Below are 56,616 nucleotides of genomic sequence, written 5' to 3'. Positions count from 1 at the left end.
CAACGCCAACTCCCAGCAGGGCACCTCCGCCACCCAGGGCCAGAGCCAGGGCCAGGGCCAGGACAGCGACCAGTACCAAGGCCTGGGCCTGGGCTACCAGCAGGTGCAGGGCCAGGGCCAGGGTCAGGGCCAAGGCCAGCAACAGGGCGAAGGCCAGAACCAGGGCCAAAGCCAAGGCCAGCAACAGGGCGAAGCCCAGGGTCAGGGTCAAGGCCAGGACGGTCGTCTCACCCGCGGTGTCGTCACCGCCCGCGGCGGCCTGCTCCTGCGCAGCGCGCCCACGCGGTCCAGCGAGGTGATCCGCATGGCGCGCCAGGGCGAGACCGTGTCGATCTTCTGCCAGACCCGCGGGGAGAGCGTCGACGGCAACCGGCAGTGGTACCTGCTCACCGACGGCACCTGGGCCTGGGGGGCGGCGCGTTACATCCACACGTTCGACCGGGAACCCCGTCCCTGCTGACACCCGACTGACCCAGCCCCCGCCCCAGCGAAGCTCACGAGGAACATCAATTGGGTAGGTTCCGGACATGATGTCAGCCGGAGTCGACACCGTCGTGGCGGAGCGGGCCCCCGCCCGCCCGGCACGCCTGCCCCGGCAGCGCGGCATCGAGCTCGCGCTCATCGTCCTGGCCGTCCTGCTGTCCGTGTACGGCTACTGCGCGGTGGGCCTGGCGCGCAACGGCACCCTCCCGCCCGGCGCCGCGGGCTACGGCGCCGGGCTCGGCGTGCTGGCGCTGCTGGCCCACCTCGCGGTGCGGTTCCGGGCGCCGTACGCCGATCCGCTGCTGCTGCCGATCGGTGTGCTGCTCAACGGACTCGGGCTGGTGCTGATCTACCGGCTGGACCTGGAGACGCCGGGTGACCGGGCGGCGCCCACGCAGCTGGTGTGGTCGACGCTCGGCATCGGGCTGTTCATCGTGGTCGTGGCCGCGCTGCGCGACCACCGGCTGCTCCAGCGGTACGCGTACGTGTCCGTGGTCGCCGCGCTGGTGCTGCTGTGCCTGCCGATCCTGTTCCCGGCGGTCAACGGCGCCCGCATCTGGGTGCGGATCGCCGGGTTCTCCCTGCAGCCGGGGGAGTTCGCGAAGGTGCTGCTCGCGGTGTTCTTCGCCGCGTACCTGGCCGCCAACCGCAACGCGCTGGCGTACGCGGGCCGCCGGGTGTGGTTCGTGCAGCTGCCCACCGGGCGCGTGCTGGGGCCGATCGTCGCGGTGTGGCTGGTCAGCGTGGGCGTGCTGGTGCTGGAGCGGGACCTCGGCACGTCGCTGCTGTTCTTCGGCCTGTTCGTCGTCCTGCTGTACGTGGCCACCGGCCGGACCGGCTGGATCGCGGTGGGGCTGCTGCTCGCGGGGCTCGGCGCGGTGGCCGTGGGGCGCTTCGAGCCGCACGTGCACGGGCGCGTGGAGGACTGGCTGCACCCGTTCGCGTCGATCGACGCGGGACAGGGGCCTGGCCAGCTCGCCCAGTCGCTGTTCGCGTTCGCGGCGGGCGGGGTGCTGGGCACCGGGCTCGGCAACGGCCACTCGGTGCTCATCGGGTTCGCCGTGAAGTCGGACTTCATCCTGGCGACGGCCGGTGAGGAGTTGGGGCTGGCCGGGCTGTCGGCGATCTTCCTGCTGTACGCCCTGCTCGTGGAGCGCGGCTACCGGGCGGGGTTGTCGCTGCGGGAGCCCTTCGGCCGGCTGCTGGCGATCGGGCTGGCCTCGCTCGTGGCGCTCCAGGTGTTCGTGATCGCGGGCGGGGTGACGGGGCTGATCCCGCTGACCGGCATGGCGATGCCGTTCCTGGCGCAGGGGGGTTCGTCGGTGGTCACCAACTGGACGATCGTGGCGCTGCTGATCCGGGTCAGCCACTCGGCGCGCCGCCAGTACGACGGGAAGCCGGCCCCATGACCGTCGCACGGGGGACGAACGGCGCGGTGCGCCCCGAGGAGGCCCGGTGACCCGGCACATCCGGTACGCGGCCTTCTTCTGCGTGCTGTTGCTCGCGGCCCTGCTGGTGAACGCCGCGCGGGTCCAGGTGGTGCAGTCCCCGGCCTACGACGACAACCCGGCCAACCGCCGTGCGACGATCGCCCGTTACGGCCAGCCGCGCGGGAACATCGTGGTCGGGGGCCGCCCGGTGACCGGCTCCCGGGACAGCGGCGAGCAGCTGCGCTTCGAACGCACCTACGTGGACGGCCCGTTGTACGCGCCGGTCACCGGTTTCGCCTCGCAGGAGTACGGCCGCACCCTGCTGGAGGCCACCGAGGACGGCGTCCTGGCGGGCACCGACCCGCTGCTGGCGCCGCTGCCGCTGCTGAGCGACCTCACCCGGGCCCGTGCGGCGGGCGGCGACGTCGAGACCACGCTGGACCGTGAGGCGCAGCGGGCGGCGTACGAGGGGCTGGCGGGGCGCAAGGGCGCGGTGGCGGCGGTGGATCCGGCCACGGGCCGGGTGCTGGCGCTGGTGTCGAGCCCGTCGTACGACCCGGGTGAGCTGTCGGGGAACGGCGCGGCGGCCGCCCGCGCGTGGGCGCGGCTGAACGCGGACCCGGACAAGCCGATGCTGAACCGGGCGGTGCGGCAGACGTACCCGCCGGGGTCGACGTTCAAGGTGGTGACGGCCGCGGCGGCGCTGGACGCGGGGGTGGTCAGGAACCTGGACGCGCGCACCCGGTCGCCGGCGCCCTACCGGCTGCCGGGGACGACGACCCGGCTGGACAACGAGGGTGACGGCTGTCGGGACGCTCCGCTGCGGGAGGCGTTCCAGTGGTCGTGCAACACGGTGTTCGCCAAGCTCGGCGTGGACGTCGGCGTGGCGCGGATGGGGGCGACGGCGGAGGCGTTCGGGTTCAACGACGCCGGGCTGCGGATCCCGTTCGCGGTGGCGCCGAGCACGTTCGACACCACCGTGGACCGGGCCCAGTTGGCGCTGTCGTCGATCGGCCAGTACAACACCCGGGCGACGCCGCTGCAGATGGCGATGGTCGCGGCGGCGGTGGCCAACGGCGGGCAACTGCGCATGCCGTACCTGGTGGAGCGGACGACGCGGCGCGGCGGTTCGACGGTGGCGGCGGCCGGTCCGCGGCCGCCGCGGCAGGTGATGCAGCCCTCGACGGCGCGCAAGCTGCGGCAGTTGATGGAGGACGTGGTGCGGGAGGGGACGGGGCGCAAGGCGGCCGTCCCGGGGGCGACCGTGGGCGGCAAGACCGGCACGGCCCAGCACGGGCTGGGCAACTCCGGTGTGCCGTACGCCTGGTTCGTGTCGTGGGCGCAGGCGGACCGGGACATGCAACCCGAGGTGGCGGTCGCGGTGGTGGTGGAGGACGCCTCCGCGGACCGGGGTGACATCACCGGCGGCGGGATGGCGGCGCCGATCGCACGGGCGGTGATGGAGGCGGTGCTCGACCCGTGAGACGGGGGGTGCGGGCGCGCGGGGCGCCGACCTAACGTCCGGTCATGACCGACACCACTGCTCCCGCCGCCCGCTTCGAACTCGCCCAGGTCAACCTCGCCCGCCTCAAGTTTCCGCTGGACTCGCCGGAGTTGAAGGGCTTCGTCGACCAGCTCGACCCGGTGAACGCCGACGCCGACGCGGCCGAGGGCTTCGTCTGGCGCCTGCAGTCGGAGGGCGGCGACGCCACCGACATCGCCGTCTTCGGCGACGAGTGGCTGATCGTCAACATGTCGGTGTGGCGGGACCTGGAGAGCCTCAAGGAGTTCATGTACACGGGCCGCCACCGGGAGGCGCTGACCCGGCGGCGGGAGTGGTTCGAGCGGGCGGCGGAGGCCATGGTGACCCTGTGGTGGGTCCCGGCCGGCCACCGGCCCACGGTCGCGGAGGCCGAGGCGCGGCTGCTGCACCTGCGCACCCACGGTCCCTCGCCGTACGCCTTCACCTTCCGCACGCTCTTCCCGCCGCAGGGCGCGCAGCCGCTGCTGGGCGAGGTGCCGGAAGGGCTGGGCTGCTCGGTGTGAGCCCGCGCGGGACGAGCCTCGGTAGACATCGGGTCAACAAGTCGCGCACGGGGGATTGACGGGCTTGCTGACAGGTAGTCTCATAACTGGCATGACGACTGTGACCGAGGCCGAGGTACTGCGCGACGCGCTCGGTCTGCTCAAGGACCGGGAACAGGTGGCGGAGCGACTGCTGGCCTCCTCCGCCAAGCACTCCTTCGACCCGGACGAGGAGCTGGACTGGGACGCGCCCTTCGAGGACGGCAAGTGGTTCTGGCCGCCGGAGCTGGTGTCGCTGTACGGCACGCCGCTGTGGAAGCGGATGAGCGAGGAGCAGCGCATCCTGCTCTCCCAGCACGAGGCGGCGGCGCTCGCCTCGCTGGGCATCTGGTTCGAGATCATCCTGATGCAGCTGCTGGTCCGGCACATCTACGACAAGGCGGCGACGAGCGCGCACGTGCGGTACGCGCTCACCGAGATCGAGGACGAGTGCCGCCACTCCAAGATGTTCGCGCGGCTCATCTCGCACGGCGGCACCCCCTGGTACCCGGTGAGCCGGGCGCACCAGAACCTCGGCCGCGTGTTCAAGACGATCTCCACCACGCCCGGGTCCTTCACGGCGACGCTGCTCGGTGAGGAGGTGCTGGACTGGATGCAGCGCCTAACCTTCCCCGACGAGCGGGTGCAGCCGCTGGTCCGGGGCGTCACGCGGATCCACGTGGTGGAGGAGGCGCGGCACGTGCGCTACGCCCGTGAGGAGCTGCGCCGCCAGATGCTGACGGCGCCGAGGTGGTCGCAGGAGTTCACCCGGGTCACCTCCGGCGAGTTCGCCCGGGTGTTCTCGGTGGCCTTCGTGAACCCCGAGGTCTACACGAACGTCGGCCTGGACCAGCGCGAGGCCCTCGCCCAGGTGAAGGCCAGCGGCCACCGGCGCGAGGTCATGCAGAACGGGTCGAAGCGGCTGACCGACTTCCTGGACGACATCGGCGTCCTGCGGGGCGTCGGCCGCCGGCTGTGGAAGTCGTCGGGCCTGCTGGCCTGACCCGGGTCACGCCGTCGGCGGGCGACGGCTCGGCGTGCGCGCCCCGGCCCCGCCGGACGGCGCTGCGGCGGCGGGGGTGTCCGGCTCCCGCCGCCGGACCCCCGCACGATCCCCACGCTCCGATTACGCTGCACGCATGACCCCCGCCGCCCCCGCGTACCGCAGGCTCAGCGTCGAGGAGCGACGCAGTCAGCTCCTCGAGGCCGCGCTGACCCTCTTCGCGCACCGCGCCCCCGAGGACGTCTCGCTGGACGACGTGGCGGAGGCGGCGGGCGTGTCGCGGCCGCTCGTCTACCGGTACTTCCCCGGCGGCAAGCAGCAGCTCTACGAGGCCGCGCTGCGGTCGGCCGCCGACCAGCTGCGGCTGTGCTTCGACGAGCCCCGCCAGGGGCCCCTGCTCCCCCGCCTCGGCCGGGCCCTGGACCGCTACCTCGCCTTCGTCGACGGGCACGACGCGGGTTTCAGCGCCCTGCTCCAGGGCGGCAGCGTGGTCGAGACGTCCCGGACGACCGCCCTGGTGGACGGCGTACGGCGGGCCGCCGCCGACCACATCCACAGCCACCTCGGCGTCACCGACCCCGGGCCCCGGCTGCGGATGACCGTCCGCATGTGGATCACGTCCGTGGAGGCGGCCTCGCTGATCTGGCTCGACGAGGGCAAGCAGCCGCCCCCCGGTGAGCTGCGGGACTGGCTGGTGGACCAGTTCGTGGCCGGCCTGACGGTGACCGCCGCCCGCGACGCGCAGACCGCCGAGCTGGTGCGGGGTGCGCTCGCCGCCGGGACCTGATCGACACTGGTGGCGTGAAGAGCGAAGACACCCCCTTCGAGGGCGGCCCCATGGACGGGCGCGTCCTGCCCGTGCTGGTCGGCCCCACCGGCCAGCCGCCGAAGACCTACCGCATCCCCGTGCCCGACGCCGCCGGCGGGCCGCCGACCGTCCTGGTCTACCGGCGCGAGCCGCGCGGGCACAGCAAGCGGCTCGGCCTGCCGCGCGGCTGGAAGTACGCCTTCGACCCCTCCGGGGACACCCGCGGACACCGGGTGCGCTGGCCCTGGTCGAAGCCCGGTGCCACGCCGGACGGCAAGCCGGACGACCCGCACGGGTGACCCGGTTGCGCCGAACCGCGCACACCCGGCGCGCGGGACCGGCCGGAGCGTGGTGATGCTCGCCGTGCGGGGTGGAGGGGCCACCCCGGCGCGGAGGTGATGACGTGTCAGGAAGGCTGCTGCGCCTGGTCTGTACGGCGGCGCTCGCCACGCAGGTCGCCCTGGTCCCCGGGGCCGCCGTCGCCGTACCGGAGCCGGACGGGTCCGCGGAGCCGTCGGTGGCCGAGCTGCTGACGGACCTTCAGAAGCTGTACCGGGACGCCGAACGGGCCACCGAGGCCTACAACGCCACCGAGGAGCAGCTGCGGCGCAAGCGCGCCGAGGTGGCCCGGCTGGACGGTCAACTGGCCCGCGCGCGGCTGGCGCTGGACGACAGCCGCGGCGAGGCCGGCCGGCTCGCCCGCCGGCAGTACCAGTCCAGCAGCGACCTCTCGCCCTACCTGCGGCTGCTGCTCGCGCGCGACCCGCAGCACGTCCTCGACCAGGGCCATGTGATCGGGCAGGTGGCCCGTGAACGGGCCGGTACGACGGCCCGGCTGGCCGGTGACGAGCGCCGCCGCGACGAGCTGGCCCGCAAGGCCCGCGCGGCCCTCGACGCCCGGATCACCCTCACCGAGCGCCGGAAGAAGGAGCGCGACGACGTGCGCCGGCGACTCGACGACGTCGAGGAGATGGTCGCCTCGCTCAGCGCGGAGCAGCTGCACGAGGTGGCGGACCTGGAGCGCACCGGGGTCGCCGAGCGGCAGCGCGAGCTGGAGGACTCCGGCGCGCTCGGCGAGGACGACGGCAAGCCGACCGCCGAGGGCGAACGCGCGGTGCGCAACGCGGTCCGCCAGCTCGGCAAGCCGTACCAGTGGGGCGCCGAGGGGCCGCGCTCCTACGACTGTTCGGGGCTGACCTCGTGGGCCTGGGACCGGGCCGGGACGCCGATCCCGCGCACCAGCCAGGAGCAGTGGGCGAAGCTGCCCCGGGTGCCGCTGGACGCGCTGCGGCCCGGCGACCTGGTCGTGTACTTCCCCGAGGCCACGCACGTGGCGCTGTACCTCGGCGACGGCCTGGTGGTGCAGGCGCCCCGCCCCGGCGCACGGGTGAAGGTCTCCCCGCTCGCGGCCAACCCGGTCCTCGGCGCCGTACGCCCCGACCCGGACGCCCGACCCGTCCGCCACTACACCCCGCCGAAGCTCCCCGCGGCCGCACCGACCGGCGGCGACGAGGGCTACGCGTCGGCCGCGGTGCCGGAGTAGGAGAAGAGGGGGCGTCCACGGCGGCGGCCGGATCGGGAGCCGCCGGGCCCCGCGGGGAGTCGCCGCACCTGGTGGTAGCCGAGCCCCACCGCCGCCCGCGGGCAGCAGCTCAGCCCGGCCGACCACCGGGTGGACGGCGGGGCGCATCCTGGCAGGGGTTCAGTCCGTGGCCGGGCCCGGGTGCGGAGAGCGCCCCGTCGCCGGTCCCGGGCGGGAGCCCAGTCCCGTCGTCGCCGTGTCGATCGCCTCGTCGAGGACCTCGCGGGAGCGGGCCAGGTCGGCCATCACGCGGTCGATCCGGTCGCGCTCCGCGAGGAGTTCCTCGAGGAGCTTGCCGTCGGCGCGCTCGTTGGGGCCGCCGTCGGCGTCCCGCATGCACGGCAGCAGCCGGGCGATGGTCCGGCTGTTCAGGCCGGCCGCGTACAGGGTCTGGATCCGCACGACGCGGTCCACCGCCCACTCCCCGTACGCGCGGTGCCCGCCGGGCGTGCGCTCGGCGGAGAGCAGGCCCTGCTGCTCGTAGTAGCGCAGGGAGCGCTCGCTGACGCCGCTGCGCCGCGCGAGTTCACCGATCCGCATGGACCCCCACCTCGTCCGCTGCCGTGCCGCCGGTCCGGGCTTGATCCTCACACCGGTGTCAGCTTCTACGGTACGGCCATGACGCACACCACCACGGAATCCGCCCTCTTCCGGCCCGCCCGGCTCGGCCCGCTGGACCTGCCCAACCGGCTGGTGATGGCGCCGCTGACCCGCAACCGCGCGGAGGCGGACGGCGTGCCCTCGGCCGTCATGACCACCTACTACGCGCAGCGCGCCTCCGCCGGGCTGATCATCGCCGAGGCCGCGACGCCCAACGCGGTCGGGCAGACGTACCCCCACATCCCCGGCATCCACACCGCCGCCCAGGTGGCCGGGTGGCGGCGGGTCACCGACGCGGTGCGCGCGACGGGAGGGCGAATGGTGCTGCAGCTCCAGCACGGCGGGCGGGTCGGGCACCCCGAGACCAGCGGGCTGACGCCCGTCGCCCCGTCGCCGGTACCGCTGCCCGAGACCCTGCACACCCCGAGCGGGCGCCGGCCGTCCGTGGTGCCGCGCGAGATGAGCGCCGCCGACATCCGCGCGACCGCCGCCGACTTCGCCCGCGCCGCCCGCAACGCGCTGGACGCCGGCTTCGAGGGCGTGGAGGTCCACTCGGCCAACGGGCACCTGCTGCACCAGTTCCTGGCGGAGAACACCAACCGGCGCACCGACGCCTACGGCGGGCCGGTCACCTCGCGCATCCGGTTCGTGGTGGAGGTGGTGGAGGCCGTCGCCGCCGCGATCGGGCCCGAGCGGGTGGGCCTGCGCGTCTCCCCCGGCAACACCGTCAACGGCATCGCCGAGGGGGACACGGCGCTCCTCTACCCGACGCTCGTGAAGGCCCTGACGGACAGCGGACCGGCCTACCTGCACCTGGGGTACGCCGACCCCGGCGTGCCGCTGTTCGCCGAGCTGCGCCGCCTGTGGCCGGGCACCCTGATCGCCAACCCACGGCTGGCCCTGGACGAGCCGCCCCTGCCCGCGAGCGAACGGCTCCTCGCGGCGGGCGCCGACCTGATCGCCCTGGGCCGCTCCTTCCTCGCCAACCCGGACCTGGTGACCCGGCTGCGCACCGGCGCCCCCCTGAACGCGGTCAGGGAGGCGTACCTGATGTACACGGGCGGCGAGGAGGGCTACACGGACTACCCGGCGCTGCCGGCCGGGTCCCCGTCGCCTCAGGCGGCCCCGGACACCGACGCCAGGTAGGCCGACGTCTTCTCCGGCTCGTAGAAGAAGTTCTCGAAGTCGGCCGGGTCGTTGAAGGCGTTGGCGATGCGGTGGGCGACCGGGGGGAGCTGGCCGGCGGCGCCGAGGAGGTTCACGATGTGCTCCGGCGGCGGGGCGAGCATCGCGTTGGTCCACTTGGTGACGTGCTGGGCGGTGTCCCAGTAGCGGTCGAAGGTGGCCCGCATCCAGGCCTCGTCGAACTCCTTCTCGCCGTGCTCCAGGATGGAGGCGAGGTAGGTGGCGGCGCACTTGGACGCCGAGTTCGAACCCTGGCCGGTGATCGGGTCGTTGGCGACGACCACGTCCGCGACGCCGAGGACCAGGCCGCCGCCGGGCAGCCGGCCGATCGGGTTGCGCACGGTCGGCGCGTAGCGGCCGGACAACGTGCCGCCCGCGTCGGTCAGTTCGACCTCGGTGGCGCGGGCGTACTCCCAGGGCGTGAACTTCTCCATCAGCTCCAGCGTGAGGGCGAGGTGCTCCCCCGGGTCCTTGACGCCCTTGAACACGTCCAGCGGGCCGCCCGGGATGCCCTCCCAGAACAGGATGTCCGCCCGGCCGGAGAGCGTGAGGGTCGGCATCACGAACAGCTCGCCGACGCCCGGCACCAGGTTGCAGCGCACGGCGTCCATGTCCGGGTGCTCCGGGCGCGGGCCCAGGCCGTGCACGTAGGCCACCGCGAGGGCCCGCTGCGGCTCGCTGTACGGGGAGCGCTCGGGGTCGCGGGCGAACATCGACACCAGCTCGCCCTTGCCGGCCGAGACCAGCACGAGGTCGTAGGTGCGGGAGAAGTAGTCGAGGTCGGAGACGGCCGCGCCGTGGATCACCAGCTGGCCGCCGCGCTGGGCGAAGGTGTCCATCCAGCCGGCCATCTTCACCCGCTGGTCGACGGACTGCGCGTGGCCGTCCAGCTCGCCGACCCAGTCGATCGCGCGCTGGGTGGGGCCGGGGTCGTGCGAGCCGGGGGCCGCCACGGACACGCCGAGGCCTTCGATCTTCGGGGCCTGCGACTCCCAGAAGTTCAGCTGGAGGTCGCGCTCGTGCTGGAGCGCGGTGTGGAACATGCACTGCGTCGACATCACCCGGCCGGAGCGGATCTCGTCCGCCGTCCGGTTGGACATCAGGGTGACCTCGTACCCGTGCGACTGGAGGCCGAGGGCTATCTGGAGTCCGGACTGGCCGGCTCCGACGACGAGTATCTTCCGCATGCGGGGTGTTGTCTCCTACTCGGGGGTTTCGTCGAGCGCGTGGCCGACGAGGGCCAGGAGGGTCTCGATCACCGAGATCCGGCGCCGCGCATCCATGATCATGACAGGTATGTGCGCGGGGATCGTCAGGGCCTCGCGCACGTCCTCCGGCTCGAAGAGCTCACTGCCGTCGAAGTGGTTGACCGCGACGACGTACGGCAGGCCGCAGCTCTCGAAGTAGTCGAGCGCCGGGAAGCAGTCCTTCAGCCGCCGGGTGTCGGCCATCACGACCGCGCCGATCGCGCCGCGCACCAGGTCGTCCCACATGAACCAGAACCGTTGCTGGCCCGGCGTGCCGAACAGGTAGAGCACCAGGTCGTCGTCGAGGGTGATGCGGCCGAAGTCCATGGCCACCGTGGTGGTCAGCTTCTGCGGCGTGGCGGTGAGGTCGTCGTGGTCCTCGCTCGCCTCGGTCATCAGCGCCTCCGTCTGGAGGGGCGTGATCTCGGAGACGGCGGTGACCAGCGTGGTCTTGCCGACGCCGAAGCCGCCGGCAATGACGATCTTGGTGGCGATGGGGGCGCGGGTGCGGTCCGTCTGCCAGGCCATCAGGTTCTCGTCGGGCTCCACGACCTCGACGCGCGGGGAGACGCCGCGAGCGGCGTCAGAGACGACGGAGTCCACTCAGCACCCTTTCCAGCAGGGCCCGGTCCGGCCGGCCCGTGCCGTGACCGGTTCCCGTGCCGTACACCCTGATCTTTCCCTGGTCCGCGAGGTCGCTGAGCAGCACCCGGACCACGCCGAGCGGCATCTTCAGCAGCGCGGCGATCTCGGCCACCGTCCGCATGCGGCGGCACAGTTCGACGATGGCCCGCATCTCCGGCATGACCGTCGTGCGCAGCGAGCCGTTCGTCAGTTCCTTGCGCTCCTCGGGGGCCTCCAGGGCCGCCACGAACGTCTCCACCAGCAGGACGTGGCCGAAGCGGGTGCGGCCGCCGGTGAGCGAGTAGGGGCGCACCCGGGCGGGCTTGCGGTCGCCGCCGCGGACCGGGAGCTGGTTCCTGCCGCCCTGCGGCGGGGTGGGCTGCGCGGTCATCGGGTGCTCCCCGCCGACTGGGACTGCAGGGACTGGCGCAGTTCGCTGCGCAGTTCGGGCGTCAGCACGTGGCCGGCGCGGCCCACGAACAGCGCCATGTGGTACGCCACCACGCTCATGTCGCAGTCCGCGGAGCCGTGGACCCCGAGCAGGGACCCGTCGCTGATCGACATGACGAACAGGCTGCCCTCGTCCATCGCGACCATCGTGTGCTTGACCCCGCCGAACTCCATGAGCTTGGCGGCGCCGACGGTCAGGCTGCCGATGCCCGAGACGATCGTCGCGAGGTCGGCGGCGGAGCCGCGCGGGCCGGCGGGTTTCGCCGTACGGGCCTCGCGGGCCTCCTCGTTGCGACCGGGGTCCGAGGAGAGCAGGAGCAGGCCGTCGGAGGAGACCACCGCGACCGACTGGATGCCCGGCACCTCCTCGACGAGATTGGTCAACAGCCAGTGCAGATTGCGTGCTTCACTGCTCAGTCCGAAGGTACTGGGCGCGGTCAACTGCTTGCCTCCTCGACTGTGCCCCCCGTGGTGTCCTCGGCGTGTACGGCCCGGTCGGCCCGGTCGGCCCCACCGGTCCGGTCGGTGCGTTCCGTGAGTTCGGCCTCGGCGTCCCGGTAGCCGGCCTGCGCGCCCGTGCGGAAGCCGCCGAGTCTGCGGCGCAGGGCGTCGGCGTCGACGGACGCGGTGCGCTGGCGCGGGGCCTGGGCCGGAGCGGTGATCCTGGGGGTGCGCTTGGGAAGTCCCTTGGCGGTGACGGGGTCGTCGTCCTCGGCGGACGGTCCGTCGGCGGTGCGGCTGTGCTCGGTCCCGGCGTCGGCCTCCGCCCCGGTGTCGCCCTCGTCGTCGGCGGGTGCGGGGTCCGTGTCGCGCGGGGCCTCGGCGTGCGGGTGTTCCGCCGCCCCGGACTCCGGGACCCGCGCGGTGCGGTGGCCCTCGTCGGGCTCCCGGTCGGGCGCCGCGTCGGGGTCCGGCCCGGTCTCCTGGCCGGTGCCCGGCTCGGTCTGCCGTTCGGTCTCCTGCTCGGTCTGCCGCGCGGTCTGCCGCTCGGTCTCCTGCTCGGCCTCCGCGTCCTCGGGCGCGATCGGGAGCAGGAGTTCCATCGTGGTCTCGGCGGGGGCCTCCTTCGGCTTCACCGGGGCGTCGCGGGTCGCCTTCTCGGCCAGGGCCACCAGGGGGTCGGGGTGGGTACGGCCGTGCAGGACGTTGGAGTTGGCCTCCGCGTCGGCACCGGGCAGCGAGAACGTCTGGGTACCGGACGCGGTGTGCGCGGCCGGCGGCACCGCGGCCGCCGGGGCCGTGGCGAGCAGTCCGGTGGGCAGCACGACGACCGCCGCGATACCGCCCTGCTTCTGGTCGCGCAGCTGCACCCGCACCCCGTGCCGGTGCGCGAGGCGGGCCACGACGTACAGCCCGAGGCCGAGCCCCTCCTCGCCCTCCTGGTCGTACGGCGACTCCGGGTCGAAGGCGGACAGGCGGGCGTTGAGGCGGGTCAGGCGCTCCTCGGTCATGCCGATGCCCTCGTCCTGGACGGAGAGCATCACCTCGCCGTTCTCCAGGAGCCAGCCGGAGACCTCCACGGGCAGGTCCGGCGGCGAGAACGAGGTGGCGTTCTCCAGGAGTTCGGCGAGCAGGTGGCTCAGGTCGTCCGCGGCGAAGCCGACCAGGTGGGCGTGCGGGGGCAGCGCGGCGATGCGGACGCGTTCGTAGCGCTCGATCTCGCTGACCGCGGCGCGGACCACGTCCACCAGCGGCACCGGGCCCGGGTGTTGCTGGACGTGCTCGGTGCCGGCCAGCACCAGGAGGTTCTCGCTGTGCCGGCGCATGACGGTGGCGAAGTGGTCGAGCTTGAACAGCGTGGCCAGCCGCTCGGGGTCCTGCTCGCGCTCCTCCAGGCCCTCGATGACCGACAGCTGGCGCTCCACCAGGCCGAGGGTGCGCAGCGCGAGGTTGACGAAGGTGCCGCCGATGCTGGTGCGCAGCCGCTCCAGCTGGGCGGCGGCGTCGGCGAGTTCGGCGCGCAGGTCCTCGCGGGCGTCGGCCATCTTCTGCCGCTGCCCGACCAGGTGCTTGCGGTCGGCCTCCAGGGTGGCGATGCGCTCGTGCAGGGTGACGGCGTGCGCGTGGAGGGCGTTGACGGAGCGGACGACCTGGGCGAACTCGTCGTTGCGGCCGGTGAACTTCACCGGCTCCTGCGCCGTCGGGTCCTCCGCCTCGGCCAGCCGTGCCGTGCCGCGCCGGACGGCCGAGAGCGGGCGGGTCAGGCTGCGGGCCATGCCGGTGGCGACGCCGACCGCGACCAGCATCAGCACGCCGAGGACGGCGATGCGGATCTCCAGCGCGGTGACATCGTCGTCACGCAGCGCCGAGAGGTCCTTGGTGCGGCGGTCGTAGAGGGAGGACTCCACACCGCGCATCAGGTCGATGCGGGCGGACAGCGCCGCGTCCAGCTTCTCGGTGCCGGTGCCGAGGTCGTCGTCGCTCAGCTCGGGCTGGTCGGTGAGGGTGGCGAGGTACTTCTCGGCGGACTCCACCTCGCCGCCGGTGACGGTGGAGTCGAAGGAGTCGACCGCGGCCCTGGGCGCGGTGGCGTGGAAGTCGGCGAGGGCCGCGTCGGAGCGCAGCCGGGCCTGCTGGGCGGCGGCGGTGAGCGCGTCGCGCTGCTTGCCGTCGGCCTTGGAGGACGTCCGGGAGGTGCTGGTGCCGCCGGTGGCGGGGTCGTAGACGCTCTCCGTGGACGAGGGCACGTTCAGGGCGGCGAGCAGCAGCCCGCGGGCGGCGGACGCCTGCTGCACGGCGGTGTCCAGCTCGGCGAGCGCGTACGCGCCGGAGCCCGCCCGGGCGGGCGTCTGCTCGGCCAGGTCCTGGGCGAGCCGGTGCAGTTCGGTGATGGCGGCCGAGTACGCCTGGTGCGCCTGCAGGGCAGTGCTCTGGCCGGTGAGGGCCGCGCGGCGCACGGCGGCGATGCCGTCGAGGTCCTCGCGCAGGTCCGCCGGGGTGTCGCTGTCGGCGCGCAGGTCGTCGACCTGGCGGTCCACGCGGGCGCTGCTCTGTTCCGACGGCGCCGCGGACTTGGGCCGGCCGGCCGCGAGGTAGGAGGTCACCTCGTCGCGTTCGTCGGCGAGCGACTGGGCGAGCGCGAGGGCGTCCTCGGTCTGCTCGGCCAGGGTCACCAGGTCCTGGGAGTCCTTCAGCTGCCCGGAGGCGGCGAGGACCGAGGGGGCACCCGCGCCGACGATGGCGGCGGCCACCACGGCCACCGCGACGATCAGGCGGTTGCGCACGTGGGTCGGACGGCCCTTGCCGACGGGGGTCTGCGCCTGCCCCTCGGGGGCCGACTGCCTGCCTGTGCGCCGAGGCCGCGTTTTCTGCACCGGTGCTCGCATTCCTGACTCGTGTACCCATCGGGTCCGGGTGACGCTCCGTCACATGACGCCCACGCCCCGGTACGGTTCCGGTTCCCGACCCTCCCAGTGCCGGTGGGCGGTCATCGCTCATCGCCTGCGCCGCCACCCGAAGGAGTGAACATCGGAGGGGAGTTGGCGGGCAAGTTCCTCTGGCGCGTGCGACGGCCTTGTCCCGCGGGCCGGTTGGACGTCTGCGGCGGGCTTTGGCAATATTCGCCGCCACGCCTTCCCGGAGCCCTGCAATCCCGCCCAAAACCGGCGCCTGACCTGCGTCGGTGCGCCCGACGGGCAACCGATGCAAGCCTTTCGCGGGGTCTGTGAAGACGTCGTGCAGACTGGCCGGATGCATACGGAACTCGTCTCGGAGCCCGGGGACTCCTCCTGCCCCAACGAGGACTTCGCGAGCGTCGGGCTTCCCGCCTCCGGGCAGGGCGGTTCGCTCGTCGTCCTCGACGGCGTGACTCCGCCGAGGAGCGCGACGGGCTGTCTGCATTCGGTCCCCTGGTTCACGGCGCGGCTGGGCGGGGCCCTGACCGAACTGACCGTTTCCCTCCCGGATGTTCCGCTGGCCGAGGCCCTGTCCCGCGCCATTTCCCGTACCGCCGCGGCCCATGCGGGCACCTGTGACCTTTCTCACCCGCGTACGCCGCAGGCAACCGTGGCGGTCGCGCGCTGGTCCGGGGACGCGGTCGAGTACCTGGTGCTCTCCGACTGCGCCCTGCTCCTCCAGGCGCCCGACGGCACGGTCACCCCGGTGCTCGACGACCGGCTCGCCCGGCTGCCCCGCGCTCTGCTGGCGAGCGACGCGATCGTGGACACCCGGGTGCGCAACAAGGAGGGCGGCTTCTTCACCGCGGCCGCGGACCCGGCGGTGGCGGAGAGGGCGGTGACCGGGAGCCTCCCCCGGGACCGGGTCCGCGCGCTGGCCGGGCTGTCGGACGGCGCGGCGCGCTGGGCGGAGATGTTCCGCGAGGGCGACTGGACGGACCTGTTCACCCTGGTCCGCGACGAGGGCGCCCGCGCCCTGGTGCGGCGGGTGCGGGAACGGGAGCGGGCCGACCGGGACAGCCGCACCTTCCTGGGCCGCGGCAAGACCCACGACGACGCCACGGTGGTGTTCGCCCGGCTGTGACGCGGACTCCCGTGGTGAGGACGACCGCTGCGGCCTTGGCGTAGTCGGCGCGGGCGGCGCGCGTCCCGACGGCCGTCAAGGGCCGTGGCCGGGGCGCTACTTCTCCATGACCCGGTTCAGCTGGTGCAGCAGGCGGGCCAGTTCCGCGACCTCGCGGCGGTCCCAGTGGGCGAGCTGGCTGACGTAGCGGGCGCGGCGGGCCTCGCGCACGCGGCCGACCCGGGAGCGTCCCTCCTCGGTGAGGTCGACCAGCCAGGCGCGGCCGTCGGCGGGGTCGGGTTCGCGGGCGAGCAGTCCCAGCTCCTCCAGGGCGCGCAGCTGGCGGGACATGGTGGCCTTGCCGACGCCGATGTAGGCGGCCAGTTCGGTGGCGCGCTGGCGGCCCAGCTCGTCCAGCCGGATGAGCAGCCCGTACGCGGCGGGCTCCAGGTCGGGGTGGACCTCGCGGGCCATCTCCCCCTGGTTGGCGCGGGCGCGGCGCAGCAGCACCGTCAACTCCCGCTCCAGCGAGAGGAACTCGGGGTCGGCGCCGCCGGCCGGGCCGCCTCGTCGTGCGGCGCGGTCCGCCGCGTCCTTCGCGTCGCCGTTCGCGTCGTCGTGCACGTCAGCACCCCTGCCCGGTTTCCCGTACCTGAAAGTTTCCGCCACTGCCGGCCATCGCCCCAGCTCCGTCAGTATTTCGCAGGCGTAGACCAACGGCAGCTCCCGGACCCCCTTCTCAGGGGCCGTTCTACGTGCGTAGCGTCGTCAACGCGCCCCCATCCTGGCATGACCACGCCATACATGCCGGACGGGTGACCGCGCACCGCCCGGCACGAGATCCGCGTTCCCCCCACCACTCCCCCGGAGGTACGTCATGCCCGTGCACAGATCCGGCGCCACCCCCACGAGACCGGCCACCGCCGTCCTGGCCGCCACCCTGGGCGCCTTCGCCGCCCTCGGCGCCCTGCTCCTGCCCGCCTCCCCCGCCTCCGCCACCGCGGCGGCCGTGCCCGCCCGCGGCTCCGCCGAGATGGGCATGGGCGTCCTCGCCCACGACGGGCGGAGCGGCACCCCGGTCCCCGGTGACGCCACCCAGACGGAGGGCGTGGACGTCTCCGCCCACCAGGGCAACGTCGCCTGGTCCACCCTGTGGGGCAGCGGGGTGCGCTGGGCGTACACCAAGGCGACCGAAGGCACGTACTACCAGAACACCTCCTTCGCCCAGCAGTACAACGGCGCCTACGACGTCGGCATGATCCGCGGCTCGTACCACTTCGCGACCCCGGACACGACCGGCGGGGCGACCCAGGCCAACTACTTCGTGGACCACGGCGGCGGCTGGTCCCGCGACGGCCGGACCCTGCCCGGCGTCCTCGACATCGAGTGGAACCCGTACGGCGCCGCCTGCTACGGCAGGACCCAGAGCGCGATGGTGACCTGGATCCGCGACTTCCTCACCCAGTACCGGGCCCGCACCGGCCGCGACGCCGTCATCTACACGGCCACCAGCTGGTGGACCCAGTGCACGGGCAACTACGCCGGCTTCGCCGCCACCAACCCGCTGTGGATCGCCCGCTACGCCGCCGACCCGGGGACCCTGCCGGCCGGCTGGGGCTACTACACGATGTGGCAGTACACCTCCACCGGCCCGACGGTCGGCGACCACGACAAGTTCAACGGGGCCCTGGACCGCGTCCAGGCACTGGCCAACGGCTGACGGGCCCCGGCCGGCCGGCGGCTGACGGGGCCGGCCGGGGGTGGCCGGCCGGCACCGGGAAGGCCCGGACCCCCGCAGGGGAACCCGGGCCTTCCGTCGGCCGGCCGTCCCCGTCACGCGGCGGCCGGCACCTCCGGCGCCGCCCCGCTGGTGGCGGGGGCCAGCGCCAGTTCCAGGACCTGGCGGACGTCGGTGACGGTGTGGACGTCGAGCTTGTCCAGCACCTCCGCCGGGACGTCGTCCAGGTCGGGCTCGTTGCGCTTGGGGATGATCACCGTGGTGACGCCCGCCCGGTGCGCGGCGAGCAGCTTCTGCTTCACCCCGCCGATCGGCAGCACCCGCCCGGTCAGCGAGACCTCGCCGGTCATCGCCACGTCCGTGCGGACCAGACGGCCCGACAGCAGCGACGCGAGGGCCGTGGTCATGGTGATGCCGGCGCTCGGGCCGTCCTTGGGGACCGCGCCCGCCGGGAAGTGGATGTGCACGCCCCGGTCCTTCAGGTCGGCGACCGGCAGCTCCAGTTCGGCGCCGTGGCTGCGCAGGAAGCTCAGCGCGATCTGCGCCGACTCCTTCATCACGTCGCCGAGCTGACCGGTCAGGGTCAGCCCCGCGCCGCCCGTCTCCGGGTCGGCCAGCGACGCCTCGACGAACAGCACGTCGCCGCCCGCCCCGGTCACCGCCAGGCCGGTGGCCACGCCGGGCACCGCCGTACGGCGCTCGGCCGGGTCCTGGGCCGACTCCGGCACGTGGTGCGGCCGGCCGAGCAGGGACCGCAGGTCCGCGTCGGTGAGGGTGAACGGCAGCTCCCGCCGGCCCAGTTCGTGCTGGGCGGCCACCTTGCGCAGCAGCCGGGCGATGGAGCGCTCCAGGGTGCGCACGCCCGCCTCGCGGGTGTACTCGCCGGCCAGCTTGCGCAGCGCGCTCTCGTCCAGGGTCACCTCGTCCTTGCTCAGGCCCGCCCGCTCCAGCTGGCGCGGGAGCAGGTGGTCGCGGGCGATGACGACCTTCTCGTCCTCGGTGTAGCCGTCCAGGCGGACCAGCTCCATGCGGTCGAGCAGGGCTTCCGGGATGGCCTCCAGGACGTTCGCCGTGGCCAGGAACACCACGTCGCTGAGGTCGAGCTCGACCTCCAGGTAGTGGTCGCGGAACGTGTGGTTCTGCGCCGGGTCCAGCACCTCCAGGAGCGCGGCCGCGGGGTCGCCGCGGAAGTCCGAGCCCACCTTGTCGATCTCGTCGAGCAGGACCACCGGGTTCATGGACCCGGCCTCCTTGATCGCCCGCACGATCCGGCCGGGCAGCGCGCCGACGTACGTACGGCGGTGGCCGCGGATCTCGGCCTCGTCGCGCACGCCGCCGAGGGCGACGCGGACGAACGTCCGGCCCATGGCGTGGGCGACCGACTCGCCGAGCGAGGTCTTGCCGACGCCGGGCGGGCCGACGAGCGCCAGGACGGCACCGCCGCGCCGCCCGCCGACGACGCCGAGGCCGCGCTCCGCGCGCCGCTTGCGCACGGCCAGGTACTCGGTGATGCGCTCCTTGACGTCCTCCAGACCGGAGTGCTCGGCGTCCAGGACCGCCTTGGCGCCCTGGATGTCGTAGGCGTCCTCGGTCCGTTCGTTCCACGGGAGTTCGAGGACGGTGTCCAGCCAGGTGCGGATCCAGGAGCCCTCCGGGGACTGGTCGCTGGACCGCTCCAGCTTGTCGACCTCCTTCAGGGCCGCCTCGCGGACCTTCTCCGGCAGGTCGGCGGCCTCCACGCGGGCGCGGTAGTCGTCGGACTCCTCGGCCGAATCCTTGGAACCGTCGCCGTTGAGCTCGCGCAGCTCCTTGCGCACGGCCTCCAGCTGGCGGCGCAGCAGGAACTCGCGCTGCTGCTTGTCGACGCCCTCCTGGACGTCCTTGGCGATGGTCTCGGCCACCTCCTGCTCCGCGAGGTGGTCGCGCAGCTGCTGGGTGGCGAGCTTCAGCCGGGCCACCGGGTCGGCGGTCTCCAGCAGCTCGACCTTCTGCTCGGTGGTGAGGAAGGGCGAGTAACCGGAGTTGTCGGCGAGGGCGGAGACGTCGTCGATGGCCTGCACGCGGTCCACGACCTGCCAGGCGCCGCGCTTGCGGAGCCAGGCGGTGGCCAGGGCCTTGTACTCCTTGACCAGGTCGGTGACGTGGCCGGGCAGCGGATCGGGGGTGGACTCGTCGATCCGGGTGCCCTCGACCCACAGCGCCGCGCCGGGGCCGGTGGTGCCCGCGCCGATCTTCACGCGGCCGCGGCCGCGGATCAGGGCGCCGGGGTCGCCGTCGGCCAGCCGGCCCACCTGCTCGACCGTGCCCAGCACGCCGGTGCCGGCGTAGGTGCCGTCGACGCGGGGGACGAGGAGGACCTTCGGCTTCCCGGGCTCGGAGCGGGCGGCGGCCTGGGCGGCCTCCACCGCGGCGCGCACGTCGGCGTCGTTGAGGTCCAGCGGAACCACCATCCCGGGCAGCACCACCTCGTCGTCGAGCGGCAGCACAGGCAGGGTGAGCGGTGTGAACGCTGCGGACTCAGCAGCCATGATCTCCCCTTCGGCAGTCAAGTTGAGTTATGCCGACTCAATGCACGTGAGCCTCCGAATGTTCCCAGGGCCGTGTTCGCTGTGAGCGATCAAGGGTGGGGAAGGGGGCGAGCGGGCGCATATCGTCAGCCGTGTAAGAGGTGACCTGGCCGAGGGGTTGTTACGGAGGCGGGTGTGCACGAGATCGTACGGGCATGGGTCGACGGGTGGGTCGTGTCGCGCGGGGCCGCACCCCCGCAGCCGCGGCCCTGGGGCGTGACCATCGACGTCGGGGACGTCCAGCACGTGTCCCGGCACGTCCTCGGCGCGATCGGCGAGGGCGTGGAGGAGGCGGTCGTGCGCAAGGTCGCGGGCGAGGTGACCGGGGCGGGCGTCTGGCTGAAGGCGTTCCGGGACCCCGGGGACGTCTCGGCGTGGCTGGGCCCTGGCTGGTGGGTCGACCCCGAGCCGGGCTACCTGATGACGGTCCCGCTGGCGCCGCCCTCCGGTGCCGCCGTGCCCGACGGCGGAGGCACGGTGCCGGTCGGCTACGCCGTGCGCGACTGGACCCGGGGCGGCGTGACCAAGGTCCTGGTCACCGCGCCGGACGGCTCCCTCGCGGCCCGCGGCCAGATCGTGCCGACCGGGGCGCAGGCGGTCGTCGACCGCATCGAGACGGCACCGGCCCACCGGCGCCGGGGCCTGGGCGGCCTGGTGGTACGGCGTCTGCTGGCCACGGCGGTCACGACGGGAGCGCGCCGCGGCGTCCTCGCGGCCACCCCCGACGGGCGGGCGCTGTACGAGGCACTGGGCTGGCGGGTGGAGGCGGTCCTGACCAGCGCGAAGTTCATGGGGGTGGAGGACGAGGACGGGGGCGAGTAGGCGGCGCGGGCGGCGGACTGGGGCCGGCGGGCGGTCCGGGCGGCGTGCGGGGCGAGCAGGCGGCGCGGGCGGCGGCGGCACGCGGGTGGGCGCGGGTGGTGGGCCGTCGGCCCGGCGGCTTGGCGGGGCGGCGGCCCTGAAGGGGTGGCCGGGTGGCGGGCGAAAGCGCGCGGCGGCCCGAGCTGCGGGCGGGTGAGCAGACAGCCCGAGCGGCGGGCGCGGGCGAGCAGGTGGCCCAGGTGGCTGCGGCACGCGGGCGGTTGCGGCCGGCGTGCGGGCGGCCCGGCAGCTTGGCGGCCCGGCAGGGCAGCCGCTCGCGGGACGGCGGCCCGGCAGGGCAACCGCTCGCGGGACGGCGGCCCGGCAGGGCAGCGGCCGCTCGCGTGACGGCGGCCCGGGTCACGGCACCTGTCCCGGCCATGGCGCCCGCTCCGAGCACGGCGGCGGCGCCCGCCCCGCTCGCGGCACCTGTCCCGGCGGGCCCCGGGCCGTCGCCCGTCGGCCGGCCGCGGGAGCCGGCCGGCCGCATCCGCGTCCCGGTTCCCGGTGCCGGGTGCGCAGACTCGCCCTGCGCGTCAGCCCCCCCTCGAACTCCGCGTGAAGCAGCCGCTCGTGCCCTACGCCGCCGTGGCGCGCACCGTCGGCCGGTCCGTCCGCCCGGGCCCCGGCTCCGCCGGCCGTTCCGTGGCCGTCTCCCGGTCCGTCCGCCACCCGCGCACCGTCGGCCACAGGGCCACGCCCACCGCGAGGGCGATGAGGTGTCCCCAGTTGGTCAGCGGGTCGGTGAAGGCGACCAGGTCCTGCAGCAGCAGGCCCCCGAAGGTGATGAGCAGCGGCCACCGCAGCCACGGCGCGAGCAGCCCGGACAGGGCCCCCACGCTCGCGGCCACGCCGAAGCTGATGCCGTAGTCGAGGCGGTGCAGCGAGGTGCCGGGCAGGTGCCCGGCGAGGACCGCGAGGCCGACCGGCCCCTCGGTGGCCAGCGTGGCCAGGGCGTGCCCGGCGACGAACACGGCCGCCGTGCGCAGCCCGCCGAGGCGCCGTTCGAGCGCGGTGAGCACGACCACGAAGCCCACGGCGAACGGCGAGACGAAGCCGCCCGCCACCCACAGCGCGCTGGCCGCCAGCACGGGCACCGGGGCCCGCAGCAGGTGGGCCACGTCCGTGCTGGAGCCCTGGTGCAGGGCGTGCACGAGCGAAGGGTCGGCGTACGTGGCGACGCAGGAGGTGACGGCGAGGAGGACGGCGTACCAGAAGGTGAAGGGGGTGGCGGTCGGGGTCGGCAGGAGGTACCAGGGGCTCGGGCCGCGCGGGGCGGGGCCGGCCTCGGGCGCGTCCGGCCGGGCCGGCCCGGGTTCCCGCTCGGGGGTCCACTGGCGGGGCATCCCGTCCAGCGGTCCGGGGGGCCGTCCATGGGCCTGCGGGGGCGCGGGAACCCGTGGTGTCGCGCGGGGCGACGGGTCCGGCGGTGCGGTGCGTTCCACCTGAGGCGCTCCTTCCGTTGCCGCCAGCCTTCGCCGCGCGGGGGCCCGCTGTCTGTGACCGCGGCCACGTCACCGGCGATTCTCAGCAACCTCTCAAGGTGCTCCGCGTACGGCTTCCCTCCCCCACTCGGATGACGTGCACAAACTCCGTCAACAATCGGTCACGTAAGTGCCAGGATGGGCCGATGCCCCTCTCCGACGAACTTCCCCTCGGCTCAGAGACCCCCCGAGTCCTGGACCGTCGTACGGGCCCGCACGGCGAGGTGGTGCTGCGCCGGCACGGGGAGGTCCTGCAGATCATCGCCAACGGCTGTTTCCTCATGGACACCTCCGACGGCCGCTCGGAGCGGCTGCTGGTCGACGCGGCGCTGGCCGCGCTGGACGACCGGCCCGCACCGCACGTCCTGATCGGCGGGCTCGGCGTGGGATTCTCGCTCGCACACGCCGCCGCCGAACCCCGCTGGGGGCGGATCACCGTGGTGGAGCGCGAGCGGGCGGTCGTCGACTGGCACCGCGAGGGCCCGCTGGGCGCGGTGTCCCGGGACGCGCTCGCCGACCCGCGCGTGACGGTCGCCGAGGCGGATCTGGTCGCTTATCTCCATGAGACATCGGACACGTTCGACGCGCTGTGCCTCGACATCGACAACGGGCCCGGCTGGACGGTCACCGAGGACAACGACGGGCTCTACGCACCGGCCGGACTCGCCTCCTGCGCGCGGGTGTTGAGACCCAGCGGGGTGCTCGCCGTGTGGTCCGCGCAGCCGTCTGCGGAATTCGAGGGAACCTTGCGGAATGCCGGGTTCCCGCAGGTGCGTACCGAAGAGATCCCGGTTGCCCGAGGCGTGCCGGACGTGGTGCACCTCGGCGTCCGACCTGGATAGCAAAGGCGCGGCGACTCCCCGTACGCTGCTGCCTTGGCGCCGATCATTCAAGCGTCAATCGCAGTCATGCGCAGACATGGGATCACCCCACGGATCCCGGGTAAGCAATCTCAGGGGCGGGCGATGGAGCAGACACACACCTCGCACAGCGGAACGACGACGGCCACCCAGGGCGCGCAGCGGCGCGTGCTGGTCGTGGAGGACGACCCGACCATCGTCGACGCGATCGCGGCCCGCCTGCGCGCCGAGGGATTCCTCGTGCAAACGGCGGGAGACGGCCCCGCGGCGGTCGACACGGCCGAGGCCTGGCAGCCGGACCTGCTGATCCTCGACATCATGCTGCCGGGCTTCGACGGCCTGGAGGTCTGCCGGCGCGTGCAGGCCCAGCGGCCGGTGCCGGTGCTGATGCTGACCGCGCGCGACGACGAGACCGACATGCTGGTCGGGCTCGGCGTCGGCGCCGACGACTACATGACCAAGCCGTTCTCGATGCGGGAGCTCGCCGCGCGCGTGCACGTGCTGCTGCGCCGGGTGGAGCGGGCCGCGCTGGCCGCCTCGACGCCGCGCACCGGCATCCTGCGGCTCGGCGAACTGGAGATCGACCACGCCCAGCGGCGCGTGCGCGTGCGCTCCGAGGACGTGCACCTGACGCCGACCGAGTTCGACCTGCTGGTGTGCCTGGCCAACACCCCGCGCGCGGTGCTCTCCCGTGAGCAGCTGCTCGCCGAGGTGTGGGACTGGGCCGACGCGTCGGGCACCCGGACCGTCGACAGCCACATCAAGGCGCTGCGGCGGAAGATCGGCGCCGAGCGGATCCGCACGGTGCACGGCGTCGGCTACGCCCTGGAGACCCCGACGCCATGACCGGCGGGCCGGACGGACCCAGAAGCCCCGGGGAGCCCTTCGGGGGCGTTCGCCCGTTCTCGATCAAGACCAAGCTGGGCGCGCTGGTCGTCACGTCGGTCCTGATCACCACGGGCCTGTCGGTGATCGCCGTGCACACCAAGACGGAGCTGCGGTTCATCACGGTCTTCTCGATGATCGCCACGCTGCTGATCACGCAGTTCGTGGCGCACTCGCTGACCGCCCCGCTGGGGGAGATGAACACCGTCGCCCGGTCCATCTCCGACGGCGACTACACGCGCCGGGTGAGCGAGCGGCGGCGCGACGAACTGGGCGACCTGGCGCAGACGATCAACGTCATGGCCGACGAGCTGGAGGCCCAGGACCGCCAGCGCAAGGAGCTGGTGGCGAACGTCTCGCACGAGCTGCGCACCCCCATCGCGGGCCTGCGCGCGGTGCTGGAGAACGTGGTCGACGGCATCGCGGAGGCCGACCCGGAGACGATGCGCACGGCGCTGAAGCAGACTGAGCGGCTCGGGCGGCTGGTGGAGACCCTGCTGGACCTGTCCCGCCTGGACAACGGCGTCGTCCCGCTGCGCAAGCGGCGCTTCGAGGTGTGGCCGTACCTGTCGGGCGTGCTGAAGGAGGCCAACATGGTGGCCTCGGCGCGCGCGGGGATGGCGTCGGGCTCGGGCAGTCACACGCGGACCGACGTGCACCTGCACCTGGACGTCTCGCCGCCGGAGCTGACCGCGCTCGCGGACCCCGAGCGCATCCACCAGGTGGTGGCGAACCTCATCGACAACGCGGTCAAGCACAGCCCGCCGCACGGGCGCGTGACGGTCAGGGCGCGGCGCGGGCCGCAGCCGGAGTCGCTGGAGCTGGAGGTCATGGACGAGGGACCGGGCATCCCGCGCTCCGAGTGGCACCGGGTCTTCGAGCGGTTCAACCGGGGCGCGGTGCGCCGGCCGCACGGTCCGGGCAGCGACGGCGGCACGGGGCTGGGACTGGCGATCGCCCGCTGGGCGGTCGATCTGCACGGTGGCCGGATCGGCGTGGCCGAATCCGAGCGGGGTTGCCGGATCCTCATCACCCTTCCGGGAGAGTCTTCTCCGTCGAGTTGACGTACAGTGCGAACCGGAACCTCAAGATCCACGACGGTCCGCGCGGCGTTCCCGCAGCCGGACACGTGTGATCAGGGGCGGGCCCGCACGCTCGGCGCGCGCGGTCCGCGTCGGCGTACCCTCTCACCTGTGCGGGCTCCGCGGTGAGCAGGTCAACCGCGCTTGTTTCCCGCCATTTCAAGCCCCGAAACACGCTCTTTCATGTGACTTACGCGACGATGGACGGGCCCGGCCTGACCTTCACCCCGCGGGAGGCGTAGCCTTTATTCCCGCTGTCCATCACCTTGTGAAGCGGAAGAGGGCGGTTGCCGCCGTGTCGCCACAGTCCCCCAGTAACGCATCGAGCGCTCCGACGACCGACGCGGACCAAGCGGGCAAGAACCCCGCTGCCGCGTTCGGTCCCAACGAGTGGCTCGTCGACGAGATCTATCAGCAGTACCTCCAGGACCCGAATTCGGTGGACCGAGCCTGGTGGGACTTCTTCGCCGACTACAAGCCGGGCGCCCCCAGCGGCCCGGCTGCGGCGGGTACTGCGGCCACGGGGGCCGCAGGGACCACCCCCACCCCGGCTCCGGCCGCGCCCGCGGCTCCCGCCGACCGGACCCCCGCCGCTGCACCGGCCACCCCGGCCCCTGCCGCCCCGGCGCAGGCCGCGCCCGCGGCTCCCGCCGCGAAGGCCCCCGCCGCTCCCGCGCCCGCCAAGCCGGCCGCCGCGAAGGCCGCACCGGCCACCGAGGCGCCCGCGGGCCCGGAGTACGTGCCGCTGCGCGGCCCGTCCGCCGCGGTCGCGAAGAACATGAACGCCTCGCTGGAGCTGCCGACCGCCACCTCGGTCCGCGCGGTCCCGGTGAAGCTGCTGTTCGACAACCGCATCGTCATCAACAACCACCTCAAGCGGGCGCGCGGCGGGAAGATCTCCTTCACGCACCTGATCGGCTTCGCGATGGTCCAGGCCATCAAGCAGATGCCGTCCATGAACCACTCGTTCGGCGAGAAGGACGGCAAGCCGGTCCTGGTCAAGCCGCCGCACGTGAACCTCGGCCTGGCCATCGACCTGGTGAAGCCCAACGGCGACCGCCAGCTCGTCGTGGCCGCCATCAAGAAGGCCGAGACGCTGAACTTCTTCGAGTTCTGGCAGGCCTACGAGGACATCGTCCGTCGCGCCCGCGACAACAAGCTGACGATGGACGACTTCACCGGCGTCACGGTCTCCCTGACCAACCCCGGCGGCCTCGGCACGGTCCACTCGGTGCCGCGCCTGATGCCCGGCCAGTCGGTGATCATGGGCGTCGGCTCCATGGACTACCCGGCCGAGTTCCAGGGCACCTCCCAGGACACGCTGAACAAGCTCGGCATCTCCAAGGTCATGACGCTCACGTCGACCTACGACCACCGGGTGATCCAGGGCGCGGCCTCCGGCGAGTTCCTGCGCGCGGTCGCCAACCTGCTGCTGGGCGACAACGGCTTCTACGACGACATCTTCGAGGCCCTGCGCATCCCCTACGAGCCGGTCCGCTGGCTCAAGGACATCGACGCCAGCCACGACGACGACGTCACCAAGGCCGCCCGCGTCTTCGAGCTGATCCACTCCTACCGGGTCCGCGGCCACGTCATGGCCGACACCGACCCGCTGGAGTACCGCCAGCGCAAGCACCCCGACCTCGACATCGTCGAGCACGGGCTGACGCTGTGGGACCTGGAGCGCGAGTTCGCGGTCGGCGGCTTCGCCGGCAAGTCGATGATGAAGCTGCGCGACATCCTCGGCGTGCTGCGCGACTCGTACTGCCGCACCACCGGCATCGAGTTCATGCACATCCAGGACCCCAAGCAGCGCAAGTGGATCCAGGACCGCGTGGAGCGCCCGCACTCCAAGCCGGAGCGCGAGGAGCAGCTGCGCATCCTGCGCCGCCTGAACGCCGCCGAGGCGTTCGAGACGTTCCTGCAGACCAAGTACGTCGGCCAGAAGCGCTTCTCGCTGGAGGGCGGCGAGTCCGTCATCCCGCTGCTCGACGCGGTGCTGGACTCGGCCGCCGAGTCCCGCCTGGACGAGGTCGTCGTCGGCATGGCCCACCGCGGCCGGCTGAACGTCCTCGCGAACATCGTCGGCAAGTCGTACGCGCAGATCTTCCGCGAGTTCGAGGGCAACCTCGACCCGAAGTCGATGCACGGCTCCGGCGACGTGAAGTACCACCTGGGCGCCGAGGGCACCTTCACCGGCCTGGACGGCGAGCAGATCAAGGTCTCCCTGGTCGCGAACCCCTCGCACCTGGAGGCGGTGGACCCGGTCCTGGAGGGCGTCGCGCGCGCCAAGCAGGACATCATCAACAAGGGCGGCACGGACTTCACGGTCCTGCCGGTGGCGATCCACGGCGACGCGGCCTTCGCGGGCCAGGGCGTGGTGGCCGAGACCCTGAACATGTCGCAGCTGCGCGGCTACCGCACCGGCGGCACGGTCCACATCGTCATCAACAACCAGGTCGGCTTCACCGCGGCCCCCGAGTCCTCGCGTTCCTCCATGTACGCGACGGACGTGGCCCGCATGATCGAGGCCCCGATCTTCCACGTGAACGGCGACGACCCCGAGGCCGTCGTGCGCGTCGCGCGGCTGGCGTTCGAGTTCCGCCAGGCGTTCAACAAGGACGTGGTGATCGACCTCATCTGCTACCGCCGCCGCGGTCACAACGAGTCGGACAACCCGGCCTTCACCCAGCCGCTGATGTACGACCTGATCGACAAGAAGCGCTCGGTGCGCAAGCTCTACACCGAGTCCCTGATCGGTCGCGGCGACATCACCCTGGAAGAGGCCGAGCAGGCGCTGCAGGACTACCAGGGCCAGCTGGAGAAGGTCTTCACCGAGGTCCGCGAGGCGACGGCCCAGCCGGCCGCCGCGCCGTCGCACGACCCGCAGGACGGCTTCCCGGTCGCGGTGCAGACCGCGGTCTCCACCGAGGTCGTCAAGCGGATCGCCGAGTCCCAGGTCAACATCCCCGACCACGTCACCGTCCACCCGCGCCTGCTGCCGCAGCTGCAGCGCCGGGCGGCGATGGTCGAGGACGGCACGATCGACTGGGGCATGGGCGAGACCCTGGCCGTCGGCTCCCTCCTGCTGGAGGGCGTCCCGGTCCGCCTGGCGGGCCAGGACTCCCAGCGCGGCACGTTCGGCCAGCGCCACGCGGTCATCATCGACCGTGAGACCGGCCAGGACTTCACGCCGCTGCTGTACCTCGCCGAGGACCAGGCCCGCCTCAACGTCTACAACTCCCTGCTCTCCGAGTACGCGGCGATGGGCTTCGAGTACGGCTACTCGCTGGCCCGCCCCGACGCGCTGGTGATGTGGGAGGCGCAGTTCGGCGACTTCGTCAACGGCGCGCAGACGGTCGTGGACGAGTTCATCTCCTCCGCGGAGCAGAAGTGGAGCCAGACGTCCGGCGTCGTCCTGCTCCTGCCGCACGGCTACGAGGGCCAGGGCCCGGACCACTCGTCCGCCCGCCCCGAGCGGTTCCTCCAGCTGTGCGCGCAGAACAACATGACGGTCGCCATGCCGACGCTCCCGTCGAACTACTTCCACCTCCTGCGGTGGCAGGTGCACAACCCGCACCACAAGCCGCTGGTCGTCTTCACCCCGAAGTCGATGCTGCGCCTGAAGGCCGCCGCGTCGAAGGCGGAGGAGTTCACCACGGGCGGCTTCCGCCCGGTCATCGGCGACGCCTCGGTCGACCCGGCCGCGGTCCGCAAGGTCGTCTTCTGCGCCGGCAAGGTCTACTACGACCTCGAGGCCGAGCGCCAGAAGCGCGGCGTGACGGACACCGCGATCATCCGCATCGAGCGCCTGTACCCGCTGCCGGGTGCCGAGCTCCAGGCGGAGATCGCGAAGTACCCGAACGCCGAGAAGTACCTGTGGGCCCAGGAGGAGCCGGCCAACCAGGGCGCCTGGCCGTTCATCGCCCTGAACCTGATCGACCACCTGGACCTGGCGGTCGGCGCGGACATCCCGGCCGGCGAGCGCCTGCGCCGCATCTCCCGCCCCCACGGGTCGTCCCCGGCGGTGGGTTCGGCGAAGCGGCACCAGGCGGAGCAGGAGCAGCTGGTGCGCGAGGTGTTCGAGGCGTAAGCCGTCCGGCACCCGCACGACGGCGACGGCCCGCTCCGGTTTCCGGGGCGGGCCGTCGCCGTTCGCGCAGCCGCTTCACGCAGCCGCTCAGGTCGCCTGGGGCTCGAAGTCCCAGTACGGGCGGTTGCGGGCGCGGGCCGAGATGGTGTGGACGTGCTGCTTGCCGAGGGTGGCCTCCAGGTCGGACAGGGCCTCCTGCTCGACCTTCTCGGCCTGCTGGGTGTCGCGCAGACCGTGCAGGTCGGCGGCGTGCGCCACCCGGGCGGACAGGGTGAGCGGATGGGTGCGGCCGAGCGTCTCGGTGGCCCGGGTGACGGTGTCCCGGCTGAGCCGGGCGGCGCCCTCGGTGTCACCGATGAGGCTGCGCAGGGCGGAGGCGTTGATGGCGCAGCCGAGCGTGTAGGGGTGGTTCTCCCCCACCGCCGCCGTCATGTCGGCCAGCGCCTGCTCGATCAGCACGTGCGCGTGGTCGCGTTCACCGACGCTGCGCAGCACGAGGGCGTGGTTGGCGTGGGCGCCGGCGATGAAGGGGTGGTTGTCGGTGAGGAGCTGCTCGTAACGGGCGATGATCGACTCGCTGGCCTCGCGGGCCTGGTCGATGTCACCGTGCTCGCGGGCGAAGCAGCTCTGGCTGACGGCCGCGGCCAGGGTCTCCGTGTGGTGGTCGCCGAGCTTGCGCTCGTAGCGCTCCAGGACCCGCGTCAGCAGGGACCCCGCCGCGGTGCGGTCGCCACCGCGCAGCCGGCACAGGGCGAGGTTGTGTTCGGCGCGCAGGGTCTGCGGGTTGTCGGCGCCCAGTACGAGCCGGCACTCGCGGACGTTCTTCGCCTGGATGGACTCCGCCTCGGTGTAGCGGCCCAGCAGCCGCAGGCCGATGGCGTAGGAGACCTCGGAGAACAGCGCCCAGGGGTGCCGTGCCTTCAGCAGTCGGCGGCGCAGCTCCAGCGTCGTCTTGTCGACGTCCAGGGCCTCCTGGTAGTGCCCGAGCAGCCGGTGGGCGAACCCGAGGTTGTTCAGGGCGTTGAGGGTGCGGGAGTCCTCCTCGCCGAGGAGGTCGCGGTAGGTCGGGTAGAGCCAGCGGTAGAGCTCCAGGGCCTCGTCGTAGCGGGCGAGTCCCCACAGGTCGGCGCCCAGTCCGTTGACCGCCCGGAGGTAGTCCAGGTCGCGTTCGCCGCGTTCCCGGCGCAGGTGGTCGGCTGCCTCGCGCTCCAGGGCCTCGGTGCGCACGTAGTCGCCGGAGGAGCGCAGCAAGTTGGCGTAGTGGTAGATGAGTTCGAAGATCCTCGGGTGGTGCTCGCCGAGGGACGAGCGCCAGGCGTGCAGGGCGCGCTCGCCGAGTTTCACCCCTGAGGTGTACTCGCCGACGAAGTACATGTAGCGCAGGCAGTTGAGCACCAGGCGCTGGACCTTGGTGTCCTGGCTGTTGAGCACGTCCGCGTACTTGAGGTGCGGCACGATCTCGGCGTAGGTGTCCCACAGGCGGGTGTCGGTGGCGCGGCCGGGGTCGGCGGCCGCGAGTGCGCGCCTGACCACGTCGATGAACTCCCGCCGGTCCGACTCGGGCATGTCCTTGCGGACGATCTGGTGGACCATGCGGTGCAGGTAGAGCGACTCGCCGGAGGACGCGCCCGGTTCGCCCGACGTCTCGTGGGACTCCAGGCGCACCACCGAGTACTGGCGGAGCTGGTTGATGGCCCTGTTCCACAGCAACGGGTCCTCGAGCAGCCCGGTGAGCTGCTCGGGCAGGTCGTCGTGCGGCATCTCCTTCAACAGCCGTACGGGAACGAAGCCGGGCGCGAAGAACGTGCACAGCCGCAGCAGGTCGACCGACTCGGGAACGGTCTCGCGGAGCTTGTTCAGCAGTATCGACCAGGCGGTCTGGAAGGCGAGCGGGAAGTCGGCGGACACCTTGACCACGTCCTGGTCGATGCCGCCTTCGAGCAGTTCGATGTAGGCCTCGACCGACATGTCGGAGTCGTTGAGCCAGCCGGCCGTCTGGTCCAGCAGCAGCGGCAGGTCCTCCAGGGCGGCGGCGAGCTTGTCGGCGTCCGTCTCCGTGAGCCGAGGCGCGCGCCGTCGGATGAAGGCCACGGACTCGTCCCGGCCGTACACCGGGACCTGCATCAGCTGGCTGTTGTGCTCGCCCCACTGCGGGTTGCGCGAGGTGATCAGCACGTGGCCGGGACCGGTCGGCACCAGGTCCCAGATCTGGTCGGGGTCGTCGGCTCCGTCGAGGATGAGCAGCCAGCGGGAGAACGGCTCGCCGCGGCGCAGCGCGTCGCGCACCGCGCGCAGCCGCTCACCGTACTCGGCGCCCGTCGACAGGCCCAGTTTCGGGGCGAGTTCGGCGAGCACGCGGCGGTAGGACACCCGCTTCTCGGCGTTGATCCACCACACCACGTCGTACTCGGAGCTGAACCGGTACACGTATTCGGCGGCGAGCTGGGTCTTCCCGACCCCGGACATGCCGTACATCGTCAGGACGCCTGCGCCGGGCTCACTGCCGTGCAGCAGGTGGTAGGCGTCGTTCAGCAGCGGCTCGCGGCCGGTGAACCGGGTGTTGCGGCGGGGCACGTTGCCCCAGACCTCGGGCATGGCCGACGGAAAGCGCGGCGCGCGTCGGCTCCCGGTGGACTCCGGCAGCGGCTCGTGGCCCAGGTCCAGTCGCTCGCAGAGACGCCGTTCGGCCTCCTCCGGGCCGATGTTGACGAGGTCGGCGGGCCCGAGGACGGCCGTGGCGGCGGGGACCGGCGCGGTCGTCAGGGAGACGGCGGCGAACCGGGACGGGTCCGGGGCCACCACCTCGCGCAGCGCGGTGTTCCACTCCTCGTGGGTGCGCGGGCCCAGGAGGAAGTACCAGTCACTGACGAGGATGAGGACGCGGCCCTCGGCGAGGCTCAGGTCGCGCAACAGGTCGGCCAGGGGCACCTCCGGGGGCGCGTCCCACCGCAGGTACACCACACGCAGGCCGCGCCGCTCCAGGCGGTCGCCGATCCAGGCCGCCCAGGCACGGTTGAACCCGGCGAAGCTGATCGTGACGGTCTGCCGCACGGCCCCCCTCTCGGCTGACCCGACCGGCCTACGAGTTCCAGACATGCAGCGGCCTCCCCGCACGAAATGTTAGAAGCTGGGCACGGCTCCGGGAAGGCATGGGAACGCACCGCCGCCGACGCTCGTGGTTCGCATCCCTTCCCGCAAGCGCAACGATCTCCACCTCCCGACGCAACGTTCTGCGCCGGAATCGGCGGGCCGGTCACGCAAGTGGCGCACGCGGGTCGCCCGGGAGCCGCTGGGCCCACAGGCGGCGCGCAGCGCTCACGTACTCCCGGGCCCGCACGGCGTGGGTCCTCGGTGCGGGGTGCTCGCCCATCCGGGCGTGCGCCTCGACCAGGCATTCGACGAACTTTCGTCCCGGTGGCGTGAGTTCGGCCGACCCGACGAGGGCGGGAAGTGCCGCGCCCACCTGGGCGTGATAGCGCGCGAACTGGGACCAGTCTGCGTCGAGGCGGGTGCGGTCCGTGCCGTCGAGCGCGCGGTGCTGGTGGAAGTCGGCGAGGGCGAGGTGGGCGTACGCCCCTTGCAGAAGCCCGTCGTACGGGCGGGGGTCGGGTCGCCAGGGAGCGAAGTACCGTGCCCGGCCGTCGGCGTGGTGCAGCGGGACCATCTCGCTCACCACGGCCAGTTTGGCGTGGTGCAGTTCGTGCACGAGCGTCGCGGCGAGACGCGTGGCGTCGGGGGGCGTACTGCTGAGCACCGCGCCGAAGGCCTCCCGCCGGGTGGCGCTGCAGGAGCCGCGGGCGCGGTCGTCGTCGGAGGCACGGTCGGGCATGGCGAGCGGCACCAGGCAGCGCAGCAGGGTCGCCGCCTCGGTGAGCCGCCGCTCCCCGCCGAGCCGCAGCGCCGCCGCCGTGCCCGACCAGGCCTGGAGCCAGTGCTTGCGTTCGCCGTCGTCGAGGGTGGCGGGCCCGGTCAGGCCGTAGCACTGCGGGTCACCGTGCGCGGCGCGGTACGGGTCCAGGTCCTCCAGCGGCAGCGGCGGGTCGTCCGGCCGTAGACCGGGCAGGGCGTACGCCGGGGTCCAGGCGCGCGCGTCGGACCAGGCGCCGCCACCGTCCTCAGGGACGACGCAGACGTCCGGCTCGCCCGGCCGACGCAGGGTGAGCCGTCCGTGCCGGTGGACGGCGTCGACCCGCAGGGGCCCCGGACGGCCGGTGCGCAGCGCTCCCAGGGAGGGCAGCACGAGCGTGCCGCCGTGTGCGGTGAGCCGTACGGCGAAGGGGACGCCGGCCCGGACGGCGGCGGCTGCGACGAGGGCACTGAAGTGGGCCAGGTCCTCCGCGAGTTCCCGTCGCCGTCGCTCGGGGTCGGCCGCGGAGTCCGCGGGGGCGAGGCCCTGCAGGCAGCGCCGGGCCCAGGGGCCGAGGAGCGGCCGGCACAGGGCAACCCGGACAGGTGAGCGGTGCGGTGCTACGCCGGGCGCGCCGAGGGCCTCGGCCTCCTCCAGCAGGGCCCAGTCCTCGTGGAGCCGCTGCCGTGCGGCGGGCGGGCACTCCATGGACGCGTCGGCTGCCTCCAGGACGGCCCGCAGGAGCAGCAGCCGTCGGCTGTCCTGGTCGCGGACGAGCAGGGCCAGGGTGGCCGGGCCGCCTCCGGCGGCGCCGAGTTCGGCGAGGGCCTGGTCGGGGAGCGGCGGGAATATCACGGGAGGCCTCCTTCGGCCGAGGAGGTGGCCGGTGGGGGGACCTCCTCGGTGAGCCGTCGCGCCACGTGCCGGATGAAGCGCTGGAGATCGGTGCAGTACACCGAGGGGTGGACGAAGCCGTGTCCGGCCCGGTACCGGTGCGCGTACTGGCCGCCGCCGCAGACGTGCAGGACGGGGCAGGCCCGGCAGGTGGCGGCCAGCGCGTCCGCTCCCGCCTGCCGGGCCGCCACCGCGGGGTGGCACAGCGCCTCGTCGAAGGGGTGGCGGAAGACGTCGAGGCCGGTCTCGGCCGCGCCGTGGTAGGCCGACTTCAGGGAGTCCACCTGCTCGATCGACCCGTCGGTCTCCACGACCACCGTCTCGAACGGCGCGAGTCCCAGGTGCTCGGTCGCAGCCGGCCGGCCGAGCAGCAGGGCGATGCACGCCTCGAACAGGCGGACCCGTGCCTCGCGTCGCCCGGCCCGCCACCAGCGGTCGAACACCGCACAGAGCCAGTCGCCGTGGCGCTGCCCGTCGTGGTGCGGCGGCGGAGCCGACCAGTTGCCGTGCGGCAGGAGCAGGTCCAGGGCCGGCGGGCGCAGGGCGAGGAGCGAGTCGTACGTCTCCACCGGGTCCAGAGTCGGGTCGACGACCGTGAGGATGCCGGCGTAGGAGGCCGGGAAGCGGTCGGCGAGCAGCCGGACGCCCCGGGAGGCGGCGGGCCAGGACGGCCGTCCGGCGTGGTCGACGCGCCGTGCGTTGTGGCCGGGCAGGCCGCCGTCGAGGCTGATGCCGACGCTGATGCCGGCGGCGGCCAGGGCGTCGAGGCGGGACGCGGTGAGCAGCGTGGCGTTCGTCTGGACCGTCGCGTGCACCGTCGTGCCGTCGGGGACGCGGGCCCGGACCAAGGCGGTGAAGCGGGCGAGCGTGTCCGCCCCGGCCAGCAGGGGTTCGCCGCCGTGCAGGACCAGGGAGAGGTCGGTGGGGCCGTGGGTGCGCGCGTGCTCGGCGATCCGGGTCGCGGTGCGCTCCAGTACGGCCGCGGACGCCGCCGCGGGACGGTCGCGCCAGGTGTGGTCGGGGCCCGCGTAGAGGTAGCAGTAGCGGCACGCGAGGTTGCAGCGGCCGTGCACTTTCACGATGAACTGGCGGAACGGGACGGGCACGGCGGGGGCAGGGGGACCGACGGGTACGGCGACACCGTGCGACACTCCGTCACCCCCCATGGCTCGGTCGTCCCTGGCCCCGTTCCCGACCGGGGAACCGGCAAACGCCGAGTCGGTCCCGGCAGCCCGACCGACCTGAACTGCTGCTGTCGGCGCGGAACTTGACCGGATTTCGTCGTCCGCCGGGCGCTCGGCGGCGCGTCGTCAGAACGCGCTGCCGTATCCCCAGAGCATCTCGCCGGGCTGTGCGGCCCGCTCGCGGAGATCGTCCAGGACCTCGCGCAGCACCGGGTGGCGGATCGTCCGCAACTCGGTGAGGCTCAAGGCCAGGACGTCCGCGAACGGCTCGTCCGGCATCGACTCGGCTGACTCCACGCTCATCCTCTCCCCAGGTCACTCCAGCTGGGCGAGCCTGCGCGCCGTCTCCTCGGCGTCCGGCTGCCCCGTGCCCACGCTGCCCTCCGGCAGGCGCTGCCACTCCGCGCGCGCCGCGCGGTAGGCCTCGCGGGCCGCGCGCGGACGGGCGGCCGCCTCATAGGTCCTACCCCTCCAGTGGTGCGCCTGCGCGCACAACTCCACGGCGTGGATGCGGTGCCGGTCGGTCTCGGCCTCCTCCTCCGCCTCCCGGGCGGCCTCGGCGGCGTCCCGGAAGGCGTCGACGGCCGCGTCCAGCCGGGTGGGCCGGCCTAGGCCCCGGTACGCCTCGAACTGCGCGTGCCCGAGCGCGAGGAGGGAACGGGCGGCCAGTAGAGGGTCGGTCGCCTCGGCCGCCGCCAGCCCGAACAGGTGCTCGGCCTCCCGGAGGTCGACCGGATCGCCCCGGTCGTCGTAGCGGACCATCAGCGCCTGCCCCAGCAGCAGCAACCGGTGCGCCAAACGCCGGTCCCCCGACGGCGTCTCCGTCCGGCACTCGCGCAGGACCCGGATCGCCCGGGACAGCGCCCCCGGCGCGCGGCCTCCGGTCTTTAGGGACGCCAGGCGGAGCAGGGTCTCGCCCCACTCGGCGAGGACGTCGGCGTGGGAGGGGGCGTCGCGGGACATGCCGTGGGCGGCCTGTTCGAAGCGGTCGGCGGCCGTGTGCAGGTCGCGCGGGTCGCCGGTCTCGGCGTGGCGGGCGACGCCGATGCGTCCGGACCGCACCAGCAGGGCCGCGCGCAGGCCGCGGTCGCGGGTCAGGGACAGGGCCTCGTCCACGCGGTCCTGTGCCTCGCGCAGCGGGCCGCCGGACGTCAGCAGGGCGTCGACCAGGTCCAGGCGGACGCGCACCCCGTCGCGCAGCGGCTCCTCGGCGCCGGCCGTCTCCAGCGCGTCCCGCAGGCTGCGGGCCGCCAGCTCGGCGTGGCCGCGCGCCTGTTCCTGGTCGGCGGTGGTCTCCGCCAGACGCAGCAGGACGCGGCCGTGGGCGAGCGGGAGGTCGGGCGGGCGCCGGCGGCGGTCCGGCCAGGCGTCGGCGAAGGCCTCCAGCATCCCGACCGCGCCCTGGAGCAGCGCGCTGTCGCCGCCGAGGCGCCACTGGGTCTCCAGGGCCTCGACGCGCTCCAGGGTCAGCTCCAGCGCCTCGCCGTCGGCCAGGCCGGGCGCGGCGCACGCCACGGCGTACTCGCGGTCGGCGCGGCGCAGCAGGTCCAGCGCTCCGGCGCGGTCGCCGCGCCGTCTGCGGTCCACCGCGGCCGCGTGCAGCACGCGCGCGAGGACGGCCCGTTCGCGCAGGGCGTGCGGGTGCGCGACGGCGCGCTCGGCGGCCTGCTCGGCCTCCCGCAGCAGGTCGGCGCCGCCCTGCACCTCCCACAGCCGCAGCGTGCTGTGCGCGTACTGCGCCCACAGCACGGGGTCGCGGCCCGGCGGCCGCTCGTGCTCGGTGGCGCCGCGCAGCAGCTGCACGGCGTCGATCAGGTCCTGCACCATGCCCTCGTCGTCGAACCGCTCGACCAGCGAGCGGGCCCGCACGACCGCCTGGTGCGGCGGCCGGTCGCCGGCCGGCCGGTCGCCGGTGCGGCCCCCGACGGCCGCGAACTGCTCGGGCAGCGGCATGAACCGCCCCAGCACGCGCGCGGCGACCTCCGCGAAGGGCTGCGGCACGAGCGTGACGTCGCCGGGGTCGGCGGCGTCGCCGGGTGCGTACGGGCGTCCCGGGCCGCCGTTGCCGAGCTGGGCCAGGGCGAGCGCGGGGAAGTTGGGGCCGCCCTTGCCGTAGCGCTGTTCGATGTACTCCGAGCAGTGCTTGAGGACGAGGACGGCCTCGTCGCGGCCCAGCGTGGACAGCAGGGCGTCCTGGACGTCGGGCTGCATCTCGTACCAGGGCACGCCGTCGTCGGCGTACGGCTCGCCGGCGCGCGTGACCAGGCCGCTGAGCAGCACCTCGGCCAGTTCGGACGGGCCGGATCCGGGCAGCATGGTGCGCTGGACGAGCTGCATGACCGGCAGGCACAGCGGGGCCGCCGCGAGGTAGACGGCGAGCCGGCCGGCGGCCGGGGAGGCGGTGGAGCGGAAGCGTCCGACGCGCTCGACCCACGTGCGCGGCCGGGCGGGGCCCGCGGCGGGCGCGGGCGGCTGGTCGGCGCGCACCCAGCCCACGGCCCCGGCGACGGTGCCCGGACCGGCCCCCGACAGCAGCCGTGCCCATGCCCCGAGCGCCACCGGCTCGGGGGGCAGCACGGGGACGGGCAGTCCGCCGCGGCGGGCCTCCGCGGGCGTCCCGGACGGGGTGCGCACCCGCAGCACGGCGGCGCCGCCCAGCGTCTCCCCGCGCGTCAGCTCGCCGTACGTCACCGGCAGCCGGGTCCGGCTCCACAGGCGCTGCGGGAGGGGCTGGAGCACCGCGGCCGGTGCCTGGCGGGCCAGCTGGTGCAGCATCCGGTGGGCGCGGCCGCTGCGCCACAGCGGGCCCGCGCAGTCGCTCACCAGGAGGGTGATCCGGCGGCCGGTGGGGTCGCTGAGCCGGTCCGCGGAGTGCAGCGGGGCCGCGAGCGGGTCGGGGCTGCGGCCGACCACCGGGTCGCCTTCCGGGCCCTCGTGCAGATGGCTGACCTGGACGTCGCCGAAGGCGCCCAACTGGGCGAACACCTGCTCCAGTTCGGCGAACATCCGGTCCCACACGCGCATCGACGGCGAGGCGTCCAGGACGAGCTGGAGCCGGGTGTCGCCGCGGGTCACGGCCCGGTGGACGGGCATCACCAGGCCGCCCGCGCGGGCGCTCAGCTCGGCCGTCGCGGTCTCGTCCAGCTCCTTGCGCAGCGGCGGCGCGGGGCTGCGATAGCCCTGCAACGGGCGTAACGCGCGCTGGAGTTCGAGCGGCGCGGGCAGCGCCGGGGCGGCGGGCACGCCGACGGGCAGCGCCATGGCGTGCCCGTCCGCACGCGCGCGTGCCGCGCCACCGCGCGTCGGCGGGTACAGCGCGACCCGCCCGTCCGGCCCGCTCCCGTACGACGGTGTCGGCGCGGGCGGGTGCGGGCCGGGCGCGTCCGGCGGGGAGCCGGGGGCCCGGTCGGCGGGCCGCTCGCCGGACGGCCGGCCCGGCCGATCGCGCCCGCCGCCGCACACCGTGTCCTGCTCCGGCGCGGGGTCCGCAGGACGGGCCCAGCGGGCCAGCCACAGCGCGTCGCTGAGCCCCTCGACGTCGGGGTCCAGGCCCACGTGGCGGAGCCGTGCGACGAGCTCGGCGAGGGGGTCGGGGGCCGGGTCGGGGGCGGGGGGTGCCTCGGGCCGGGTGGGAGCGGTGGACGGGGCGGGGTCCGTGGGGCCGTGGCGTGCCGTCGGGTCGGCCATCAGTGCCTCACCTCGGGCGGTCGAGCCGCTGGATGAGCAGGTCGGCGAGGCGGTCGCGGCTGGGCGGGGCGGCCGCGTCGGTGAGGTAGATGGCGTTCAGCAGCTGGTCGGCGGCGAGGAGTTCGCTGCGCGAGCGCTCCAGGAAGCGGGTGATGAGGTCGTCGCCCGCGCGGGCCGCCTCGTCGCCGAGGTGGGCGCGGACGAACGTGGCGAGCCGGTTGTGGTCGGGGCGGCCCAGCTCCAGGTGGATGCAGCGGCGCATCAGCGGGGCCGGGAAGTCGCGCTCGCCGTTGCTGGTGAGCACGACGAACGGGAACGCCCGGCAGCGCACGCGTCCGTCGCGCACCCGCACCTTGGTGCCGTCGGCGGTGAGCACCTCGGCCTCGCCGTCGGGCAGCCGGTCGGCGATCCGCTGGAGCTCGGGGATCTGGAACTCGCCCTCCTCCAGCACGTTCAGCAGGTCGTTGGGCAGGTCGATGTCGCTCTTGTCGAGCTCGTCGATGAGCAGCACGCGCGGGGTGTCCGAGGGCAGCAGGGCGGTGCCGAGCGGGCCGAGGCGGATGTAGCTGCCGATGCTGTCCACCGCGCCGGGGCTGCCCGCGGCGCCGCCGTAGCCGCCCTGTGCGGCGATCTGGACGTCCTGGAGGCGGGCGATGGCGTCGTACTCGTAGAGGCCGTCCTGGAGGGTGGAGCGGCTGACGATGGACCAGCGCAGCACGTCGCCCAGCCCGAGTTCGTACGCCACCGAGTGGGCCAGGGTGCTCTTGCCCGCGCCGGGGCTGCCGGTGACCAGGAGCGGACGGCGCAGGTACAGCGCCGCGTTGATCATCTCCAGCTCCTCGGCCCCCGGCCGGTGCAGCTCGGCGAGGTGGCGGTGGGCGCCCAGCCGGCGGTCCTGGGAGCCGTCACCGGGGGCCTGCGCGTCGCGTCCGGCGAAGTCGCGCCAGGGCGGGGGCGGGGGCAGCCGGTCCATCCCGTCGTGGGGTTCGCCGGCGCCTCGGTAGATGAGCCACTCACTGGAATCGGTCATGGTCCCCGGTCCTCGTCGTCACGCGTCCATGGCAGCCGTCGAACGTGCATCACGGTATCGACCATCAGGTGGCCTGGTAAGGGGCCGGAGGGCGCACGGGGGGCGGCCTCACGGCGCCTCCAGCAGGTCTCCGGCGCCGGGCAGGGGCCGGTGCGGATCGTCGTAGTAGAGCGCGATGCCGTCGGCCCAGTACGCCTCCGTGCGGCCCGCGCGCAGCTTCACGCGCATGCTGTGCACGACCTCGGGGAGCAGCTCCGCGCCGACACCGTCGTCCACGGCCTGGCGCGCGCCCCGGTGGAACTCCCCGCACACGGTGTCGGACCGGCCGGACCGGCGCCGCCACAGGGCCACCCCGAACCCGGCGTGCACGATGCGCACCAGGGCCGCCGCGTCGTCCTCGTAGCGGTGCTCGCCGTAGCGGCACAGCACCGGGACGGTGCGGTGGGCGAGGGCCCGCAGGTCGGACACGGGCGGCACGGGCTGGCGTACGCCGTCGTCGCAGTCGAGGACCTCCGCGCGCGCGTCGTGCGTGTGCAGGCCGCGCCAGCGGTCGTGGCGCTCGTGCTGGCCGTCGGCCTCGTCGGGGTCGTACTCGCCGTCGTCGGGCAGCTGGTCAAGGTCGGAGCAACGCACCACGACGGGCCGCTGCACGCCCAACGGCGGCTCGTCGGGGTGCAGTTGCCAGGTGTCCACGGGCAGGCCGAGCAGCAGGTGGGGCAGGGCGGCCTGCAACGGCGCGGACCGGTCGGGCGCGTCGCAGCGGCGGAACGCCTCGGCGAGCGGTTCGGCGGCCTCGGCCGCGAGCCGGTCCCACGGGGTGCGTTCGGCCTCGTGCAGCCGCACGACGTCGCCGTCGGGGCGCGCCACGGACACGGACCAGTCGCAGCGGTCGGGCTCCCAGCCGCGCCGCAGCACCTCCAGCAGGACGGTCAGCCCGGGCGTCACGCGCGCGTGGTCGCGGCCCTCCGGGGTCGCGGGCCGATCGCGGCCGTGGGCCTCGGCCGGGAGCGGGACAGCGGGCGGCGGTGCGTCGGGCCGGGGGTGCGCGCCGCCCGAGGAGTCGTGGCCGGTGACGCCGTGGCCCGTGACGCCGTGGCCGATGGCGTCGGGGCCGATGACGCCGTGGCCGGTGACCGGCCCGGCCGGTCCGTGGCCCGTGGCGCGCGTGCGGGCGCGCAGGCCCGACCACTCCTCGCGCCGGCGGGCGAGGCCGGCGCGGTAGCCGCTGTCCAGACCGGCGGCGGCCTGGCGCACCCAGTCCCACAGGGCCCGCTCGGCGGCCAGCGTGCTGGGGGTGGGCGGACGGTCGGCGTACATCACGCGCATCGTGTAGTCGAGGACCAGCTTGAGGACGCCGTCGTCCCGCGCGTTCTCGTACAGCAGGCCCAGGCCGTCGCGCCAGCCGCGCGGGGCGGGCAGGTGCTGCGGGAGCTCCAGGTCGGGCAGCGACTCGAGGACGTCCAGCAGCGCGCGGGTGCCGGCGGGCGGCGGCAGTTCGGCGAGCCGGCCGAGCAGTTCGGTGCGCTCGTCGGGACTGAGGGTGCGGCCGGGCCGGGCGCCGATCCGCTTCTGGGCGTCGGCCCAGGTGGCGCCGCGGGAGCCGGAGGGCAGCTGGCGGTGGCGGTGGTAGCGGTCGTGGGCGTGGAAGACGGCCTGGTAGACGTCGTCGTGCTCGGCGGTCGCGGCACCGCGCGGCACGGGCAGCGTGCGCAGCCGCTCGATGCCGGTGCAGGTGCCGCCCTGACCGTGGTCGGTACGGGACTTCAGCACGCCGATGACCTCGCCGCGCTGCGGGTCGACGACGGGGCCGCCCGAGACGCCGTACGGCAGGTCGTTGTGCCCGAGGCGCATCTGCGCGCCCGCGCTCCAGCCGCCGAGGGTGCCCTGGACCTCGATCGGGCCGTCCAGGACCTGGAGCCGGCCGCCGACCACGGTCCAGCCCGCGTAGAGCAGCTTGCCCTCGCTGACGTACGCGGTCGGCCGCTCGGACACGTACACGCACGCGTGGCCGACGGGTTCGCGCAGCCGCACCAGGGCCAGGTCGGGAGCGGGCCAGCTGCCCGACGGGGGCTGTCCGGTCCGGTCGGGCAGGGTCGCGACCACCTCGCCCGCGACGACGGAGGCGGCCTGGTCGGCTCCGCTCTGGTGGATCACCGCGACATCGCCCCCCTCCCCGCCGTGCACCACGTGTGCGCAGGTCAGCACCCAGTTCGGGGCGATGAAGAATCCGCTGCCGAGGAAGGTGCCCGGTTCGTCAGGGGCATACCCGACGTCCGCGCGATGGATGCGCACCGTCGCCGCCAGGACGAGGTCACGCAGCGCACGGTGGGCCTCGTCGAAGGCGCCCGGTGCGCCCCCGTCGTGCCGGTGCGTCATGCCCCGCCCCCATCGGAGGGGCCGTCGGCGCCCCCGTGCGCCGGGGCGCCGGGGGACGCGCCCGTGCGCCCCGGGTCGCCCGGGGGCGTGGGGTGCGGGACTCCCGGGGGCGTGGGGTGCGGGGCGCCCGAGGGCGTGGGGTGCGGGGCGCCGGAGGGCGGGGTGTCCGGGGCGCCGGAGGGTGTGGCGTCCGGGGCGCCCGGGGGCGCGCTGTCCGGGTGGGGCGGGCTGCCGTTCCACGTGAGGGTGACCGTGATGCCGGCCTTGGCCTCGCCGTCGGCGAGGAGGCCGACGACCTTCCCGGCCTTCGCGGTCAGCTCGATGCCGAACTCGACGCTCACCTCGTCGGGCCGCACGGCGCGCAGCGGCCCGGCCAGCGAGTGGGCGACCCCGGTGACCAGCGCGTGCAGGCTCTCCACGCTGGCCTCGACCCGCTCGGTGAAGCCGGTGTCGCTGAACGACAGCTGCCCCGGCGGCGCGGCCAGCTCGTCGGTGCCGGAGATCCGGGCCCACACCGGTGTCCCGTCCGGCAGGGCGATGCGTGCTACCCGCGTCACGTCCTGGCTCATGGCGACTCCCCCGTCCCGCCTATTCTTTTCCTGTCCCTTCCAACGGAGCAGCAGGCCCTTTTTCTCCCTGTTCCCTCCGTGACCCACCCATCGCAGGAACCAGGGTCCTTCCCCGGGGGAACCGCCCCTACCCCTGCGACCGACCCACGGAGCACCATCCATGTACTTCACCGACCGCGGCATCGAGGAACTGGAGAAGCGGCGCGGCCAGGAGGAGGTCACCTTCGAGTGGCTCGCCGAGCAGCTGCGCACGTTCGTCGACCTCAACCCGGACTTCGAGGTCCCGGTGGAGCGCCTGGCGACGTGGCTGGCCCGGCTGGACGACGAGGACGACGAGTAGCCGGACCGGCCCGGCAGGCCGACGCGCGGGTCTACGGGGGCGCCTGGAGCGCCCCTTTCGCATGTCCGCGCCCGGACGCCGGGCTGCGGCCCGCGGGCGGTGCCGCTCACCGGAACGAGCGGCTTGACTTCCCGGACCCGCGATATATCGTGAATAGCGGAAGACGCGATATGGCGCGTCACTCCACCGCCGTGCCGGCGACTGCCGCTGCGTCACGGTCCTGTCGTCCGTCGCGTCGAGGAGGTCGCACCATGTCCGAGTGGTCCGTCGCCGAGCCCACGAAGCTCTCGTTCGACGAGCCCGTGAGCGAGCTGCACGTCCGCATCGTCGCCGGAACGGTGAACGTCGTGGGCACCGACGAGGGTTCCGCCCGTCTGGAGGTCTCGGACATCGAGGGGCCACCCCTGGTCGTGACCCACCGGGGCGGCACCCTCACCGTGGCCTACGAGGACCTGCCTTGGAAGGGCTTCCTGAAGTGGCTGGACCGCAAGGGCTGGCGGCGCAGCGCGGTCGTCTCCCTGGCCGTCCCGGCGTCCACGCGCGTGGAGGTGGGCGTGGTCAACGCCGCGGCCGTCGTCTCCGGCATCGACGCGCGCACCGAGGTCAAGGGCGTCTCCGGCGACACCACGCTGGTGGGCCTCGCCGGTCCGGTCCGCGCGGACACCGTCTCGGGGAACCTGGAGGCCCAGGCGCTCTCGGGCGACCTGCGGTTCAACTCCGTGTCCGGTGACCTGACCGTCGTCGAGGCGGGCTCCTCGGTGAAGGCCGACTCGGTGAGCGGCTCGATGATCGTCGACATCGACCCGACCAGCCGCCCGACCGACATCTCGCTGACCAACGTCTCCGGGGAGATCGCCATCCGGTTGCCCCACCCGGCCGACGCGGAGGTGGAGGCCAACACCGCGAGCGGCACGGTCTCCAACGCCTTCGAGGACCTGCGGGTCAGCGGCCAGTGGGGCGCCAAGCGGATCACCGGACGCCTCGGCGCGGGCAACGGCCGGCTGAAGGCGACCACCGTATCGGGCTCGATCGCCCTGCTGCGCCGCCCGGCCGCCGACGGCGCATGGGAAGCGGACCCGACGCCGCGGACGCCCCCGGCGCCGCCGACGCCCCCCGCACCTCCTGCGCCGCCCACGCCGCCGGCCTCCCCCGCAGCTCCGACGCCGCCCACGCCCCCGACGGGCGCCGCGGACGCACCGGACGCACCCCACGCCCCCGACTCCCCCGCCCCGGCCGACGGCACGACCGACAAGAAGGTGCTCTGACATGCCTCCCGTCTTCGCCCACGGCCGTCTCCGCCTCTACCTGCTGAAACTCCTGGACGAGGCGCCCCGCCACGGCTACGAGGTGATCCGCCTGCTGGAGGAGCGCTTCCAGGGGCTGTACGCCCCGTCGGCCGGCACCGTCTACCCCCGACTGGCCAAGCTGGAGGCCGAGGGCCTCGTCACCCACACCACCGAGGGCGGCCGCAAGGTCTACGCGATCACCGACGCCGGCCGGGCCGAACTGGCCGACCGCAGCGGTGAGCTGGCCGACCTGGAGCTGGAGATCCGTGAGTCGGTCGCGGAGCTGGCCGCCGAGATCCGGGCCGACGTGCGCGGCGCCGCGGGTGACCTGCGCCGCGAGATGCGCGCGGCCGCGTCCCAGGCGCGCCAGGGCGGCCGGTCGTCGACGAGCGGGAGCGGCCTCTTCGGGGAGTCGGCCGACGCCGACGACAAGGAGAGCTGGCGGGCGGCCAAGGAGGAGATGCGCAGGGTCAAGCAGGAGTGGAAGGAGCAGGCCCGCCGCGCCAAGGACGAGAGCCGCCGCGCCCGCGAGGAGGCCCAGCGGGCCCGCCGCCAGGCCAAGGAGGCCCAGGACCGGGCCCGGGAGCAGGCCCAGGAGGAGTTCCAGCGCATGGCGCGCCGGGTCCAGGAGCAGGTGCAGGACCACTTCGCGCGCGGGGACTGGCCGACCGGGGTGCGCGAGGGACTGAGCGAACTCGTCAAGGAGGTCGGCGAGTTCGGGAAGGACTGGGGCAAGGGCCTGGGCGACTTCGGCAAGGACTTCGGCTTCGGCCGCCCCGACACCGAGCGGCCGTGGACCCGCCAGGAGCACTCGGCCGGCCCGGACGCCTCCCGCCCCACGGAGGACAGCCGTACGGCTGAGCACTCCCGTACGGCCGAGGACTCCCGGATGACGAAGGGCTCCCCCACGGCGGAGGGCTCCCGCACGGCGGCGTCCGCGTCAGAGGCGTCCCGTCCGGCGGACTACTCCTCCACCCCGGAGGACTTCCCCGCCGAGTACGCGCCCTCCTGGGCCCACGAGCCGTCCGGCGGCGACCCGGTCCGTGACCTGGACCGCCTCCTGGACCGCTTCCGCGACGACATCCGTGACGCGGCCCGCGACCACGGGGTCACGGACGACCAGCTCCTTCAGGCCCGCCGCCACCTGTCGACGGCGGCGGCCCACATCGGAGCGCTGCTGAGGTCGCCGAAGCCCTGAGGGACGGGCGGCTCCGGTGCGGGGCAGCCCCTCACCGGAACCGCCCTCACCCCGCCCTCACCGGAGCCGCCCTCACCCCGCCTTCGCCGTGCCCCGACCGTCCCGGCCCTCGCCCCCGCCCTCGCCCCCGCCCTCGCCGAGGACGCGGGTCAGGGACGCGTGGGTGACGCCGTGGTCGGCGAGGACCTCGGCCACCACGTCGGTGCGCACGGTCAGGGCGAGCAGCAGGTGCTCGTCGCCGATGTGCCGGTCCTTGCGGGCCAGGGCCATCCGCAGGGACTTCTCGATGACGTCCTTGGCACCCCGCCCGAACGGGCGGCGGCCCGAGGGCCGGCCCCGGCCCGCACGCCCGCCGGACATCGCGCCGGCCCCGTGCACCTCCTCCACCCGGGCGACGATCTCCGAGACGTCGATGCCGAGGCCGGCGAGGGCGTCGGCGTCGGCCCGCGACAGCCCGGCACGCCGCCGGGCCTCGTCCAGGGCGTCCCGTACGGAGTCCCCGCGGTCGGCCACGCCCAGGGCGGCCAGCGCGAAGGAGGCACGGCTCGGCCCGCGGTCGAGCAGGGCGAGGAGCAGGTGCTCGGCGTCGACCGCCGGGGCACCGGCCCGCTCGGCGTGCTCCGCCGCGCCCCGGACCACGTCCCGGGCGTCCTTGGTGAACCGCTCGAACATCACTGCCTCCCGTACTTCTTGTGCACGGCCTGCCTGCTGACTCCGAGCTCCGCGGCGATCTCCTGCCACGACCAGCCCTGGTTGCGCGCGCTGCGCACCTGCACCGCCTCCAACTGCTCCAGCACCCTGCGCAGGGCGGCGACGGCGCGCAGTCCGACCCGTGGATCGCGGTCACCGGCGCGCTCGGCGAGATCCGTTGCTTCGGTCATGACGTCAACCTACGTTGACACTTGGCTCATGTCAACCACGGTTGACACATCGCGCACGGAAAAGGCGGGCCCGGACACCCGGACCCGCCCGCGCCGAACCCCGAGCCGCCGCTCAGGAGTTGGTGAACACGATCTTCCCGAACAGGTCGCCGGACGCCAGCCGTTCGAAGCCCTCGCGGGCCCGGTCGAGGGGCAGCACCTCGTCGATGACGGGCCGCACCCCGGTGGCGGCGCAGAAGGCGAGCAGGTCCTCCAGCTCGTCTTTGGTGCCCATGGTGGAGCCGACGACCTTGAGCTCGAGGAAGAAGATCCGGGTCAGTTCGGCGTGCGAGGGCCGGTCGCCGCTGGTCGCGCCGGAGATGACCAGCGTGCCGCCGGGCCTCAGCGACTTCACCGAGTGGGACCAGGTCGCGGCACCGACGGTCTCGATGACCGCGTCCACGCGCTGGGGCAGCCGGGCACCCGGCTCGACCGCCTCGACGGCCCCGAGCTCGACGGCCCGCTTGCGCTTGGCCTCGTCGCGGCTGGTGGCGAAGACCCGCAGCCCGGCCGCCTTGCCGAGGACGATCGCCGCGGTGGCGACGCCCCCGCCGGCGCCCTGCACCAGCACCGAGTCACCGGGGCGCACGCCGGCGTTGGTGAAGAGCATGCGGTACGCGGTGAGCCAGGCGGTGGGCAGACAGGCGGCCTCCGCGAAGGACAGCTCCTTCGGCTTGGGCAGGACGTTCCAGGTCGGCACGGCGACCTGCTCGGCGAAGGTGCCCTGGTAGCGCTCGGTGAGGATGGAGCGAGGCTCGTCCGGGCCGACCCCGTGGCCGGTCTGGCCGATGACGGAGTGCAGGACGACCTCGTTGCCGTCCTCGTCGACACCGGCGGCGTCGCAGCCCAGGATCATCGGCAGGCGCCCCTCGGGCAGGCCGACGCCCCGGAGCGACCAGAGGTCGTGGTGGTTGAGGGAGGCGGCCCTGACCTGGACGGTGCTCCATCCGGGCCGGGCCTCGGGGGCCGGACGCTCCCCCGACTCCAGGCCGCTCAGCGGCTGGTCACGGTCGATACGGGCGGCGTAGACAGCGAACATGCAGCCGACGATAGGTCCCGTCCCGCCCCGCCGGAACCAGCCCCCGGTGTGACACACGCCCTCTTGCCACCGGGCCGGCCGCCGTACCGGGCGCACGAAACGGCCCCGCCGGGGAGGCGGGGCCGTCTCAGCCGGCGTGCGCGGGTGTCAGCGGCGCGCGACGCCCTCCGCGCGCGCGGCCGCGGCCACCGCCGCCGTCACCGCGGGGGCGACCCGCTCGTCGAACGGCGACGGGATCACGTAGTCCGCCGCGAGGTCGTCGCCGACGACCCCGGCCAGCGCCTCGGCCGCCGCGATCTTCATCCCCTCGGTGATCCGGGAGGCCCGCACCTGCAGCGCCCCGGCGAAGATGCCCGGGAAGGCCAGCACGTTGTTGATCTGGTTGGGGAAGTCCGACCGCCCGGTGGCGACGACCGCCGCGTACTTGTGGGCGACCTCGGGGTGCACCTCCGGGTTCGGGTTGGCCATCGCGAACACGAAGGCGCCCGCGGCCATGGAGGCCACCGCGGCCTCCGCGACCGTACCGCCGGAGACGCCGATGAAGACGTCGGCGCCGGCCAGCGCGTCCTCCAGCGACCCGGTCAGCCCGGCCTTGTTGGTGAACCCGGCGACGTCACGCTTGACCGGCGTGAGGTCCTGCCGGTCCGCGGAGACGACACCCTTGCGGTCCGCCACCGCCACGTCGCCGATGCCGGCCTCGATCAGCATCTTGGCGATGGCCACACCGGCCGCGCCGGCGCCGGAGATGACGGCCCGCAGGTCGGCGAGGGTCCGCCCGCTCAGCCGGGCCGCGTTGCGCAGCGCGGCGAGCGTGACGACCGCCGTGCCGTGCTGGTCGTCGTGGAAGATCGGGATGTCGAGCCGCTCCTGGAGCCTGCGCTCGATCTCGAAGCACCGGGGCGCCGAGATGTCCTCGAGGTTGACGCCGCCGAAGGACGGCGCGAGGCGGACCACGGTCTCGACGATCTCGTCGACGTCCGTGCAGTCCAGCGCGATCGGAACGGCGTCCACGCCGCCGAACTGCTTGAACAGGATGGCCTTGCCCTCCATGACCGGGAGGGACGCCTCCGGGCCGATGTCACCGAGGCCGAGGACGGCGGTGCCGTCCGTCACGACCGCGACGACGGAGGACTTCCAGGTGTAGTCGTAAACCAGTTCCGGCTGCTCCGCGATCGCGGTGCACACCCGCGCGACGCCGGGCGTGTACGCCAGGGACAGGTCGTCCTTGTCACGGATCGGGACGGTGGCCTGCACGGCCATCTTGCCGCCGCGGTGCAGCGCGAACGCCGGATCGAAGGGGTCGAGGGGCTCCGCACCGCCCTCCGGTCCCGTGTCCGACGTGCTCTCGCTGCGAGGATTGACGATCTCCGCTGCCACTGTGTTGTACCCCTTAGCTCTGCATGGTTGAGGGTGGCCGCTCCTGGTTGAGGAGCGGGCGGGACCGCGCACCGCCCTGTCGATGCATACGGGCGGGTGCACGACGGCGCGCCGCACACGCGCCCTGAGCCCCGGATGAGGGGTGTGAATCACCTTCTTACCGGACGGACGGCGCCGAGGACGAGTCCATTCGGTGCAAGGTCACATCCCATGAACTGTGGACGTCCGACAGAGCCCCACGGGGTTCCGACCGGCGCGCCCCCAGGCACACCCGGAGGAGACAGGACCGTCCTCTTCCAGTGACATGACTCATGGGAAAAATACGGCCAGGAACTGGACAAACCCTTGACCTGCGCTCGGGGCATCGGCTGAAAAGCGGCAGCTGTGAGCGGATCGGACGTCGCGCCGGAGATTTTCCGGCCGGAAGGAGGGATTCCCGCAGAAGATCCGGTCATGATGGAGCGGACTGGTGCAGTTCGGGTGTCGCCCGTTATCCGATTTTGACATGGCTGCCCCCCTGAATGGCGTAGTCCGAATGGCAAGATGCCGTAATCACACGAGGTCGCGACACCCGAAGGTGTGTGTTCTCGTCGACCCATCGGCAATCGCCGTGACCATCGGCACCTCATCCATCCGCCGGAGGAACCCACCATGACCGCACGCTCCACCCGCTCCAAGACCGCCACGCGTACCCGCCTGGCAGCGGTCGGCTCCCTCGCGGTGGCGGGCGCCCTGCTGCTCACCGCGTGCGGTGACCAGACCGACAGCGGCGGCGACGGGGGCTCCTCCGAGTCGGGCAAGGCCAACGCCGCGCCCCTGTTCTCCAAGCTGCCCAAGAAGGTCCAGGACGCGGGCGTGATCAAGGTCGGCACCAACGCCGAGTACGCCCCCATGGAGTACCAGGAGGGCGGCAAGATCGTCGGTGTCGACCCGGACATCGCCGCAGCCCTGGGCGAGAAGCTGGGCGTGACCTTCCAGTTCACCTCCGGCTCGTTCGACGGCCTGATCACGTCGCTCAACTCCGGCCGCTACGACGTGGCGATCTCCTCGATCACCGACACCCCGGCCCGCCAGAACGGCCTGGACGAGAAGGGCAAGAAGCTCGGCCCGGGCGTCGACTTCGTCGACTACTTCAAGGCCGGCACCGCCGTGTACGTCGCCAAGGGCAACCCGAAGAAGATCAACTCGATCGAGGACCTGTGCGGCCAGACCGCGGCGGTCCAGCGGGGCACCACGTACGAGCAGGCGCTGCAGAAGCAGTCGAAGACCTGTACGGACGGCGGCAAGAAGAAGATCACGATCGAGTCCTTCGACAACGACACCGAGGCCCAGACCCGCGTGAAGTCGGGCGGCGCGGTCGCCGGCGTCAACGACTACCCGGTCGCGGTCGACCTGGCCCGCAAGGCCGACGGCGGCAACGCCTTCCAGGTGGTCGGCGAGCAGGTCGACGCCGGTCCCTTCGGCATCGCCGTCAACAAGGACAACAAGGAGCTCACCAGCGCCCTCGAGGCCGCGGTGAACGCCATCATCGAGGACGGCACGTACAAGAAGATCCTCGACAAGTGGGGCGCCCAGAGCGGCTCCCTCGACAAGGCCGCCGTCAACGGCGGCAAGTGACCGTCCCCGTAAGCACTGAAGGGCAGTCACGGTGACTGACAAGTTCGACAAGACGCCGGCCGACGCGACGCCGTCGGCCACCGTCGCCAAGGACCCCGGCACGGACCGGGTCCCTCCGGAGGCCATCAAGGCCATCCCGGTGCGCCACTGGGGCCGCTACGTCAGCGCCGTCGTGGTGCTGGCCCTGGTGGCCCTGCTGATCAACGCCTTCGCCACGGCCGAGAAGATCCAGTGGAACGCGGTCGGCGACAAGCTGTTCGACTCCACCGTCCTCGCGGGCGCCGGCCGTACGCTGCTGATCAGCGTTCTCGCGATGGTCATGGGCGTGGTCCTGGGCATCGTGCTGGCCGTGATGCGGCTGTCGAAGAACCCGGTGACGAGCTGGGTCGCCTGGGTCTACATCTGGTTCTTCCGCGGCACGCCGGTCTACGTCCAGCTGCTGCTGTGGTTCAACCTGGCGCTGATCTTCCCGATGCTGAACCTCGGTCCGATCTACAAGGACGAGATGACGGATGTCATGACGCCGTTCATGTGCGCCCTGCTGGGTCTGGGTCTGAACGAGGCCGCGTACATGGCCGAGATCTGCCGGGCCGGCCTGCTGGCCGTGGACGAGGGCCAGACGGAGGCCGCGCACGCGCTCGGCATGAGCCACGGCCGCACCCTGCGCCGCATCGTCATCCCGCAGGCCATGCGGGTGATCGTGCCGCCGACCGGCAACGAGTTCATCAACATGCTGAAGACCTCGTCGCTGGTCTACGCGGTGACGTACAACGAGCTGCTGCGCGCCACCTCCACGATCGGCTCCACGTCGTACGCCGTGATGGAGATGCTGTTCGTCGCCTCCATCTGGTACCTGGTCATGACCAGCATCTTCAGCGTCTTCCAGTACTACCTGGAGCGCCGTTACGCCCGCGGCTCGACCCGCAGCCTGCCGCCCACCCCGTGGCAGAAGATCAAGGCCAACCTGTTCAGCGTGGGCGGCAAGAGGAGCGTCGCATGAACGCCATGGTGAAGGCCGAGGGCGTCCACAAGTCCTTCGGTGCGGTGGAGGTGCTCAAGGGCATCGACCTGGAGGTCCGCTCCGGCGAAGTGTTCTGCCTCATCGGCCCCTCCGGCTCCGGCAAGTCGACGTTCCTGCGGTGCATCAACCACCTGGAGAAGATCAACGCCGGGCGGCTCTACGTCGACGGCCAGCTGGTCGGCTACCGCCAGAAGGGCGACAAGCTGTACGAGCTGAAGGACAGCGAGGTCGCGCTGCAGCGCCGGGACATCGGCATGGTGTTCCAGCGGTTCAACCTGTTCCCGCACATGACGGCCCTCGACAACGTCATGGAGGCCCCCGTCCAGGTCAAGGGCGCGAGCCGGTCCCAGGCCCGGGAGCGCGCCCGGGAGCTGCTGGACCGGGTCGGCCTGGCCGACAAGGCCGGCAACTACCCCTCGCAGCTGTCGGGCGGTCAGCAGCAGCGGGTGGCGATCGCCCGGGCGCTGGCCATGGACCCCAAGCTGATGCTGTTCGACGAGCCGACCTCGGCCCTCGACCCGGAGCTGGTCGGTGACGTCCTGGACGTCATGCGCGACCTCGCCGAGTCGGGCATGACGATGGTCGTCGTCACCCACGAGATGGGCTTCGCCCGCGAGGTGGGCGACAGCCTGGTGTTCATGGACGGCGGCGTGGTGGTCGAGTCGGGCGACCCGCGCGAGGTCCTGACGAACCCGCAGCACGAGCGCACCCAGGCGTTCCTGTCCAAGGTGCTGTAGGCGCGGCTCCGGCGGAGCGACTCGAAGGGGCGGTACGGGAAGGGTCCCGTACCGCCCCTTCGGCGTGCCGCCGCGACCGCGACGGGGACCCCGGCAACCCGTAATACCCTGGAGGGACCACCAGCCGTTACCCGCCCGTACCTCGGCCACGGGGCCCCTCCGTAAGGACGACAAGTGGAATTGGCCTTTTACTCGGACTACGCCGTCCGGCTCGTCAACACCGAGGAGCCGGCCCGGGGCACGGACGGGCTGACCACGGTCGAGGCCGTCCGTGAGCTCTTCGGCGGCAACCAGTCGGCGGCCCGGCGCGCCACCGAGGCCGACGTCACCCGCTTCCGCTCGGTCCGGGCCCGGCTGCGCGCGGTCTTCGAGGCGGCGGACGGGGGCGACGAGACGCTGGCCGTGGACCTGCTGAACTCGCTGCTGCTGGAGTTCCCGGTGAGCCCGCAGATCTCCGGGCACGACCACCGCGACGAGGACGACCGCCCGCTGTGGCACATGCACCTGGCGGACCACCCGTCGAACGCGACCGCCGGCTACGCCGCCATCGCCGCGATGGGCCTCGCCTTCCACCTGACCGAGTACGGCGTCGACCGGCTCGGCCTGTGCGAGGCGGCCCCGTGCCGCAACGCCTACCTGGACACCTCGACCAACCGCTCCCGGCGCTACTGCTCCGACCGCTGCGCCACCCGGGCGAACGTGGCCGCCTACCGGGCCCGCAAGCGCCTGGAGGCCGACCGGTCCGAGAGCACCGGCCTGGCCGCCGACAGCGCCCAGCGCAGCACCGCGAGCGGGGAGCGCCGGCCGCCCCTCGGCGGGCGGTAGCGGAAGCGGACCCGGCCGAGGACCAGGTCGTCGGGGACGGCGCCGTAGTCCGTGCTGTCGCCGCCGGCGAACGCGTTGTCGCCGAGGACCCACCAGCCGCCGTCGCGGCGTTCCACGGCCCGCTTGACCACCAGCAGGTCCTGCTGGAACGGGTGGCGCAGCACCACGACGTCACCGGGCCGCACCCGGGCGCCGTACTGCACCAGCAGCTGGTCGCCGTGGTACAGCGTGGGCACCATGGACGGGCCGGACACCTCGGCCAGCCCGAACGGGGCGGCCGCCCGTCCGCGCCCGGTCTCCTGCGACGGCTCCGGCATCGCCGGCACCTCCCCTGTCCGTTCCTCCACCAGTCCCAGTCTGACCCCGGACTTTTGTCCTAATCCCAAGGGGGCACTCGCAAAAACCGGTCCCTCAGGGAGTAATGTCCCACCTGAGAAGACGATCACGAGGAAGGAATGCTCCATGCTTTCCCGCCTGTTTGCCCCCAAGGTCACGGTCAGCGCGCACTGCGACCTGCCCTGCGGTGTCTACGACCCGGCCCAGGCCCGCATCGAGGCGGAGTCCGTGAAGGCCGTCCAGGAGAAGATGGCCGCCAACGACGACCCGCACTTCCAGGCTCGCGCCACGTTCATCAAGGAGCAGCGCGCCGAGCTCGCCAAGCACCACGTGTCGGTCCTGTGGAGCGACTACTTCAAGCCGCCGCACTTCGAGAAGTACCCGCAGCTGCACCAGCTGGTCAACGACACGCTGAAGGCCCTGTCGGCCGCCAAGGCCTCGACGGACCCGAAGACCGGTGAGAAGGCGCTGGAGCTCATCGCCGAGATCGACAAGATCTTCTGGGAGACCAAGAAGGCCTGACCAGGCCTGACGCCCAGGTCTTCCGTTCGACCGCGGTCGGTGCACCACCGCGGTTCACGCGGCTCCGCAAGGGGCCCGGTCGCAGTCGGCCGGGCCCCTTCGCCGTGCGTGGGGGCCCTCAGGGGGCGTCGGACGGGGCCTGGGCGGCCAGGTCCGCCAGCGGGCCGCCGGAGAGGCGGCAGACCGTCCACTCGTCGAGGAGTTCGGCGCCGAGGGACTTGTAGAAGCCGATCGCCGGCTCGTTCCAGTCCAGCACCCACCACTCGAACCGCTCGTAGCCGTCACGCCGGCACCGGGCCGCGAGGGAGGCGAGCAGCGCCCTGCCGTGGCCCGCGGCGCGGGCATGCGGCCGTACGTACAGGTCCTCCAGGTGCATGCCCCGGGTGCCGGTCCAGGTCGAGAACCGGGGGAACCACAGCGCGAAGCCCACGGTCTCCCCCGTGGCGTCGTCCTCGGCGATCAGCGCGTGCGCGGCCGGGGGGTCGCCGAACAGCGCCCGGCGCAGCTGCTCGTCGGTGGCGCGGGCCTGCTCCTCGGCCCGCTCGTACGCGGCGAGTTCGCGGACCATCGCGCGAATCTCGGGGACGTCGTGCACTCCGGCGGGCCTGATCATGCCCCCGATCCTGCGCCACCCGGGCCCGGCGTGTCCAACCCCGGGCGCCGGGCCCGGCAGCTCAGTGGAACTGGGGGACGATCAGGTAGATGCCGTACGCCACCACCGCGGCGCACGCGAGGAAGCACAGGGCCGCCTGGGCCCGTCCGAGGGCGGACGAGCCGCCGCCCCCCTGCCGCGCGTCCTCCTCCCGGGACAGGCCCAGGACACCGAGGGCGAAGACGACGACCACCGCGACGGTGACGCCGAGGCTGACCGCGGCCACCTGGCCGAGGGCGCTCCAGTCGAGTTCCATCTCTTCCCGCTCCCCGCGTCTCAGGCGGCCGTGCCGACGTGGGCCGGCGTCGGGTTGCCGATGCGGACCTCGTGGCTGTCGTTGACGTTGGCCGCGTGCACCGGGTTGCGGCGCGAGAGCAGCACCATGCCGGCGGCGAGGGCGGCGCCGACCAGCGCGACGACGGCCGCGCCGGCGTTGCCGCCGTGGGTGACGACGCTCGCGGCGAGACCGCCGACCAGGGCCGCCGACGGCAGCGTGACCAGCCAGGCGACCAGCATCCGGCCGGCGACGCCCCAGCGGACCTCGGCGAGCCGGCGGCCGAGCCCGGCGCCCAGGATGCTGCCGGAGACCACCTGGGTGGTGGACAGGGCGAAGCCCAGGTGGGCGGAGGTGAGGATGACCGTGGTGGACGCCGTCTCGGCGGCGAAGCCCTGCGGCGGCTTGATCTCCGTCAGCCCCTTGCCCATCGTGCGGATGATGCGCCAGCCGCCCAGGTAGGTGCCCAGGCCGATGGAGAGCCCCGCCGCGCCGATGACCCACAGCGGCGGACCGGCGTCGTGGCCGAGCGCACCCGCCGAGATCAGGGTCAGGGTGATGACGCCCATCGTCTTCTGCGCGTCGTTGGTGCCGTGCGCCAGCGAGACCAGCGAGGCGGAGGCGATCTGCCCGTACCGGAAGCCGTCGGCCACCGGCTTGCGGCGGGCCCGTGCCGTGAGCCGGTACGCGCCGTAGGTGGCGACCAGGGCCGCGACGCCCGCCACCAGGGGCGAGACCAGCGCCGGGACGATCACCTTCTCGACCACCTTGTCGACGTGCACCCCGTGGGAACCCGCCCCGACCCAGACCGCCCCGACGAGCCCGCCGAACAGCGCGTGGGACGAACTCGACGGCAGGCCGACCAGCCAGGTCAGCAGGTTCCACAGGATCGCGCCGATCAGCCCCGCGAAGATCATCCCGGGGGTGACCAGGGTGTCGTCCACGATGCCGCCGGAGATGGTCCGGGCCACCTCGGTTGACAGGAAGGCACCGACGACGTTGAGGACCCCGCTGATCAGGACGGCCGTTCTGGGACCGAGCGCACCGGTGGCGATGGAGGTGGCCATCGCGTTCGCCGTGTCGTGGAATCCGTTGGTGAAGTCGAAGGCCAGCGCCGTGACGATGACCACCGCCACCAGGAAGGTGATGTGATCCATCCCCCCAGGCAAGCAGAGCGAGGCCAATGCCGGGCGAAGGGGAGGCGAACCCTCGTGTCATCCTGGGGACGTGACCTCGGCTGAGAGCGCGGACGTGCGCTGGGTGTACGCGTTCGTCGACCGACCCCGCGAGCGGCTCGCGTCCGCCGGTGCCTTCTGGACGGCCGTGACCGGCACGCGGCTGTCCGAACCCCGCGGTGACCACGGGGAGTTCGCCACCCTCC

At 73.5% G+C, this 56,616-nt stretch carries 50 protein-coding genes (2 of these 50 cut by a window edge); 25 read left to right on the top strand and 25 right to left on the bottom strand.

Annotated features, from left to right (window positions below):
- From E4U91_RS23480 to E4U91_RS23445, 8 genes are all read left to right on the top strand, one after another.
- Window positions 1-460, top strand: partial view of an SH3 domain-containing protein gene (locus E4U91_RS23480; RefSeq protein ID WP_338326680.1) — the 3' portion only. It extends 128 nt beyond the left edge of the window; 460 of the gene's 588 nt are visible here — the last part of the coding sequence; the start codon falls outside the window, past its left edge; it ends in the stop codon at window positions 458-460.
- A 67-nt stretch (window positions 461-527) separates the two neighbouring features.
- A complete protein-coding gene (locus E4U91_RS23475) occupies window positions 528-1,892 on the top strand; it encodes an FtsW/RodA/SpoVE family cell cycle protein (protein WP_174867856.1) in 1,365 nt (454 codons plus the stop codon).
- Between the two features lie 46 nt (window positions 1,893-1,938).
- Window positions 1,939-3,396: a penicillin-binding transpeptidase domain-containing protein gene (locus tag E4U91_RS23470; RefSeq protein WP_137308664.1), complete on the top strand. Its 1,458-nt coding sequence runs from the start codon at window positions 1,939-1,941 to the stop codon at window positions 3,394-3,396.
- A gap of 44 nt (window positions 3,397-3,440) precedes the next feature.
- The gene (locus E4U91_RS23465) at window positions 3,441-3,959 is read left to right on the top strand and encodes a DUF3291 domain-containing protein (protein ID WP_137308663.1); all 519 of its coding nucleotides are present in this window, start codon (window positions 3,441-3,443) and stop codon (window positions 3,957-3,959) included.
- A gap of 91 nt (window positions 3,960-4,050) precedes the next feature.
- The gene (locus E4U91_RS23460; RefSeq protein WP_174867855.1) at window positions 4,051-4,980 is read left to right on the top strand and encodes an AurF N-oxygenase family protein; all 930 of its coding nucleotides are present in this window, start codon (window positions 4,051-4,053) and stop codon (window positions 4,978-4,980) included.
- A 136-nt stretch (window positions 4,981-5,116) separates the two neighbouring features.
- On the top strand, window positions 5,117-5,767 hold the full coding sequence (locus tag E4U91_RS23455; RefSeq protein ID WP_137308662.1) for a TetR/AcrR family transcriptional regulator: 651 nt from the start codon (window positions 5,117-5,119) through the stop codon (window positions 5,765-5,767).
- Between the two features lie 14 nt (window positions 5,768-5,781).
- Entirely contained in the window at window positions 5,782-6,087 is a 306-nt protein-coding gene (locus tag E4U91_RS23450; RefSeq protein ID WP_137308661.1) for a hypothetical protein, read from the top strand.
- 104 nt (window positions 6,088-6,191) lie between these two features.
- On the top strand, window positions 6,192-7,331 hold the full coding sequence (locus E4U91_RS23445; RefSeq protein WP_137308660.1) for a C40 family peptidase: 1,140 nt from the start codon (window positions 6,192-6,194) through the stop codon (window positions 7,329-7,331).
- A gap of 159 nt (window positions 7,332-7,490) precedes the next feature.
- Here the strand turns inward: E4U91_RS23445 and E4U91_RS23440 are convergent, their stop codons facing one another.
- Window positions 7,491-7,910: a MerR family transcriptional regulator gene (locus tag E4U91_RS23440; protein ID WP_137308659.1), complete on the bottom strand. Its 420-nt coding sequence runs from the start codon at window positions 7,908-7,910 to the stop codon at window positions 7,491-7,493.
- Window positions 7,911-7,988: 78 nt separating this feature from the next.
- On the opposite strand from E4U91_RS23440, the gene E4U91_RS23435 reads away from it, so the two are divergent.
- Window positions 7,989-9,116, top strand: a complete 1,128-nt coding sequence (locus tag E4U91_RS23435) for an alkene reductase (RefSeq protein ID WP_137308658.1) — start codon at window positions 7,989-7,991, stop codon at window positions 9,114-9,116.
- Here E4U91_RS23435 and E4U91_RS23430 read toward each other — a convergent pair.
- Genes E4U91_RS23430 through E4U91_RS23410 form a run of 5 tightly spaced genes read right to left on the bottom strand, consistent with a single transcriptional unit; the run spans window position 9,086 to window position 14,790 of the window.
- Window positions 9,086-10,342 carry a styrene monooxygenase/indole monooxygenase family protein gene (locus tag E4U91_RS23430; protein WP_137308657.1) on the bottom strand — a complete coding sequence of 419 codons (1,257 nt, stop codon included), beginning with the start codon at window positions 10,340-10,342 and terminating at the stop codon, window positions 9,086-9,088. The two genes, E4U91_RS23435 and E4U91_RS23430, sit on opposite strands and share 31 nt — an antisense overlap.
- A 15-nt stretch (window positions 10,343-10,357) precedes the next feature.
- A complete protein-coding gene (locus E4U91_RS23425) occupies window positions 10,358-11,005 on the bottom strand; it encodes a GTP-binding protein (protein ID WP_137308656.1) in 648 nt (215 codons plus the stop codon).
- The gene (locus E4U91_RS23420; RefSeq protein WP_067237006.1) at window positions 10,986-11,417 is read right to left on the bottom strand and encodes a DUF742 domain-containing protein; all 432 of its coding nucleotides are present in this window, start codon (window positions 11,415-11,417) and stop codon (window positions 10,986-10,988) included. Before E4U91_RS23420 ends, E4U91_RS23425 begins: the two co-directional genes overlap by 20 nt.
- The gene (locus E4U91_RS23415) at window positions 11,414-11,917 is read right to left on the bottom strand and encodes a roadblock/LC7 domain-containing protein (protein WP_137308655.1); all 504 of its coding nucleotides are present in this window, start codon (window positions 11,915-11,917) and stop codon (window positions 11,414-11,416) included. The genes E4U91_RS23420 and E4U91_RS23415 overlap by 4 nt, the downstream gene beginning before the upstream one ends.
- Window positions 11,914-14,790 carry a sensor histidine kinase gene (locus tag E4U91_RS23410; RefSeq protein WP_241678669.1) on the bottom strand — a complete coding sequence of 959 codons (2,877 nt, stop codon included), beginning with the start codon at window positions 14,788-14,790 and terminating at the stop codon, window positions 11,914-11,916. Before E4U91_RS23410 ends, E4U91_RS23415 begins: the two co-directional genes overlap by 4 nt.
- 376 nt (window positions 14,791-15,166) lie before the next feature.
- On the opposite strand from E4U91_RS23410, the gene E4U91_RS23405 reads away from it, so the two are divergent.
- Window positions 15,167-15,955: a protein phosphatase 2C domain-containing protein gene (locus E4U91_RS23405; protein ID WP_137308653.1), complete on the top strand. Its 789-nt coding sequence runs from the start codon at window positions 15,167-15,169 to the stop codon at window positions 15,953-15,955.
- 96 nt (window positions 15,956-16,051) lie between these two features.
- On the opposite strand, the gene E4U91_RS23400 is transcribed toward E4U91_RS23405, so the two are convergent.
- On the bottom strand, window positions 16,052-16,558 hold the full coding sequence (locus E4U91_RS23400; RefSeq protein ID WP_137308652.1) for a MarR family winged helix-turn-helix transcriptional regulator: 507 nt from the start codon (window positions 16,556-16,558) through the stop codon (window positions 16,052-16,054).
- Window positions 16,559-16,811: 253 nt separating this feature from the next.
- Here E4U91_RS23400 and E4U91_RS23395 point away from each other — a divergent pair, with 253 nt between their 5' ends.
- Window positions 16,812-17,654: a lysozyme gene (locus E4U91_RS23395; protein ID WP_137308651.1), complete on the top strand. Its 843-nt coding sequence runs from the start codon at window positions 16,812-16,814 to the stop codon at window positions 17,652-17,654.
- A gap of 113 nt (window positions 17,655-17,767) precedes the next feature.
- Here the strand turns inward: E4U91_RS23395 and lon are convergent, their stop codons facing one another.
- Window positions 17,768-20,200 (bottom strand): endopeptidase La, encoded by a 2,433-nt coding sequence (lon, locus tag E4U91_RS23390; RefSeq protein ID WP_137308650.1) that lies wholly within the window; start codon window positions 20,198-20,200, stop codon window positions 17,768-17,770.
- 174 nt (window positions 20,201-20,374) lie between these two features.
- On the opposite strand from lon, the gene E4U91_RS23385 reads away from it, so the two are divergent.
- The gene (locus E4U91_RS23385; protein WP_137308649.1) at window positions 20,375-21,061 is read left to right on the top strand and encodes a GNAT family N-acetyltransferase; all 687 of its coding nucleotides are present in this window, start codon (window positions 20,375-20,377) and stop codon (window positions 21,059-21,061) included.
- Between the two features lie 617 nt (window positions 21,062-21,678).
- Here E4U91_RS23385 and E4U91_RS23380 read toward each other — a convergent pair.
- Window positions 21,679-22,545, bottom strand: a complete 867-nt coding sequence (locus tag E4U91_RS23380) for a rhomboid-like protein (RefSeq protein WP_241678668.1) — start codon at window positions 22,543-22,545, stop codon at window positions 21,679-21,681.
- 185 nt (window positions 22,546-22,730) lie between these two features.
- On the opposite strand from E4U91_RS23380, the gene E4U91_RS23375 reads away from it, so the two are divergent.
- From E4U91_RS23375 to E4U91_RS23360, 4 genes are all read left to right on the top strand, one after another.
- Window positions 22,731-23,426 (top strand): spermine/spermidine synthase domain-containing protein, encoded by a 696-nt coding sequence (locus E4U91_RS23375; protein WP_137308648.1) that lies wholly within the window; start codon window positions 22,731-22,733, stop codon window positions 23,424-23,426.
- Between the two features lie 123 nt (window positions 23,427-23,549).
- Window positions 23,550-24,290 carry a response regulator transcription factor gene (locus tag E4U91_RS23370; protein ID WP_137308647.1) on the top strand — a complete coding sequence of 247 codons (741 nt, stop codon included), beginning with the start codon at window positions 23,550-23,552 and terminating at the stop codon, window positions 24,288-24,290.
- Entirely contained in the window at window positions 24,287-25,393 is a 1,107-nt protein-coding gene (locus E4U91_RS23365; RefSeq protein WP_137308646.1) for a sensor histidine kinase, read from the top strand. Before E4U91_RS23370 ends, E4U91_RS23365 begins: the two co-directional genes overlap by 4 nt.
- A 313-nt stretch (window positions 25,394-25,706) precedes the next feature.
- Complete coding sequence (locus E4U91_RS23360) at window positions 25,707-29,504, top strand: multifunctional oxoglutarate decarboxylase/oxoglutarate dehydrogenase thiamine pyrophosphate-binding subunit/dihydrolipoyllysine-residue succinyltransferase subunit (protein ID WP_137308645.1); 3,798 nt, start codon at window positions 25,707-25,709, stop codon at window positions 29,502-29,504.
- Window positions 29,505-29,591: 87 nt separating this feature from the next.
- Here E4U91_RS23360 and fxsT read toward each other — a convergent pair whose 3' ends face one another.
- The 8 genes from fxsT to E4U91_RS23320 all read right to left on the bottom strand — a co-directional run bounded on the left by fxsT (window position 29,592) and on the right by E4U91_RS23320 (window position 43,091).
- Complete coding sequence (gene fxsT, locus E4U91_RS23355; RefSeq protein ID WP_137308644.1) at window positions 29,592-32,600, bottom strand: FxSxx-COOH system tetratricopeptide repeat protein; 3,009 nt, start codon at window positions 32,598-32,600, stop codon at window positions 29,592-29,594.
- A 157-nt stretch (window positions 32,601-32,757) separates the two neighbouring features.
- Window positions 32,758-34,203 carry an aKG-HExxH-type peptide beta-hydroxylase gene (locus tag E4U91_RS23350; RefSeq protein ID WP_137310970.1) on the bottom strand — a complete coding sequence of 482 codons (1,446 nt, stop codon included), beginning with the start codon at window positions 34,201-34,203 and terminating at the stop codon, window positions 32,758-32,760.
- On the bottom strand, window positions 34,203-35,411 hold the full coding sequence (locus E4U91_RS23345; RefSeq protein ID WP_137308643.1) for an FxsB family cyclophane-forming radical SAM/SPASM peptide maturase: 1,209 nt from the start codon (window positions 35,409-35,411) through the stop codon (window positions 34,203-34,205). The genes E4U91_RS23350 and E4U91_RS23345 overlap by 1 nt, the downstream gene beginning before the upstream one ends.
- Before the next feature lie 144 nt (window positions 35,412-35,555).
- A complete protein-coding gene (gene fxsA / locus E4U91_RS23340; protein WP_137308642.1) occupies window positions 35,556-35,732 on the bottom strand; it encodes an FxSxx-COOH cyclophane-containing RiPP peptide in 177 nt (58 codons plus the stop codon).
- 12 nt (window positions 35,733-35,744) lie between these two features.
- Window positions 35,745-39,116, bottom strand: coding sequence for an SAV_2336 N-terminal domain-related protein (locus E4U91_RS23335; RefSeq protein WP_137308641.1), 3,372 nt, complete (start codon window positions 39,114-39,116; stop codon window positions 35,745-35,747).
- Between the two features lie 7 nt (window positions 39,117-39,123).
- Entirely contained in the window at window positions 39,124-40,146 is a 1,023-nt protein-coding gene (locus tag E4U91_RS23330; protein WP_137308640.1) for an AAA family ATPase, read from the bottom strand.
- 108 nt (window positions 40,147-40,254) lie between these two features.
- Entirely contained in the window at window positions 40,255-42,522 is a 2,268-nt protein-coding gene (locus E4U91_RS23325) for a VMAP-C domain-containing protein (RefSeq protein ID WP_137308639.1), read from the bottom strand.
- On the bottom strand, window positions 42,519-43,091 hold the full coding sequence (locus E4U91_RS23320; RefSeq protein ID WP_137308638.1) for a CU044_2847 family protein: 573 nt from the start codon (window positions 43,089-43,091) through the stop codon (window positions 42,519-42,521). The genes E4U91_RS23325 and E4U91_RS23320 overlap by 4 nt, the downstream gene beginning before the upstream one ends.
- 160 nt (window positions 43,092-43,251) lie before the next feature.
- On the opposite strand from E4U91_RS23320, the gene E4U91_RS23315 reads away from it, so the two are divergent.
- From E4U91_RS23315 to E4U91_RS23305, 3 genes are all read left to right on the top strand, one after another.
- Window positions 43,252-43,431 carry a DUF6104 family protein gene (locus tag E4U91_RS23315; RefSeq protein WP_010476542.1) on the top strand — a complete coding sequence of 60 codons (180 nt, stop codon included), beginning with the start codon at window positions 43,252-43,254 and terminating at the stop codon, window positions 43,429-43,431.
- Window positions 43,432-43,682: 251 nt separating this feature from the next.
- Entirely contained in the window at window positions 43,683-44,696 is a 1,014-nt protein-coding gene (locus tag E4U91_RS23310; protein WP_137308637.1) for a DUF4097 family beta strand repeat-containing protein, read from the top strand.
- Window position 44,697: 1 nt separating this feature from the next.
- The gene (locus E4U91_RS23305; protein WP_137308636.1) at window positions 44,698-45,915 is read left to right on the top strand and encodes a PadR family transcriptional regulator; all 1,218 of its coding nucleotides are present in this window, start codon (window positions 44,698-44,700) and stop codon (window positions 45,913-45,915) included.
- A gap of 72 nt (window positions 45,916-45,987) precedes the next feature.
- On the opposite strand, the gene E4U91_RS23300 is transcribed toward E4U91_RS23305, so the two are convergent.
- The 4 genes from E4U91_RS23300 to E4U91_RS23285 form a co-directional block, all read right to left on the bottom strand.
- Window positions 45,988-46,587, bottom strand: a complete 600-nt coding sequence (locus tag E4U91_RS23300; RefSeq protein ID WP_137308635.1) for a Clp protease N-terminal domain-containing protein — start codon at window positions 46,585-46,587, stop codon at window positions 45,988-45,990.
- Window positions 46,587-46,796 carry a helix-turn-helix domain-containing protein gene (locus E4U91_RS23295; protein WP_067236959.1) on the bottom strand — a complete coding sequence of 70 codons (210 nt, stop codon included), beginning with the start codon at window positions 46,794-46,796 and terminating at the stop codon, window positions 46,587-46,589. Before E4U91_RS23295 ends, E4U91_RS23300 begins: the two co-directional genes overlap by 1 nt.
- A gap of 112 nt (window positions 46,797-46,908) precedes the next feature.
- Window positions 46,909-47,874 (bottom strand): zinc-binding dehydrogenase, encoded by a 966-nt coding sequence (locus tag E4U91_RS23290; RefSeq protein ID WP_137308634.1) that lies wholly within the window; start codon window positions 47,872-47,874, stop codon window positions 46,909-46,911.
- Between the two features lie 147 nt (window positions 47,875-48,021).
- Window positions 48,022-49,251: an NAD(P)-dependent malic enzyme gene (locus E4U91_RS23285; protein WP_137308633.1), complete on the bottom strand. Its 1,230-nt coding sequence runs from the start codon at window positions 49,249-49,251 to the stop codon at window positions 48,022-48,024.
- 651 nt (window positions 49,252-49,902) lie between these two features.
- Between E4U91_RS23285 and E4U91_RS23275 the strand changes: the two genes are divergently transcribed.
- From E4U91_RS23275 to E4U91_RS23260, 4 genes are all read left to right on the top strand, one after another.
- Complete coding sequence (locus tag E4U91_RS23275; RefSeq protein ID WP_137308632.1) at window positions 49,903-50,868, top strand: ABC transporter substrate-binding protein; 966 nt, start codon at window positions 49,903-49,905, stop codon at window positions 50,866-50,868.
- A 31-nt stretch (window positions 50,869-50,899) separates the two neighbouring features.
- Window positions 50,900-51,868: an amino acid ABC transporter permease gene (locus E4U91_RS23270; protein ID WP_137308631.1), complete on the top strand. Its 969-nt coding sequence runs from the start codon at window positions 50,900-50,902 to the stop codon at window positions 51,866-51,868.
- Entirely contained in the window at window positions 51,865-52,626 is a 762-nt protein-coding gene (locus tag E4U91_RS23265) for an amino acid ABC transporter ATP-binding protein (protein ID WP_137308630.1), read from the top strand. The genes E4U91_RS23270 and E4U91_RS23265 overlap by 4 nt, the downstream gene beginning before the upstream one ends.
- Before the next feature lie 174 nt (window positions 52,627-52,800).
- The gene (locus tag E4U91_RS23260) at window positions 52,801-53,451 is read left to right on the top strand and encodes a CGNR zinc finger domain-containing protein (protein WP_137308629.1); all 651 of its coding nucleotides are present in this window, start codon (window positions 52,801-52,803) and stop codon (window positions 53,449-53,451) included.
- Here the strand turns inward: E4U91_RS23260 and sodX are convergent.
- Window positions 53,334-53,768: a nickel-type superoxide dismutase maturation protease gene (gene sodX / locus E4U91_RS23255; RefSeq protein ID WP_137308628.1), complete on the bottom strand. Its 435-nt coding sequence runs from the start codon at window positions 53,766-53,768 to the stop codon at window positions 53,334-53,336. The genes E4U91_RS23260 and sodX overlap by 118 nt on opposite strands.
- A gap of 145 nt (window positions 53,769-53,913) precedes the next feature.
- On the opposite strand from sodX, the gene sodN reads away from it, so the two are divergent.
- Entirely contained in the window at window positions 53,914-54,309 is a 396-nt protein-coding gene (sodN, locus tag E4U91_RS23250) for a superoxide dismutase, Ni (protein WP_067236940.1), read from the top strand.
- Window positions 54,310-54,427: 118 nt separating this feature from the next.
- On the opposite strand, the gene E4U91_RS23245 is transcribed toward sodN, so the two are convergent.
- From E4U91_RS23245 to E4U91_RS23235, 3 genes are all read right to left on the bottom strand, one after another.
- Entirely contained in the window at window positions 54,428-54,922 is a 495-nt protein-coding gene (locus tag E4U91_RS23245) for a GNAT family N-acetyltransferase (RefSeq protein WP_137308627.1), read from the bottom strand.
- Window positions 54,923-54,983: 61 nt separating this feature from the next.
- The gene (locus tag E4U91_RS23240; RefSeq protein ID WP_137308626.1) at window positions 54,984-55,217 is read right to left on the bottom strand and encodes a hypothetical protein; all 234 of its coding nucleotides are present in this window, start codon (window positions 55,215-55,217) and stop codon (window positions 54,984-54,986) included.
- Window positions 55,218-55,237: 20 nt separating this feature from the next.
- Window positions 55,238-56,392: an inorganic phosphate transporter gene (locus tag E4U91_RS23235; protein WP_137308625.1), complete on the bottom strand. Its 1,155-nt coding sequence runs from the start codon at window positions 56,390-56,392 to the stop codon at window positions 55,238-55,240.
- A gap of 70 nt (window positions 56,393-56,462) precedes the next feature.
- On the opposite strand from E4U91_RS23235, the gene E4U91_RS23230 reads away from it, so the two are divergent.
- On the top strand, window positions 56,463-56,616 hold the beginning of the coding sequence (locus E4U91_RS23230; protein WP_174867854.1) for a VOC family protein. 608 nt of this gene lie beyond the right edge of the window; only the first 154 of its 762 coding nucleotides appear in the window; the start codon lies at window positions 56,463-56,465; its stop codon lies beyond the right edge, outside the window.

The organism is Streptomyces lasalocidi, from assembly GCF_005280215.1.
GTDB classification, from domain to species: domain Bacteria; phylum Actinomycetota; class Actinomycetes; order Streptomycetales; family Streptomycetaceae; genus Streptomyces; species Streptomyces longwoodensis.
Note: the sequence above shows the minus strand (reverse complement) of the source record. Positions and strands in the feature narration are given on the sequence as shown.

Bases quoted from the DNA above. Each gene is read 5' to 3' on its own strand.
- E4U91_RS23365 (WP_137308646.1), top strand. From the start codon at position 24,287: ATGACCGGCGGGCCGGACGGACCCAGAAGCCCCGGGGAGCCCTTCGGG.
- fxsT (WP_137308644.1), bottom strand. From the start codon at position 32,600: ATGTCTGGAACTCGTAGGCCGGTCGGGTCAGCCGAGAGGGGGGCCGTG.
- E4U91_RS23345 (WP_137308643.1), bottom strand. From the start codon at position 35,411: ATGGGGGGTGACGGAGTGTCGCACGGTGTCGCCGTACCCGTCGGTCCC.
- E4U91_RS23235 (WP_137308625.1), bottom strand. From the start codon at position 56,392: ATGGATCACATCACCTTCCTGGTGGCGGTGGTCATCGTCACGGCGCTG.
- E4U91_RS23265 (WP_137308630.1), top strand. From the start codon at position 51,865: ATGAACGCCATGGTGAAGGCCGAGGGCGTCCACAAGTCCTTCGGTGCG.
- E4U91_RS23290 (WP_137308634.1), bottom strand. From the start codon at position 47,874: ATGTTCGCTGTCTACGCCGCCCGTATCGACCGTGACCAGCCGCTGAGC.
- E4U91_RS23460 (WP_174867855.1), top strand. From the start codon at position 4,051: ATGACGACTGTGACCGAGGCCGAGGTACTGCGCGACGCGCTCGGTCTG.
- E4U91_RS23325 (WP_137308639.1), bottom strand. From the start codon at position 42,522: ATGACGCACCGGCACGACGGGGGCGCACCGGGCGCCTTCGACGAGGCC.
- E4U91_RS23370 (WP_137308647.1), top strand. From the start codon at position 23,550: ATGGAGCAGACACACACCTCGCACAGCGGAACGACGACGGCCACCCAG.
- E4U91_RS23335 (WP_137308641.1), bottom strand. From the start codon at position 39,116: ATGGCCGACCCGACGGCACGCCACGGCCCCACGGACCCCGCCCCGTCC.
- E4U91_RS23315 (WP_010476542.1), top strand. From the start codon at position 43,252: ATGTACTTCACCGACCGCGGCATCGAGGAACTGGAGAAGCGGCGCGGC.
- E4U91_RS23455 (WP_137308662.1), top strand. From the start codon at position 5,117: ATGACCCCCGCCGCCCCCGCGTACCGCAGGCTCAGCGTCGAGGAGCGA.
- fxsA (WP_137308642.1), bottom strand. From the start codon at position 35,732: ATGAGCGTGGAGTCAGCCGAGTCGATGCCGGACGAGCCGTTCGCGGAC.
- lon (WP_137308650.1), bottom strand. From the start codon at position 20,200: ATGGCTGCTGAGTCCGCAGCGTTCACACCGCTCACCCTGCCTGTGCTG.
- E4U91_RS23405 (WP_137308653.1), top strand. From the start codon at position 15,167: ATGCATACGGAACTCGTCTCGGAGCCCGGGGACTCCTCCTGCCCCAAC.
- E4U91_RS23465 (WP_137308663.1), top strand. From the start codon at position 3,441: ATGACCGACACCACTGCTCCCGCCGCCCGCTTCGAACTCGCCCAGGTC.
- sodX (WP_137308628.1), bottom strand. From the start codon at position 53,768: ATGCCGGAGCCGTCGCAGGAGACCGGGCGCGGACGGGCGGCCGCCCCG.
- E4U91_RS23245 (WP_137308627.1), bottom strand. From the start codon at position 54,922: ATGATCAGGCCCGCCGGAGTGCACGACGTCCCCGAGATTCGCGCGATG.
- E4U91_RS23305 (WP_137308636.1), top strand. From the start codon at position 44,698: ATGCCTCCCGTCTTCGCCCACGGCCGTCTCCGCCTCTACCTGCTGAAA.
- E4U91_RS23295 (WP_067236959.1), bottom strand. From the start codon at position 46,796: ATGACCGAAGCAACGGATCTCGCCGAGCGCGCCGGTGACCGCGATCCA.
- E4U91_RS23440 (WP_137308659.1), bottom strand. From the start codon at position 7,910: ATGCGGATCGGTGAACTCGCGCGGCGCAGCGGCGTCAGCGAGCGCTCC.
- E4U91_RS23275 (WP_137308632.1), top strand. From the start codon at position 49,903: ATGACCGCACGCTCCACCCGCTCCAAGACCGCCACGCGTACCCGCCTG.
- E4U91_RS23430 (WP_137308657.1), bottom strand. From the start codon at position 10,342: ATGCGGAAGATACTCGTCGTCGGAGCCGGCCAGTCCGGACTCCAGATA.
- E4U91_RS23420 (WP_067237006.1), bottom strand. From the start codon at position 11,417: ATGACCGCGCAGCCCACCCCGCCGCAGGGCGGCAGGAACCAGCTCCCG.
- E4U91_RS23310 (WP_137308637.1), top strand. From the start codon at position 43,683: ATGTCCGAGTGGTCCGTCGCCGAGCCCACGAAGCTCTCGTTCGACGAG.
- E4U91_RS23300 (WP_137308635.1), bottom strand. From the start codon at position 46,587: ATGTTCGAGCGGTTCACCAAGGACGCCCGGGACGTGGTCCGGGGCGCG.
- E4U91_RS23240 (WP_137308626.1), bottom strand. From the start codon at position 55,217: ATGGAACTCGACTGGAGCGCCCTCGGCCAGGTGGCCGCGGTCAGCCTC.
- E4U91_RS23475 (WP_174867856.1), top strand. From the start codon at position 528: ATGATGTCAGCCGGAGTCGACACCGTCGTGGCGGAGCGGGCCCCCGCC.
- E4U91_RS23435 (WP_137308658.1), top strand. From the start codon at position 7,989: ATGACGCACACCACCACGGAATCCGCCCTCTTCCGGCCCGCCCGGCTC.
- E4U91_RS23330 (WP_137308640.1), bottom strand. From the start codon at position 40,146: ATGACCGATTCCAGTGAGTGGCTCATCTACCGAGGCGCCGGCGAACCC.
- E4U91_RS23320 (WP_137308638.1), bottom strand. From the start codon at position 43,091: ATGAGCCAGGACGTGACGCGGGTAGCACGCATCGCCCTGCCGGACGGG.
- E4U91_RS23375 (WP_137308648.1), top strand. From the start codon at position 22,731: ATGCCCCTCTCCGACGAACTTCCCCTCGGCTCAGAGACCCCCCGAGTC.
- sodN (WP_067236940.1), top strand. From the start codon at position 53,914: ATGCTTTCCCGCCTGTTTGCCCCCAAGGTCACGGTCAGCGCGCACTGC.
- E4U91_RS23395 (WP_137308651.1), top strand. From the start codon at position 16,812: ATGCCCGTGCACAGATCCGGCGCCACCCCCACGAGACCGGCCACCGCC.